This is a genomic window from Stenotrophomonas sp. 21LCFQ19 (assembly GCF_056861425.1).
Genome location: NZ_JBSPUF010000022.1, coordinates 1 through 57,671 on the forward strand (window position 1 = coordinate 1; position 57,671 = coordinate 57,671).

46 protein-coding genes (1 of these 46 running past the window's edge) are annotated in these 57,671 nt (G+C 62.6%); 14 read left to right on the plus strand and 32 right to left on the minus strand.

Annotated elements, in window-relative coordinates:
- Positions 1–1,041: 1,041 nt before the first annotated feature.
- From AC13FW_RS18810 to AC13FW_RS18845, 8 genes are all read right to left on the minus strand, one after another.
- Positions 1,042–2,256, minus strand: a complete 1,215-nt coding sequence (locus AC13FW_RS18810; protein ID WP_282271535.1) for a D-alanyl-D-alanine carboxypeptidase family protein — start codon at positions 2,254–2,256, stop codon at positions 1,042–1,044.
- A 92-nt stretch (positions 2,257–2,348) separates the two neighbouring features.
- Positions 2,349–3,299, minus strand: a complete 951-nt coding sequence (locus AC13FW_RS18815; RefSeq protein ID WP_482990113.1) for a septal ring lytic transglycosylase RlpA family protein — start codon at positions 3,297–3,299, stop codon at positions 2,349–2,351.
- Between the two features lie 365 nt (positions 3,300–3,664).
- Complete coding sequence (gene mltB / locus AC13FW_RS18820) at positions 3,665–4,801, minus strand: lytic murein transglycosylase B (protein WP_482990080.1); 1,137 nt, start codon at positions 4,799–4,801, stop codon at positions 3,665–3,667.
- Between the two features lie 466 nt (positions 4,802–5,267).
- Positions 5,268–6,374, minus strand: a complete 1,107-nt coding sequence (gene rodA, locus AC13FW_RS18825) for a rod shape-determining protein RodA (protein ID WP_282271529.1) — start codon at positions 6,372–6,374, stop codon at positions 5,268–5,270.
- Positions 6,371–8,467, minus strand: coding sequence for a penicillin-binding protein 2 (mrdA, locus tag AC13FW_RS18830; protein WP_482990081.1), 2,097 nt, complete (start codon positions 8,465–8,467; stop codon positions 6,371–6,373). The genes rodA and mrdA overlap by 4 nt, the downstream gene beginning before the upstream one ends.
- A 2-nt stretch (positions 8,468–8,469) precedes the next feature.
- Positions 8,470–8,955 (minus strand): rod shape-determining protein MreD, encoded by a 486-nt coding sequence (gene mreD / locus AC13FW_RS18835; protein ID WP_282271525.1) that lies wholly within the window; start codon positions 8,953–8,955, stop codon positions 8,470–8,472.
- Positions 8,952–10,085, minus strand: a complete 1,134-nt coding sequence (mreC, locus tag AC13FW_RS18840) for a rod shape-determining protein MreC (protein WP_482990082.1) — start codon at positions 10,083–10,085, stop codon at positions 8,952–8,954. Before mreC ends, mreD begins: the two co-directional genes overlap by 4 nt.
- Positions 10,086–10,241: 156 nt before the next feature.
- Positions 10,242–11,288: a rod shape-determining protein gene (locus tag AC13FW_RS18845; protein ID WP_005419402.1), complete on the minus strand. Its 1,047-nt coding sequence runs from the start codon at positions 11,286–11,288 to the stop codon at positions 10,242–10,244.
- Between the two features lie 274 nt (positions 11,289–11,562).
- On the opposite strand from AC13FW_RS18845, the gene AC13FW_RS18850 reads away from it, so the two are divergent.
- Complete coding sequence (locus AC13FW_RS18850; protein WP_282271521.1) at positions 11,563–12,495, plus strand: carbohydrate kinase family protein; 933 nt, start codon at positions 11,563–11,565, stop codon at positions 12,493–12,495.
- Between the two features lie 267 nt (positions 12,496–12,762).
- Here AC13FW_RS18850 and AC13FW_RS18855 read toward each other — a convergent pair whose 3' ends face one another.
- The 3 genes from AC13FW_RS18855 to AC13FW_RS18865 form a co-directional block, all read right to left on the minus strand.
- Positions 12,763–13,332: an HAD family hydrolase gene (locus tag AC13FW_RS18855; RefSeq protein ID WP_482990114.1), complete on the minus strand. Its 570-nt coding sequence runs from the start codon at positions 13,330–13,332 to the stop codon at positions 12,763–12,765.
- Between the two features lie 65 nt (positions 13,333–13,397).
- A complete protein-coding gene (locus AC13FW_RS18860; RefSeq protein WP_482990083.1) occupies positions 13,398–14,132 on the minus strand; it encodes a hypothetical protein in 735 nt (244 codons plus the stop codon).
- A 250-nt stretch (positions 14,133–14,382) separates the two neighbouring features.
- On the minus strand, positions 14,383–15,420 hold the full coding sequence (locus AC13FW_RS18865) for an MBL fold metallo-hydrolase (RefSeq protein ID WP_482990084.1): 1,038 nt from the start codon (positions 15,418–15,420) through the stop codon (positions 14,383–14,385).
- A 132-nt stretch (positions 15,421–15,552) separates the two neighbouring features.
- On the opposite strand from AC13FW_RS18865, the gene AC13FW_RS18870 reads away from it, so the two are divergent.
- Both AC13FW_RS18870 and AC13FW_RS18875 read left to right on the plus strand, forming a co-directional pair.
- The gene (locus AC13FW_RS18870; protein WP_482990085.1) at positions 15,553–16,179 is read left to right on the plus strand and encodes a TetR/AcrR family transcriptional regulator; all 627 of its coding nucleotides are present in this window, start codon (positions 15,553–15,555) and stop codon (positions 16,177–16,179) included.
- A 171-nt stretch (positions 16,180–16,350) separates the two neighbouring features.
- Positions 16,351–17,664 (plus strand): acetamidase/formamidase family protein, encoded by a 1,314-nt coding sequence (locus AC13FW_RS18875; protein WP_482990086.1) that lies wholly within the window; start codon positions 16,351–16,353, stop codon positions 17,662–17,664.
- Positions 17,665–17,939: 275 nt separating this feature from the next.
- On the opposite strand, the gene AC13FW_RS18880 is transcribed toward AC13FW_RS18875, so the two are convergent.
- Positions 17,940–19,874, minus strand: a complete 1,935-nt coding sequence (locus AC13FW_RS18880) for a M1 family metallopeptidase (RefSeq protein WP_482990087.1) — start codon at positions 19,872–19,874, stop codon at positions 17,940–17,942.
- A gap of 532 nt (positions 19,875–20,406) precedes the next feature.
- On the minus strand, positions 20,407–21,171 hold the full coding sequence (ubiE, locus tag AC13FW_RS18885; RefSeq protein ID WP_282270503.1) for a bifunctional demethylmenaquinone methyltransferase/2-methoxy-6-polyprenyl-1,4-benzoquinol methylase UbiE: 765 nt from the start codon (positions 21,169–21,171) through the stop codon (positions 20,407–20,409).
- 92 nt (positions 21,172–21,263) lie between these two features.
- Between ubiE and AC13FW_RS18890 the strand changes: the two genes are divergently transcribed.
- Together AC13FW_RS18890 and AC13FW_RS18895 are read left to right on the plus strand one after the other, a co-directional pair.
- Positions 21,264–21,716 carry a nucleoside deaminase gene (locus AC13FW_RS18890; protein ID WP_303747502.1) on the plus strand — a complete coding sequence of 151 codons (453 nt, stop codon included), beginning with the start codon at positions 21,264–21,266 and terminating at the stop codon, positions 21,714–21,716.
- 119 nt (positions 21,717–21,835) lie between these two features.
- The gene (locus AC13FW_RS18895; RefSeq protein WP_296250912.1) at positions 21,836–22,087 is read left to right on the plus strand and encodes a hypothetical protein; all 252 of its coding nucleotides are present in this window, start codon (positions 21,836–21,838) and stop codon (positions 22,085–22,087) included.
- 501 nt (positions 22,088–22,588) lie between these two features.
- Here the strand turns inward: AC13FW_RS18895 and smeE are convergent.
- The gene (smeE, locus tag AC13FW_RS18900) at positions 22,589–25,735 is read right to left on the minus strand and encodes a multidrug efflux RND transporter permease subunit SmeE (protein WP_481615671.1); all 3,147 of its coding nucleotides are present in this window, start codon (positions 25,733–25,735) and stop codon (positions 22,589–22,591) included.
- 12 nt (positions 25,736–25,747) lie between these two features.
- The gene (locus AC13FW_RS18905) at positions 25,748–26,932 is read right to left on the minus strand and encodes an efflux RND transporter periplasmic adaptor subunit (protein WP_482990088.1); all 1,185 of its coding nucleotides are present in this window, start codon (positions 26,930–26,932) and stop codon (positions 25,748–25,750) included.
- Between the two features lie 231 nt (positions 26,933–27,163).
- On the opposite strand from AC13FW_RS18905, the gene AC13FW_RS18910 reads away from it, so the two are divergent.
- Entirely contained in the window at positions 27,164–27,832 is a 669-nt protein-coding gene (locus AC13FW_RS18910) for a TetR family transcriptional regulator (RefSeq protein ID WP_482986130.1), read from the plus strand.
- 310 nt (positions 27,833–28,142) lie between these two features.
- On the opposite strand, the gene hslU is transcribed toward AC13FW_RS18910, so the two are convergent.
- The 5 genes from hslU to AC13FW_RS18935 all read right to left on the minus strand — a co-directional run bounded on the left by hslU (position 28,143) and on the right by AC13FW_RS18935 (position 31,942).
- Positions 28,143–29,519 carry an ATP-dependent protease ATPase subunit HslU gene (gene hslU / locus AC13FW_RS18915; protein ID WP_481615674.1) on the minus strand — a complete coding sequence of 459 codons (1,377 nt, stop codon included), beginning with the start codon at positions 29,517–29,519 and terminating at the stop codon, positions 28,143–28,145.
- Between the two features lie 29 nt (positions 29,520–29,548).
- Positions 29,549–30,100 carry an ATP-dependent protease subunit HslV gene (gene hslV / locus AC13FW_RS18920; RefSeq protein WP_282270516.1) on the minus strand — a complete coding sequence of 184 codons (552 nt, stop codon included), beginning with the start codon at positions 30,098–30,100 and terminating at the stop codon, positions 29,549–29,551.
- Between the two features lie 247 nt (positions 30,101–30,347).
- A complete protein-coding gene (locus tag AC13FW_RS18925) occupies positions 30,348–30,560 on the minus strand; it encodes a DUF3079 domain-containing protein (protein ID WP_481545734.1) in 213 nt (70 codons plus the stop codon).
- A gap of 308 nt (positions 30,561–30,868) precedes the next feature.
- Positions 30,869–31,342: a DUF1203 domain-containing protein gene (locus AC13FW_RS18930; RefSeq protein ID WP_482990089.1), complete on the minus strand. Its 474-nt coding sequence runs from the start codon at positions 31,340–31,342 to the stop codon at positions 30,869–30,871.
- 147 nt (positions 31,343–31,489) lie between these two features.
- On the minus strand, positions 31,490–31,942 hold the full coding sequence (locus tag AC13FW_RS18935; RefSeq protein WP_482990090.1) for a VOC family protein: 453 nt from the start codon (positions 31,940–31,942) through the stop codon (positions 31,490–31,492).
- A gap of 309 nt (positions 31,943–32,251) precedes the next feature.
- Between AC13FW_RS18935 and AC13FW_RS18940 the strand changes: the two genes are divergently transcribed.
- The 4 genes from AC13FW_RS18940 (at position 32,252) to AC13FW_RS18955 (ending at position 37,114) form a co-directional block, all read left to right on the plus strand.
- Positions 32,252–33,796, plus strand: coding sequence for a serine hydrolase domain-containing protein (locus AC13FW_RS18940; RefSeq protein ID WP_482990091.1), 1,545 nt, complete (start codon positions 32,252–32,254; stop codon positions 33,794–33,796).
- A gap of 149 nt (positions 33,797–33,945) precedes the next feature.
- Positions 33,946–34,851, plus strand: coding sequence for a LysR family transcriptional regulator (locus AC13FW_RS18945; protein WP_482990092.1), 906 nt, complete (start codon positions 33,946–33,948; stop codon positions 34,849–34,851).
- A gap of 231 nt (positions 34,852–35,082) precedes the next feature.
- The gene (locus AC13FW_RS18950; RefSeq protein WP_482990093.1) at positions 35,083–36,096 is read left to right on the plus strand and encodes a cyclase family protein; all 1,014 of its coding nucleotides are present in this window, start codon (positions 35,083–35,085) and stop codon (positions 36,094–36,096) included.
- A 181-nt stretch (positions 36,097–36,277) separates the two neighbouring features.
- Entirely contained in the window at positions 36,278–37,114 is an 837-nt protein-coding gene (locus AC13FW_RS18955; protein WP_296247714.1) for a restriction endonuclease, read from the plus strand.
- An 84-nt stretch (positions 37,115–37,198) separates the two neighbouring features.
- On the opposite strand, the gene AC13FW_RS18960 is transcribed toward AC13FW_RS18955, so the two are convergent.
- Complete coding sequence (locus tag AC13FW_RS18960) at positions 37,199–37,627, minus strand: hypothetical protein (RefSeq protein ID WP_482990094.1); 429 nt, start codon at positions 37,625–37,627, stop codon at positions 37,199–37,201.
- Between the two features lie 139 nt (positions 37,628–37,766).
- Here AC13FW_RS18960 and AC13FW_RS18965 point away from each other — a divergent pair, with 139 nt between their 5' ends.
- Entirely contained in the window at positions 37,767–38,555 is a 789-nt protein-coding gene (locus tag AC13FW_RS18965) for a hypothetical protein (RefSeq protein WP_482990095.1), read from the plus strand.
- Between the two features lie 120 nt (positions 38,556–38,675).
- Here AC13FW_RS18965 and AC13FW_RS18970 read toward each other — a convergent pair whose 3' ends face one another.
- From AC13FW_RS18970 to AC13FW_RS18985, 4 genes are all read right to left on the minus strand, one after another.
- Positions 38,676–40,007 (minus strand): S41 family peptidase, encoded by a 1,332-nt coding sequence (locus tag AC13FW_RS18970; protein ID WP_482990096.1) that lies wholly within the window; start codon positions 40,005–40,007, stop codon positions 38,676–38,678.
- Between the two features lie 189 nt (positions 40,008–40,196).
- Positions 40,197–41,408 carry a nuclear transport factor 2 family protein gene (locus tag AC13FW_RS18975; protein WP_482990097.1) on the minus strand — a complete coding sequence of 404 codons (1,212 nt, stop codon included), beginning with the start codon at positions 41,406–41,408 and terminating at the stop codon, positions 40,197–40,199.
- Between the two features lie 93 nt (positions 41,409–41,501).
- Entirely contained in the window at positions 41,502–42,545 is a 1,044-nt protein-coding gene (locus AC13FW_RS18980; protein WP_482990098.1) for a helix-turn-helix domain-containing protein, read from the minus strand.
- A gap of 396 nt (positions 42,546–42,941) precedes the next feature.
- Positions 42,942–43,997, minus strand: a complete 1,056-nt coding sequence (locus tag AC13FW_RS18985; protein WP_482990099.1) for a hypothetical protein — start codon at positions 43,995–43,997, stop codon at positions 42,942–42,944.
- An 89-nt stretch (positions 43,998–44,086) separates the two neighbouring features.
- Between AC13FW_RS18985 and AC13FW_RS18990 the strand changes: the two genes are divergently transcribed.
- A complete protein-coding gene (locus tag AC13FW_RS18990) occupies positions 44,087–45,109 on the plus strand; it encodes a hypothetical protein (RefSeq protein WP_482990100.1) in 1,023 nt (340 codons plus the stop codon).
- A gap of 5 nt (positions 45,110–45,114) precedes the next feature.
- Positions 45,115–48,447: a UvrD-helicase domain-containing protein gene (locus AC13FW_RS18995; RefSeq protein WP_482990101.1), complete on the plus strand. Its 3,333-nt coding sequence runs from the start codon at positions 45,115–45,117 to the stop codon at positions 48,445–48,447.
- A 111-nt stretch (positions 48,448–48,558) separates the two neighbouring features.
- Here AC13FW_RS18995 and xerC read toward each other — a convergent pair whose 3' ends face one another.
- From xerC to AC13FW_RS19025, 6 genes are read right to left on the minus strand one after another with little or no spacing between them, the layout of a single operon-like run.
- Positions 48,559–49,437, minus strand: a complete 879-nt coding sequence (xerC, locus tag AC13FW_RS19000) for a tyrosine recombinase XerC (RefSeq protein WP_482990102.1) — start codon at positions 49,435–49,437, stop codon at positions 48,559–48,561.
- 16 nt (positions 49,438–49,453) lie between these two features.
- On the minus strand, positions 49,454–50,131 hold the full coding sequence (locus AC13FW_RS19005; RefSeq protein ID WP_482990103.1) for a DUF484 family protein: 678 nt from the start codon (positions 50,129–50,131) through the stop codon (positions 49,454–49,456).
- Positions 50,128–50,979 (minus strand): diaminopimelate epimerase, encoded by an 852-nt coding sequence (dapF, locus tag AC13FW_RS19010; RefSeq protein ID WP_482990104.1) that lies wholly within the window; start codon positions 50,977–50,979, stop codon positions 50,128–50,130. The genes AC13FW_RS19005 and dapF overlap by 4 nt, the downstream gene beginning before the upstream one ends.
- Positions 50,972–51,205 carry an LPS translocon maturation chaperone LptM gene (gene lptM / locus AC13FW_RS19015; RefSeq protein ID WP_296247691.1) on the minus strand — a complete coding sequence of 78 codons (234 nt, stop codon included), beginning with the start codon at positions 51,203–51,205 and terminating at the stop codon, positions 50,972–50,974. Before lptM ends, dapF begins: the two co-directional genes overlap by 8 nt.
- Before the next feature lie 52 nt (positions 51,206–51,257).
- The gene (locus tag AC13FW_RS19020) at positions 51,258–51,680 is read right to left on the minus strand and encodes a YbaN family protein (RefSeq protein WP_296247689.1); all 423 of its coding nucleotides are present in this window, start codon (positions 51,678–51,680) and stop codon (positions 51,258–51,260) included.
- An 18-nt stretch (positions 51,681–51,698) separates the two neighbouring features.
- The gene (locus AC13FW_RS19025; protein ID WP_482990105.1) at positions 51,699–53,807 is read right to left on the minus strand and encodes a S9 family peptidase; all 2,109 of its coding nucleotides are present in this window, start codon (positions 53,805–53,807) and stop codon (positions 51,699–51,701) included.
- Between the two features lie 103 nt (positions 53,808–53,910).
- On the opposite strand from AC13FW_RS19025, the gene AC13FW_RS19030 reads away from it, so the two are divergent.
- Positions 53,911–55,113: a pyridoxal phosphate-dependent aminotransferase gene (locus tag AC13FW_RS19030; RefSeq protein WP_482990106.1), complete on the plus strand. Its 1,203-nt coding sequence runs from the start codon at positions 53,911–53,913 to the stop codon at positions 55,111–55,113.
- Between the two features lie 720 nt (positions 55,114–55,833).
- Here the strand turns inward: AC13FW_RS19030 and AC13FW_RS19035 are convergent.
- A protein-coding gene (locus AC13FW_RS19035; RefSeq protein WP_482990107.1) for a prolyl oligopeptidase family serine peptidase crosses the window boundary here: on the minus strand, positions 55,834–57,671 show its 3' portion. The gene runs 262 nt beyond the window's last position; only the last 1,838 of its 2,100 coding nucleotides appear in the window; the start codon falls outside the window, past its right edge; it ends in the stop codon at positions 55,834–55,836.

A 57,671-nucleotide genomic window follows, 5' to 3' on the forward strand; every position in this document is an offset into this window, starting at 1 on the left:
CTCTCCCGCACGCGGGAGAGGGGCTAGCAATGCGTCGGCTGCCAGTGCACTAGCCCCTCTCCCGCGTGCGGGAGAGGGGTTGGGGTGAGGGCGCTTTTGCTCCGGCTTTTGCTCCGGCTTTTGCTCCGGCTTTTGCTCCGGCTTTTGCTCCGGCTTTTGCTCCGGCTTTTGCTCCGGCTTTTGCTCCGGCTTTTGCTCCGGCTTTCGCTCCGGCTTTCGCTCCGGCTTTCGCTCCGGCTTTCGCTCTTCAGCTTTTGACTTACCGGGCCCCTTCCGCAGCGACGGAGCTGGCAGGCAAGACCCCGAACGGGGCGACGCACACGGATGTGCGTCGTTTTTCGACGAGACATGGATGTCTCGTCGAAAAATCCTGCCAGCGGAGTGGACCCGCGTCGCGCAGCGGCGTGGGCGCGGAGGCAGGGTGTGCTTTCTTTTGGTTATCTTTTCTTTGCACAAGCAAAGAAAAGTAACTCGCTCCCCGAAGGGGAGTGAAAGCCTTGGCAGTTGCAGTTGCAGTTGCCAAAGCTAGAGCTAGAGCAGAGCTTTCGCCCACCTTCGGCGCGCGAGCGCACCTTGACCAGCCATTCGGCTGTTAAAGAGCTCTCCTTTGCTTGTGCAAAGAAACGTGGCCCAAAGAAAGCACACCCTGCCTACGCGCCTTCCGCGCTGCGCGCTCCAGGTTCACTCCGCCAGCGGGATTTTTCGCCACGACATCCCTGTCGTGGCGAAAAACGACGTGCATCCATGCACGTCGCCCTTCGGGTTCTTCCCACTGGCTCCGTCGCTGCGGAAGGGCCCCGGTGAGTCAACATCAAAGTCAAAGTCAGAAGCGACGGCAACGGCAACAGCGAAAGCTACCCCTCCCCGACCCTCCCCTTGCCTGCGGCAAAGGGAGGGAGTGGAGCTGCACTTGGCAACGGAGGGAGCGGCGCTCCGCCGCCCCGCAGACAAAACAAAAGCGGCGTTGCCGCGCCCCATCGACTTGAACTCCAGTCGACAGAACACCGCAACGCCGCTCGGCTTTTCAGCCGGTGAAAGCCCTTATTCGGACTTCCACCACATCATGAAGGCATCCCACAGACGCTTGAAGAAACCACCTTCTTCGACCGCCTGCACAGCCACCAGCGGCGCCTCGGCAACCACCTTGCCATCCAGCGACACCTTGACCGTACCGATCTGCTGACCTGCAGTGATCGGCGCCACCAACTGCTTCGGCACGTCCATCGACGGCTTCAGATCGTTGTAACGGCCACGCGGCACGCTCACCAGCATCGGCTGCGCCACGCCCAGCTGCACCTCATCGGCCGCGCCCTTCCACACATGCTGCGTAGTCACCGCCTTGCCCGGCTCATACATGCGATGGGTTTCGAAGAAACGGAAACCCCAGTTCAACAACGCCAGGCTGTCATCAGCGCGCTGCTTCTCCGAAGCACCACCCATCAACACCGCCACCAGACGCTGGTCGCCGCGCTGCGCCGAGCTCAGCAGGCAGTAACCAGCCGCCGAGGTGTGGCCGGTCTTGATGCCATCCACACTCTGGTCACGCCACAACAGCAGGTTGCGGTTCGGCTGGGTGATCTTGCCTACCGTGAATTCCTTGATCTTGTTGTACGCATAGGTCTCCGGATAATCACGCACGAAAGCGCGGCCCAGCAGCGCCAGATCATAGGCGCTGGACTGGTGACCCTCGGCGTTCAGGCCGTGTGCGTTGACGAAGTGCGAATCCTTCATGCCGATCTTGGCGGCGTAGCTGTTCATCAACGCCGCGAACGCTTCCTGGCTGCCGGCAGCATGTTCGGCCAGCGCGATTGCCGCGTCGTTGCCGGACTGGATCGCCATGCCCTTTTCCATGTCTTCCAGACGCGCGGTCTGGTTGACCGGGAAGCCGCTGTAGCTGCCATCGGTGCCTGCGCCGCCTTCGCGCCAGGCGCGCTCGCTCATCATCACCTGGTCGTCCGGCTTGATCTTGCCGGTCTTCATTTCCGCAGCCAGCACGTAGGACGTCATCACCTTGGTGATGCTGGCCGGCGGCAGCGGGGTATGGATGTTCTCGCCCGCCAGCACCTGGCCGGTGGCGTAATCCATCAGCACCCATGCCGTGGCGGTGGTCGGAACCGGGGCCGGCGGCGTCGCCACCTGCGCCGGAGCAGCAGCTGCGGCCGGTGCAGGCGTGGGCGTCGGGGTGGGCGTCTGGGCGGAGGCCAGACCCACGACGAGCGTGGTGGCCAGTGCAGCGGCGGCAAAACGGAATTTCATCGGACAGCGGTTCCTGATGGACGAGGAAGAAAAATTCGGGGAGTCATTGTAGGGCGACACCGGCCAGCTGGCGGCGCCCCGGTGTGCTGGGGTTAATCGCGGACCACTTGCGGCAGGCCAAACCCAAGACCGGCAATACGTCCGGCAAGTTCCGTGGCATTGCTGCTGTCACTGGCCGGTACACGCAGGCGCCACAGGGTGCGGCCACCACTGACGATGTCACTGAGGCTGGCACCGACGATACCCGCTGACGCCAGCTGGCCCAAGGCCCGCGCGGCATTGTCACGGCTGGAGAAACTGGCCACCTGCAACAGGATCGAGCCCAGCGCGCGCGCGGCGGGATCGGCCGGTACGGTCTTCGGTGGCGGACCCGCCGCAGCCCTCGCCGCTGCGGCCGAAGCCGAGGCCGTAGGCGGAGTGAACTGCAACAATTCCGACGATGCGGGCAGTGCCTGGACACTCACCGGAGCCGCTACCGTGCTGGCAGCACTGGTGGTCGCCGGACGACCGGTAGCGACGCGCACGCCGTTGTCCTTCATCCAGGCGTCGAAATGGTCGGCATTGCCGGCAACCGGGCGTGCCGGTGCGGCGGGCAACTTCTCGACCAGCTGGTCCATGCGGCTGGGGCTCGCCACTGCCGGCCGCGGTGCCGGCGCTGCGGCGGCAACCGTCGCCGCAGCCCGTTCACGACGGGCGCGACGGCTGTCGCCGGAGGCCTGCAGGTTCTCGCTGCCCGGGGTCAGGCCATGCACTTCGACCCGGCCGGTGCCGCGCTGGGTGATGCCCAGCCGCACTGCGGCGGCATAGCTGAGATCGATGACGCGACCTTCGTGGAACGGGCCACGGTCGTTGACCCGCACGATCACAGACTCACCGTTGTCCAGGTTGGTCACCCGCGCGAAACTCGGCAGCGGCAAGGTCTTGTGCGCGGCGGTGAAGGCGTACATGTCGTACACCTCACGGTTGGAGGTGAGGCGGCCGTGGAACTTCTGCCCGTAGTACGAGGCGGTGCCCTGTTCCACGTAGTTATCGACACGGTCCATGATCTGGTATTGCTTGCCCAGCACCGTATACGGCGACCGATTGCCGACCGCCGAGCGCGCCTCGTTGGTCACCACCGGCTCGGGAATACAGTCCACATTGGGTATATAGCTCGGCGTGGAGTCGCTTACACCGGGCTTGTACAGGCCGCCAGCGGTGTAGTTGCCACGGGTGGACAGGTCTTCCTGCGCCTTGGCATAAGGCGAACCCTCAGGGCATTCACCGCGTGCACTGCCACGCCCGTGCACCACCGTCGCCGGCCGCGATGCCGAGCTGGCACCCGCCGTACCGGATGACGACTTCTTGGGGGCGCTGCTGCAGGCGGCCAGCCCGAGCACGATCAACGCAGGGACCAGCCACTTGATGTTCATGCCGGGGGAAGCTCCTTGCCGGCGATGGCCTGGGACAGCTGGAACACGGCCATCGCGTACATTTTGGAGATGTTGTAACGGGTGATCGCGTAGTAGTTCTGGAAGCCCAGCCAGTACTGCTTGCCGTCGCTGCCTTCAAGCGTCACCGGGGTGGCTTTGGCATTGACTGCACGCACAGGGGTGACCGGCTGGTAGCCACGCGCCGCCAGCTCGCTGACGGTATAGGCCGGGGTCCAGTCGGCGGGATTGAATTCCTCGAAGCCAGCCTGCAGCGTCGCCGGTACCGCCACGGTGCCGCCACGGATCCAGCCGCCCTTCTTGACGAAGTAATTGGCAATGGACGAGAAGACGTCGTCGTAGCTGTTGAACAGGTCACGGCGGCCATCGCCATTGCCGTCCACCGCGAAGTCCAGGTAACTGGACGGCATGAACTGGCCCATGCCCATCGCCCCGGCGTAACTGCCCTTGAGCGTGGTGATGTCGAGCTTCTCCAGCGCACTCAGCTCGAACAGCTTGGCCAGCTCGTCGCGGAAGAACAGTTCGCGGCGCACTTCGCGCTCGAGCTTGGCCGGGTCGCCGGTACGCGGGTATTTGAAGGCCAGCGTGTACAGCGCGTCGAGCACGCGGTGGTTGCCGGTATTGCGGCCGTAGCTGGTTTCCACACCAATGATGGAGACGATCACTTCGGCGGGCACGCCGGTGCGTTCCTGCACCCGCATCAGCTCATCGCGGTGCTCGGCCAGGAAGGCACGACCACCGTCGATGCGGGCCTGGGTGATGAACATCGGCCGGTATTCGTTCCACGGCTTGACCCGCTCGGCCGGACGCGACATCGCGGCGATGATCGGTTCGCGGATCTGCGCCTGCGCCAGGGTGCTTTCGATATAGGCCGGATCGATGCCGTACTTCGCCGCCGTATCGCGCACGAAGTTGGCGCGGGCGGTTTCGAACGGCACCGGCGTCAGGTCGACCGGCGGCAACGCGGTCTTGGCCTCGGGTACGGCTTCGGCCGGGCCGGTACTCGGCTTGACCGGAGTTTCCGCCGGGGCCGGCAGAGGTGCAGGAGTCTTCGGCTGGGTTGCGCAGGCAACCATGCCGAGGGTGAGGCAACAAACCAGGGCGCGTCTAATCATCGGGCGAGATTAGCAGGTCAAAGATGAATTTCCTGCAATAACACCATGAAACACAACAGGATTGAAGCGAAAAATACGCTACGCCGATCCGCACCGAAGCCCCTCGGATTCACGCTATTCGATGAATAGGCAAAGCGATGCCGCCGATTGTGGACCGGCAATCTGGCCCGGAAAGGATCGTGGCCAAGCCGGCCAGGCAAAAAAGGAGCGTCGGTCATCTCCCCATCCCGCTGAGATGACCGACACTCGCGTCAGCGTCCGGGGGACCCGGGACGACGGCTCCCCCCGTCATCCCGCCAGATGCCAACCTGCCAACTGCCCCATACGGCGAGCCAGCAGTCACAGCGCGGACAGCGCGCCGGTGACGGGGCGTAGTGTGAAGGTTTGGTAAAGCCAGGTGTTTGATCTGGATCAAAGCTCACAATATTGCCGCGGATAAATGGACGAACCACGCAACAGCATTGCGCTAGCCGCCGTGCACCGGCCGGTGCGCACGTACCGCCATCACCAGCCCGAAGCCGGCCAGCAACGACACCGCCGAGGTACCGCCGTAACTGATCAACGGCATCGGCACGCCCACTACCGGCAACAGGCCGGAGATCATGCCGCCGTTGACCAGGATGTAGACGAAGAACGCCAGACCGGTCGCGCCCGCCAGCAGCCGCGAGTAGGTATCGCGCGAATCCACCGCGATCCACAGGCAGCGGCCGATCACGAACAGATACAAGGCCAGCACCACCGCCACACCGATCCAGCCGTACTCCTCGCTCAGTACCGAGAACGCGAAGTCGGTGGTCTGTTCGGGAATGAAGTTCAGGTGCGACTGTGAGCCAAGGCCCCAGCCCTTGCCGGTGAGCCCACCGGAACCAATGGCGATCTTGGACTGGATGATGTTCCAACCCGCACCGAGCGCATCGCTCTCCGGGTCGAGGAACATCATGATGCGGTCCTTCTGGTACGGCCGCAGCAGCCAGAACCAGGCCACCGGCGCGGCCGCGGCAACACCGCCCACGCCCACGCCCACCCACCACCACGGCAGGCCGGCCAGCAACAATACAAAGGCACCGCTGGCGGCAATCAGCACGCCGGTGCCGAAGTCAGGCTGCAACATCACCAACCCGGTCGGCACACCAATGATCACCGCTGCCACCAGCACCACCGGGATACGCGGTGGCAAGGGCATGCGGTTGAGATACCAGGCCACCATCATCGGCAGGCTGACCTTCAACAACTCGGCCGGCTGCAGGTAGAACAGGCCCAGGTTCAACCATTGCCGTCCGTACTTGCCGGTGCCGAGCACGAACACCGCCAGCAGTGGCAGCATCGACAAGGCATAGATCATCGGCGTCCACGCGCGGATGCGCAGGATCGACACCCTCGAGATCGCCCACATCGCCACCAGGCCCACCGCGAAGCGCGCGCCCTGCGCCATCACCAGGCCACTGCCACCGGCACTGTCCAGCACCGACAGGCCAATCACCATCAAGGCGAGCAAGGCAAACAGCAACGGCCAGTCCAGGCCACGGGTCAGGCGCTGACCCATCTCCAACGCCCAGCGCAGGAAATCCCTCATCGGCGCACCTCCGCTGAGGTTGTCGCCGGCAGCGCCGGGCGTGCAGCTGCCGGCGCAACACCGGACAGCGCCTCGGGCACTGGCTGCGGCGGCGTGCCTGGCAGCGGTGCCGGAGCACCAACCATGATCGGCAGATCGGCGAACTGCGGTGCTACCAGCTCACCGCGCGCGCGCCAGCTGGCATCTTCGGTATCGAAGGTCGCCACGCCCACCGCCACCGTGCCGCGCTCGGCATCCAGCGGCTGCAGGCCTTCGGGCATCACCCCAAGCAACCATGCATCAAACACCTTGCGTGCGATCGGCGCGGCGGCCGAACCACCGTAGCCGCCGCCTTCCACTGCGATGGCAATCGCGATCACCGGTTCTTCGGCCGGTGCGAAACCAACGAACAGCGCGCGATGGCGCAGGTGCATCGGCAGGCTGCGCGGGTTCAACGCGGCCGTGCCCTTGCGGCTGATGACCTGCGCGGTACCGGTCTTGCCAGCCATGAGGTACTGCGCACCGGCAGCCACACGCCAGCCACTGCCGCCGGGCTGCATGGTGCCCATCATGCCCTCGCGCACTGCCTGCACATTGGCCGGATTGGGACTGATCGGCCTGCTCGCCGGCTGCGGCGTTGGCGCCCAATCGTGGTCGAAACCGGCGCGCTGCTCCATCACCAGGTGCGGCGTGCGCAACTGCCCGGTCGCCAATCCACCGACACCGCGCACCAGTTGCAGCGGCGTCACCTTCCACAGGCCCTGGCCGATGCTGGCATTGACCGTGTCGCCTGGATACCAGCGTTCCTTGTTGGCCTTCAGCTTGGCTGCCGGCGACGGCAGGATGCCGCCGATCTCACCGGCCAGGTCGATGCCGGTGGGTTGGCCGAAGCCGTAGCGGTTGCCCATGTAGTCGTCATAGCGCTCGATGCCCATGTCGATACCGAGCTGGTAGTAATAGGTGTTGACCGACTGCGAGATGGATTTGCGCAGGTCGGTCCAGCCATGGCCGCCACGGTTGGCGTCACCCCAGCCACGGCTCACGCCGGGCAGGTAGAACATGCCGCGCGACAGGATCTTGTCTTCCGGCCTGCGCAAACCACTGTCCAGGCCGGCCAGGCCGAGGAAGGGCTTCACCGTCGAACCTGGCGCCACACCGCCCAGCACCAATCGGTTGAACTGCGGCCGTGAGGGGTTCTCGTTGAGCGCCTTGAAATCGGCGTGGGAAATGCCGTTGACGAACAGATTGGGATCGAACGAAGGCAGGCTGACCATGGCCAGGATTTCGCCGGTGCGCGGATCGATCGCCACCGCCGAGCCTTCCTGCTCGCCGAACGCCGCCACCATGGCGCGCTGCAGGTCGGCATCGATCGACAGGCGCAGATCAGTGCCCGACTGCGCCGGCACCCGCCCGACCGTGCGGATCGCACGGCCCTGCACATTGGTCTCGACCTGCTCGTAGCCGATCTTGCCGCGCAGCTGGGTCTCGTAGAAGCGCTCCAGCCCGGACTTGCCGATGTGGGTCAGCGCTGCATTGCCCTCGCCCAGTTCTTCCAGATCCTTGTCATCGACCCGGCCGACGTAGCCGATGATGTGGCCGAACAGATCGCCATACGGATAGCGACGGGTCAGATAGGGCTCGAGCTCAACGCCCGGGTAGCGCCAGCGGTCCACCGCGAAGCGCGCCATCTCGTCGTCGCTGACCCGTAGCTTCAACGTCACCGGCATGAAGCCACGGCGCGCCTTGCGCGATTGCTTGAAGCGCTCGATGTCCTCCTCGCTGAGCGAGAAGATCTTCTGCAGCCCGGCCAGGGTGGCATCCATGTCCGCGACCTTGTCGGCGGTCACGTCCAGGCGGAAGGCAGGCACGTTCTCGGCCAGCAGGCGACCGTTGCGGTCGTAGATCAGGCCACGCCCCGGCACCACCGGCCGCGCCTTGATGCGATTGGCCTCGGAGCGGGTGGCGTAGATGTCGTGGTCCAGCACCTGCAGCTTGAAGTACCAGCCGGCGAGGAAACCCAGGGTCAGCAGCACACCCAGGAAGCCGATCGCGGCACGCCGCCGGAACTGCTCGGCCTCCGCATGCGTGTTCTTGTGCTGGCGGCGCGGCGCCATCGTCAGCGCCCGCGCTTGCCCAGCCGCACCGCATCCAGCAGCACATACAGCGGCAGCCACAAGGCCATGCCCAGCAGCGGTGCCACCCAGTAGCTCCACGGCAGCATCGGCTCGCCCACCAGCAGGTGGATGGCAGCATCGATCACGCGGTCATTGAACAGCAACCCGCCCATCGCCAAGGCCTGCTGCGACAGCGGGAAGAAACGGATGCGCGCACGGAAGCGCTGCAGGATGAAGGCCATCACCACCAGCCGCAGCGCCTGCTCACCCAGAATGCCGCCAAACATCACATCGGCCAGCAGGCCAATGCAGAACGCAAAGCCCAGCCCAACCTTGTCCGGGGTCTCGATCACCCAGTAGGCCAGCACCAGCGCAAGCCAATACGGGCGCGCCGGCAACAGCAGTTCGGGCAGCGGAATCAGCGCCAGCAGCAAGGCCAGCACGAAACTGACCGGCATCACCCAGCCCTTGGTGCGCAGGCGACTCATGGGCGCACCTGCGGCGGGGTCGGGTTGTCAGTGGTCACTGGTGTTGCCGGGCTTGCGGATTCGTTGGCTGGCGTTGTCGCCGGGACGGGCGCCTGGCCTGCCGCTGCCGGCTCGCTCGCTGGCGTGCTGGTCGGGGCCTGCGTGGTCGCAGCCGGAGGGCTGGTGGCGGTACTGGAGGCAGGAACAACGGCAGCTGCCGCGCCCATGCGGTTGACCGGGGCGGCGGATGGACCGCCCGCGGCCGCGGCTTCCGGCGCCGATTCGATTGCAGTGCTGTCGGGCAGTTGCGGCAGCGCCGGTACCGAACGCAGCAGCAGCACGTTGCGGCCACGGTCCAGCTTGGCCGCCGGCTCCAGTTCGCCGACCAGGAAGGCGTGGGTGTCGTCCGGACGCAGCTTCAGGATCTTGCCGACCGGGAAGCCGGCCGGGAAACGCCCACCCAGACCGGAAGTGACGATCTCATCGCCGACTTCCACGCCCGCGCTGAGCGGAATATCACGCAGTTCCAGCCGGTCGCCACGGCCGTAGACAATCAGCCGCACGCCATTGCGTGCCACCGCCACCGGCACCGCATGGTCCGGATCGGTCAGCAACAGCACCGTCGAATGCGCTGGCGTCACCGCGATCACCTGGCCCATCAGGCCACCGGCATCGATCACTGCCTGGCCGACATGCACACCGGCACGGCTGCCTGAATCCAGCACCAGGCGCTGTTTGACCGGGTCCAGGTCGATATCGAGGATGGGCGCCAGTTGCACGTCCAGGCCATTGCGCTCGGCCACGTTGAGCAGCTCGCGCAGCTGTGCGTTGTCCAGCGCCGCAGTCTGCAGGCGGGTCAGGCGCGCGTTGGCGATCAGCAGCTGGTTGCGCAGCTCGCGGTTTTCGCTGACCAGCTGGTTATGGCTGGCCGCGTTGTCCTTGACCGACGCCCCTACCCGGCCCGGCACACCGGCCAGGGCCCAGATCGGCTGCACCAGCACATTGGCCTGGGCGCGCAGACGCGACATCCAGCCGCCCTGGTCGTCGAGCACGATCAAGGTGATGGCCAAGGCCAGGTACGCCAGCAGACGCAGCGTGCTACTGGCATCCCCCTGACGGGAGGCTACGGGAGGACCGGCGTAAGGGGGCACGACAGAAGGCTGGGAATGGGAAAGGAAGAATCAGGTATGGAAACGGCGCGACTGGCGTCACGCCGATGGTTCCGGGAAATGGATGCTGGAGAGCGGAACGCGCTGCAGGGCACCCTGCCCCCCGTTACCGATTCCCCAGCCCCTGTTCCCTGCGGATCACTCCGGCGCAAAGAACTCGTTGCCGTGCATGTCCACCAGCTCCAGCGCACGACCGCCACCGCGGGCCACGCAGGTCAAGGGATCGTCGGCCACCTGCACGTGCAGGCCGGTTTCTTCGGAGATCAGGCGGTCCAGGTCACGCAGCAGGGCGCCGCCACCGGTCAGCACGATGCCGCGCTCGGCGACGTCGGCGCACAGTTCCGGCGGGGTCTGCTCCAGGGCCAGCTTGACCGCCGAGACGATGCCCGACAGCGGTTCATGCAGGGCTTCCAACACTTCGTTGGAACTGATCTTGATCATCTTCGGCACGCCCTCGGCGAGGTTACGGCCGGAGATTTCCATCTCGATCACTTCCGCCTGCGGGTAGGCGCAGCCCAGCTCCACCTTGATGCGCTCGGCGGTGGCTTCACCGATCAGCATGCCGTGGTTGCGGCGCACGTAATTGGTGATGGACTCGTCGAAACGGTCGCCGCCGATACGCACCGAGGCCGAATAGACAATGCCGTTCAGCGAGATGACCGCGACTTCGGTGGTGCCGCCGCCGATATCGATGACCATCGAACCGCGCGCCTCGGTAACCGGCATGCCGGCACCGATCGCAGCCGCCATCGGCTCTTCGATCAGGAACACATCACGCGCACCGGCCTCCTCGGCCGATTCCTTGATGGCGCGGCGCTCCACCTGGGTGGAGCCGGCCGGCACGCAGACCAGCACGCGCGGGCTGGGGCGCAGCACGCGCGACTTGTGCACCTTCTTGATGAAGTGCTTGAGCATCGCCTCGGTGTAGGTGAAGTCAGCGATGACGCCGTCCTTCATCGGGCGGATGGTGGTGATATGGCCCGGGGTACGGCCGAGCATCTGCTTGGCCTCGGCGCCGACGGCAGCCACCGAGCGGGTGCCACCGATGGCACGGTCCTGACGCACGGCCACGACTGACGGCTCGTTCAGCACAATGCCCTGGCCGCGCACATAGATAAGGGTGTTGGCCGTGCCCAGGTCAATGGACAGGTCATTGGAGAACATGCCACGCAGCTTCTTGAACATCTGGGAAGTGATCCTGAGGGGTGTCGCGCCCACGCCGGTTGGCGAAAAAATGGGCAGAAAATGAGGGCAGTTAGCCTATCAACCCACCCCCGCCCGAGCAAGGAAAATCCTAGTGAATTCTGGGCTTTCAACCACTCCGGGCAGCTGCGGTACATCCTTGCTTGTGGCCGTGGGCCGCCGCAGCCGGTAACCTTACGCACTTTGGCGCGCAGTCGCGCCGGGTCGACTGCGCGTGCGCGGCGGCTTTTTCCTTTTACGTATAGGCCTGTTCGCAATGTCCGCTTTGATCTGTGGTTCCCTTGCCTTTGACACCATCATGGTGTTCCCGGACCAGTTCAAGAACCACATCCTGCCGGACAAGGTGCACATCCTGAATGTGTCGTTCCTGGTGCCGCGCATGCGTCGCGAACTAGGTGGCTGCGCCGGCAACATCGCCTACAACCTGAAGCTGCTGGGCGGCAGCCCGATCCCGATGGGTACCGTGGGCCAGGACTTCGGTCCGTACCGTGAGCACTTCGAGCGCATGGGCATCGACCTGAGCCAGGTACGGGTGCTGGAAGACATGTTCACCCCGCAGTGTTTCATCACCACCGACCACGACAACAACCAGATCACCGCCTTCCACCCGGGCGCGATGATGCGTTCGCACGAGAACCACGTGCGCGACGTGCCGGGCGTCACCTTCGGCATCGTTGCCCCGGACGGCCGCGAAGGCATGATCCAGAACGCCGCCGAGTTCGTGGAATGCGGCATTCCCTTCATCTTCGACCCGGGCCAGGCGCTGCCGCTGTTCAACGGCCCGGAACTGCGCGAGTTCATCGAGCAGGCCGACTACGTGGTGGTCAACGACTACGAGTCCAACCTGCTGCAGCAGCGCACCGGCTGGAGCGAGACCGACATCGTCGCCCGGACCAAGGCCTACATCACCACCCAGGGCCCGCGCGGCGCCATCATCCACACCCCGGAAAAGAGCTTCGACATCCCGCCGGCGCACGAGCGCCGCGTGGTCGACCCGACTGGCTGTGGCGACGCCTTCCGCGCCGGCCTGATCTTCGGCATCGAGAAGGGCATGGACTGGCTGACCGTCGGCCGCATGAGCAACCTGATGGGCGCGCTGAAGGTGGAACACCCGGGCACGCAGAACCAGCGCTTCGACTTCGCCGAGTTCAACGACCAGTTCAAGCAGCAATTCGGCTACGGCCTCTAAGAAAAACGGCGCCTCGGCGCCGTTTTTTTTCACGGGCCGCCGACCGTGCAACCGGCAAACCGTAACCGGTAGTGCCGAGCCATGCTCGGCAGAGGCCTTCCCGGCAATCCATCGGCCGCGCGAGATTTGTGGGAGCGGCGTAAGCCGCGAAGCTCCCACTCCATCAGGTTGCAGAGCACGCCTGCAATCCAGCATTGCCAGCTTCGCGGCTTACGCCGCTCCCACAGAGGCTCCACCGGTAACGCCCCAACCGAGCATGGCTCGGCTCTACCGGGATTCTCCAGCCCGCCACTGCTGCAGCAACTGCGCACAATCACGCAGTCGCCACTGCGCCATGCCCGGCCACGGATCATCCGGCAGATTGACCAGGATGCCCGGCACACCCGCCGCTTTCGCCGTGGCGAGATCGTAGTAATGGTCCCCGACCATCCGCATCTGCGCCGGCAGCACCTGCCAACGCTCGGCAAAGAACTGCAGCCCAGCCGGTGACGGCTTGGGCGCCACTTCCCAGCGGCCGATGATCTCATCGACAGCAAAACACTCCGCCACACCGATCGCCGCCAGCGTCACTTCGGCCAACTCACGCGCATTGCGGGTGAGGATGCCCAAGCGGCACCCATCGGCATGCAGCGCGCGGATCAGGGCCACCGCCCCCGGCGCCGCGACCGACGCTTCGGCCAGTTCCCGCTCGTGCTGCATCAGCCAGGCGTGACTGTCAGCAGCCTGCTGCGCCGGCAGGCTGGCCAGATGCTCAAGAATGTCCGCGCCGGATGGGATCTGCAGCTCACGCCGGATCAATTCGAAATCATGCACCGGCTCGGTCAGGGTGCCGTCCATGTCGAACACCCAATGGCGGCTGGCGGCGAGGTCGCAACGCCCCGCCACATCAGCGAGCACCGGCCTCAATCCCAGTTCGGCATCTGGCTGCCGTCCAAACCGCCAACCTCGAACACCGCCTTGCGGGTGCCACCGGCCAGCACCGGGAACTCGATCTCGATGACCTTGGCCTTGCGTGCCTGCCGCCACAGGCCGCGGTTGTCATCGATGAACATGGCAATGGCCTCATCGGTATCCGGGCGATGCGCGGCCATGTTGCGGGCCGGCGCACCATCGACGCTGACCTTGACCTGGCAGGCGCGGTAGCAGGCCTTGGCGAAGTCACTGGACTGCAGCACCAGATAGGCGTGGCGCTTCCATTCCGGGTGATCACGGAACACCAGGTTCACCTGCTTGGCGCCGGTGCTGTCCACTTCCACGCGGTCCTTGCTGTAGATTGCCGCCGAGCGCTGGGTACCGCCCTTGACCGGCACCTGGTTGTAATTCCACAGGGCCTCCATGCGGCGCAGCTCACCGGCAGCCGCGGCCTTTTCGCGGACCTCGGCGAAGCCCGGCTCGATGCGTTTGGCGGTCTCCGAATCCGGAAACTGATCCAGCAACGCAGCACCGTGGATGCGTGCCTTCTCCCAATCGGTGGCGGTGATCGCAGCGTCGTACAGCTTGCCGATGCCTTCGGCGTCCGCTTCGCGCTTGGCCCGCTCCTGGGCGGCGGCGGCCTCTTGTTGCTGGCGCTCGGCCTCCGGGTTGCTGCAGGCAGTCAGGGCAAAGACGCAAAGGGCGCCGAGGATCAGGGGTTTCATCAAACAGCTCCAGTGAACGGGGCGCGTGGTGAGCGCGATGGGCTTCACTTTAGAGCATGTTGGGGACTCGGGAGTCGCTTTGGCTTTGGTTCTTATGCCGTCATCCCCGCGCAGGCGGGGATCGCTCTGGCTCTTTGGCTTCGCGTAACAGCAAATGCAAAGGCAAGGGCAACAACAAGAGCGATTCCCGCCTACGCGGGAATGACGGCACTGGAAGCAACATCAACGGCAACAACTACCACCGCAGCCCTCACTCCTCACCCACCCGCCACCAATGCGTCGAAGGCGCAGGCGCACGGATATCCAGCCGCTCGCCCATCTGCGGTGCGGTCAACACCACCCCCTGCTCCGCCGCCAGTGCGGTAATCCGCTCGAACGGCTCGGTCCAGGGATGCAAAGCCAGGTCAAACGTACCGTTATGGATCGGCATCATCACCTTGCCGCGCACATCCAGATGCGCCTGCAGACTCTGCTCCGGCTGCATATGCACGCCTGGCCACTGTTCGTCGTAAGCACCGGTCTCGACCATCGCCAGGTCGAACGGGCCGTAACGCTCGCCGATCTTCGCAAAGCCGTCGAAGTAACCACTGTCGCCACTGAAGAAAATGCGCGTGCGGCCGGTATCGATCACCCACGATGCCCACAAGGTGCGGTTGCTGTCGGACAAACCGCGACCGGAGAAGTGCTGCGCAGGTGTTGCCGCGATTCTCAGGCCTTCCACCCGCGTTTCCTGCCACCAGTCGAGCTGGGTGATCTTCTCCTGCGGCACGCCCCAGGCCAGCAGGCGATCGCCCACACCCAGCGCGGTGACGAAGTGCCGCACTTTCGGCGCCAGCGCCAACACTGCATCGTGATCGAGATGATCGTAGTGGTCGTGCGAGATGATGACACCGGTGATCTCTGGCAGTTCCTCGATCGACAACGGCGGCGCATGGAAGCGCTTCGGCCCCATGAACGAGAACGGTGACACCCGCTCGGAGAACACCGGATCGGTCAACCAGAAGTGTCCGTCCAGCTTCATCAGCATGGTCGAATGGCCCAGCCGCCACAGGCTGTCGTCCGGTGCGTCCAGCAAGGCCTGCCGGGTCAAGGCATGTACCGGAATCGCCACCTGCGGCGTGGCATCGGCCGGCTTGTCGAACAGGAAGCGCCACCACACCTTCACGCCACGCACGAAACCAAGCGGGGCCTGCTTGGCCACGTTGTGGAAACGCCCCTCGCCGTATTGCGGCGACTGGTCGTAGGAAGCGGCAGGATGCGCGCCGCAGGTCAGCAGGCCAATGGACATGGCAATCAGCACCGTAATGAGAAGGAGGAAACGAGGCAGGCGACGCTTCATGGCTGGGCTTGCCGGTAAAAGTACACTGGCGAGTCTACTTCCATTTCAAGGAAAGTAAACTGAACGGTGTAAAATGAGCGGATGACCGACGCCAAGCGCCCCCTCCGCCTGACCGACCGCAAACGCGAAGCCATCCTGCGCGCGGCAGTGGCCGAGTTCCGCGAACTGGGCTTTGCCGGCACCAGCATGGACCGCGTCGCCGCCGCCGCCGAGGTGTCCAAGCGCACGGTCTACAACCACTTCGCCAGCAAGGACGAGCTGTTCACCGCCATCCTCTGGCAGCTGTGGGAGGCCAGCCAAGCGCTGGACGCGCTGGCCTACGATCCGGCCCGGCCATTGCGCGAGCAGTTGCTGGCCTTCGTCGCGCAGAAACTGCGCCTGCTCAGCGACGCCAGCTTCATCGACCTGTCGCGAGTGGCCATGGCCGAGCTGGTGCATGCACCGGAACGGGCACGGGTGATGATGGACAAGCTGGCCGAGAAGGAAGAAGGCCTGACCACGTGGATCCGCGCCGCACAGGCCGACGGCCGCCTGCGCGACGATATCGCCCCGGCCGACGCCGCCCACCAGCTGCAGGGCATGGTCAAGGCGTTCGCGTTCTGGCCACAGATCGCGATGGGTGCCACGCCCTTGGACGCCAGCGCGCAGCAGCGGGTGATGCACGACTGCGTGGACATGTTCCTGGCGGTGCGCGCGCTCACGCCCTGAGTGCAGCGCACGCCCACTCCGGCAGCCAGCAGCCTGCTGCAGGAATCATCCCCCGCCGCACGAACGACCAGGCTGACTACAGATGTAGTTACCTTTGACACTGCGACGGCAGCCTGCCCGTTCGTACACTCCGCGAACACGCCCACCGGGCCCTTCGCAGACACACGCAACGTGCGCACCTCACTGAAATGGTCTTCGCTGTTGTTGTCCGTACTACCGCTCCACGCCCTCGCCGCCGACCAATGGATACTGGCCACTGACCTATGGGGTAACAGCGCCAGGCAGACCTTGGACCTGGACGTGCAAGGCACGCGTGTCAGCGGAACCTTGGGGGGCGACCCGATCAGCGGCAGCTTGAACGGCGCGCAGCTGAAGTTCACCGCCACCGGCAGCGACGGCCAGGTCTATCACTACGATGGCCGCATCGATGGCAGCCGCATGCAGGGCCGCAGCGACGAGCCGGACACCAACAACCGCAGCGCGCGTGCAGCACACGATTTCAGCGCGTGGCGGGTGCCAGCGCGGCCGGACAAGGCACCGCATCTGCATGACTTCACCCCAAGCGATTACTCCAACACCTTCAGCGCCGAGCGCGCGCCGGCGTTGGTGATCTGGCCTGGCGATTCGGTGCGGACCAAAACCCTGGATTCCGGTGGCGTCGACCAACACGGCATCACCCGGGCCTTGTTCGGCAACCCGCAGGTCGGGCCGTTCTTCGTCGCCGGCGCCGAGCCCGGCGACACCTTGGCGATCACCATCAGCTCGCTCAAGCTCAACCGCGACTACGCAGACAGCCTCGACGGCATCGTCGGCCGTTTGAAGACGCCACGCATCGCCACCGAGACCGCAACGCTGGGCAAGCCGGTGCGCTGGGAGCTGGACCGCGTACGCGGCATGGCCCGCCCGCAAGGGGCCAGCGGTGCATTGAAGCACTTCGAGATCCCGGTCAAGCCGATGCTCGGCGGTCTCGCGGTGGCACCGGGCTTTGGCTATCCGCCGTTCTCCACCGGCGACACCAGCGACTTCGGCGGCAACATGGATTTCAACGCCGTGGTCGAAGGCAACACGGTTTACCTTGAGGTGCAGCAACCTGGCGCATTGCTGTATGTCGGCGACGGTCATGCCCTGCAGGGCGACGGTGAGACCAGCCAATGGGCGCTGGAGACATCACTGGACGTGGTGCTGAAAGTGGAACTGATCAAGAAGCAGTCCATCGCCACGCCACGCGTGGAATCGCCGACGCAGATCATGACGCTGGGGCAGGCAGGCTCCAGTGACGATGCACTGCGGCTGGCGACGTCGGGGATGCTGCAGTGGCTGCGCCAGTCCCATGGACTCGATATGTCGCAGGCTACCCAGGTACTGGGCGTGGCGGTGCAGTACAGCGTGGTCAATCTTGCTGGCCGCAGTGTCGGAGTGGCGGCGAAGATTGATAAGTCGGTGTTGAAAGGATTGCCGGTTGCTGCGGGGAAAGCGGAGAACTGAGCGCACCAGGCTTTTGGCTTTTTGGCTTTTTGGCTTTTGCTCCACGCCCTTAATGCCGTCATTCCCGCGAAGGCGGGAATCGCTCTTGCTTCTGCTCTTGCTTCTGCTTTGGCTTAGATCAAAAGCCAAAGCAAAGAGCGATCCCCGCCTTCGCGAGGATGACGGCATAAAAGCAATAGCGAAGCGAAGCGAAGCAAAGCAAAGCAAAGCAACAACAGCACAAACAACAACGGCGGGCTTGCGCCCGCCGTTGTCTTGTCCCGCGCTACAACCGATTACTGCTTCGGCGCAGCTTCCGCCTTGGCGATCATCGCTTCCACCGAGGCGGTGGTGATCGGGTGGTAGCCCGGCTTGGCCTTGGCGAACACTTCCTTGGCGAAGGCCAGGCCTTCCGGCGTCTTCAGCAGTTCAGCGTAGATCGGCAGCACCAGCTTGCGACGGCCAACCTTCTGGATGAACTCACCGGCAGCAGCCTGTGCATCGGTGTAGCCGCTGCGGATTGCCAGCGGATACCAACGCATCGCGATTTCGCCGTTCGGGGTACCGGTGAAGTGGTAACCCTTGTCCAGCTGCGCCAGCTTCTCGACCGGCAGCTTCTCGCCCATGCCATCGATGAAGCGCACCCATTCCTGGGTGTTCCACTCGCGGGTTACCTGGTTGTTCGGCAGCGCGTCGCTGCCCAGGAAGGCGATGCGTGCGGTGTCGACCACGGCGAAGTTGCGCGAACGGGCCTTGCTGGCGAACGCCGGGATGCCCGGCTCTTCCAGCCATGCCTTCAGCTCGGCATCGGTGACCGCCGTCGGATTCTTCGGCAGCAGGTTCTTCTTCATGTACTCGACGAACTGGTCGGTGTTGGCGCTCTGGAAGGCATGGTCGTCGAACCAGCCACGCAGGAACGGATCAAACACCGCACGGCCAAAACGCTGCTCCAGGAACTGCAGGAACCATGCGCCCTTGACGTAAGCCACCTGGCTCAGCGCATCGTCCGGGTCACGCTCGTTGAGCGGCGGCAGTGCCAGCGCCTGGTCGGCCGGGCTCATGTCCTTCACTTCATTGAGCAGGTCGGTCTGGTCGATCTCGCGCTCCATCTCGGCCATCTCGGCGCCATACAGCGCTTCGGTGATGCGACCCTGCACGTAGGTGGTGAAACCTTCGTTGAGCCAGATGTCCTTCCAGCTGGCGTTGGTCACCAGGTTGCCGGACCAGCTATGCGCCAGTTCGTGCGCGACCAGCGACACCAGCGACTTGTCGCCAACGATGACGGTCGGGGTAGCGAAGGTCAGGCGCGGGTTTTCCATGCCACCGAACGGGAACGACGGCGGCAGCACCAGCATGTCGTAACGGCCCCAACGGTATTCGCCGTACAGGTTCTCGGCGGCACCGATCATCTTCTCGGTGTCTTCGAACTCCTTGACGGCCTTGTTGACCATGGTCGGCTCGGCCCACACGCCGGAACGCTCGGAGATCGGCTCGAACACCAGGTCACCGGCGGCGATGGCCAGCAGGTAGGACGGGATCGGCTGCGGCATCTTGAAGGCGTAATCGCCATCGCGTGCGGCCTTGGGATCGTTGTCTGCGCTCATCAGCACCATCACGTCCGGGCGGCTGGTGACGTGCGCGCTATAGGTGAAGCGGACGCTCGGGGTGTCCTGCAACGGCACCCAGGAACGGGCGTGGATCGCCTGCGACTGGCTGAACATGAAGGGCAGCTTCTTGCCCTCGGTCATGGACGGCTCCAGCCACTGCAGGCCGGAGGCGGTCGGCGCGGTGTGGTAGGTGATGCGCACCGAGGTCGGCTGGGCCGGGGTTTCGATGCTCAGCTTGCTGCCGAACACCTTGTCGGCCGGCGCCAGCACGAACTGCAGCGGGGTGGCAGCGCCATCGGCGGCGAGGGCCTCGACCTTCTCAACGCTCAGCTCGCGGGTATCGAGCAGCAGCTGCTTGGCAGCCTTGTCCTTCCACTCCAGCGTATAGGTGGCGGTGCCGCCGATCTGCTTGGCGTCGAAATCGACCTTCAGGTCCAGCGCCACGTCCTTGATGACGACCTTCTCGGGTTCAGCGTAGGAGCTTTCATCGTGGCTGCGGCTGACGGTATTCACGGCGGCGGCGGGCTTCTGGGCGACGGGGTCGACGGTGGGGGCTGCGGGTTCTTTGGCACAGCCGGCGACAAGCGCCACGGCCAGGGGCAGCATCAGGAACGAAGAACGCATTGATCTGGAACCGGTTCAGGGGATAACCGTTGATTTTAAACCCGAAAGGCGTTGGTGGATGCGGCAGTGCGGCAACCGACGGTTGCGGCAAGGTCCACGCCAGAAAATGCCTGATCCCGCCATCCCCGCGAAGGCGGCGATCGCTCTTCGCGTTGCGTCATCATCCCGACCAGGAGCAAAGCAAAAAGCACCCCTCCCAACCCTCCCCTTGCCTTCGGCAAAGGGAGGGCTCAGCGAGCGCGCCCCTGTAGTGCCGAGCCACGCTCGGCAGGGGCCTTGCCAGCAAGATCAAAGGCGCCCCTCATCCCAACCCTTCTCCCGCAAGCGGGAGAAGGGCCAACGCAAAAGCTGAAAACCCAACCCCTCCCCAGCCCTCCCCTTGGCCTGCGGCCAAAGGGAGGGGGCAGAGGCGTAGTGCCGAGCCATGCCCGGCAGGGGCTTTACCCGCAAAAGACAAAACCAGCAGCACCGCCCCGCATACGAAAAAGGCGGCCAATGGCCGCCTTTCCTCAATCCACCCAGCAAGCAAGCCTCAAAGCTTGTAACCGGAGTGGATCGACACAATACCCGCACTCAGGTTCTTGTAATGGCAGCGGCCAAAACCCGCCTCGCTCATCATCGCCTTCAGCTCTTCCTGCGGCGGGTGCTTGCGGATGCTCTCGGCCAGGTACTGGTAGCTGTCGGCATCACCGCGCGCAAACAGCTTGCCCAGCTTCGGCAGCACCTTGAACGAATGGAAATCGTAGACAGGCTTGAACCAGTCCACGGTCACTTCCGAGAACTCCAGCACGCGCGCCTGCCCGCCAACCTTCAGCACGCGGTACATCTCGCGCAGCGCGGCTTCCTTGTCGGTCACGTTGCGCAGGCCGAAGGAAATCGTCACCAGGTCGAAGCTCTGGTCCGGGAACGGCAGCGCCTCCGCATTGAGCTGCACCCACTCGAAGCCCGATACCTGGCCGCGGTTGGTCAGGCGATCGCGCCCCACCGACAACATGCCGGCGTTGATGTCGCCCAGCACCACGCTGCCTTCGGCGCCGATGCGCTCTTTCAGCAGTACCGCGATGTCACCGGTACCGCCGGCCAGATCCAGCACGCGGTCGCCCGGCTTCACCTGCGCGGTAGCGACGAAGTAGCGCTTCCACAGCCGATGAATACCCAGGCTCATCAGGTCGTTCATCAGGTCGTAGTTGTCGGCCACGGAAGTGAACACCTGGCCGACAAGCTTCTGCTTGTCCTTGGCCGGTACATCGCGGAAGCCGAAGTGGGTGGTGCCGGTCTTGTAGGGGGATTCGCTCATGGCGCCGATTATCGCACCGACAGCCCGATTGCGCCGCCAGCAGGCTGAATCCGGCCGCTATGATGATCGCCACGGCACCACAAGGACCTTGCATGATCACCACCCCGGACTACCGCGCCCTGCTCGAAACCGCCATCGCCGAAGCCCGCCAGGGCCTGGCCGAAGGCGGCATCCCGATTGGCGCGGCGCTGTACCACAACGATGGCCGCCTGCTCGGCTGCGGCCACAACCGCCGCATCCAGGAAGGCGACCCGTCCATCCATGGCGAAACCGACGCCTTCCGCAAGGCCGGCCGCCAGCGTGGCTATCGCAACACCATCATGGTCACCACCCTGGCCCCGTGCTGGTACTGCAGCGGGCTGGTCCGCCAGTTCAACATCGGCACCGTGGTAGTGGGTGAATCGGTCAGTTTCCCCGGTGGAATCGACTGGTTGCGCGAAAACGGCGTGAACGTCATCGACCTGAATGACGCCAGCTGCATCGAGATGATGGGCCGCTATATCGCCGAGAACCCGGATGTCTGGAATGAAGATATCGGCGAATAATGTGACGTAATCTGAACAAATCCCTATTAATCTCATAGGGAAATTAGACGCTGTAGCCAGATCGTAAGAAAAACAGCGTTATGCTCGGGGTACAGGGGCACTGCCATCGAGGTGAAGCGATGTATACAACGCCCATCCAACACAGCAGTCGCCAATCCCTCCAGCGTGCTGGGGAGCAATTGCGACAGCAGTACGCACGACATCGCTGCTCGGCCCCGTTCTGGGATGCCTACCAACAGGTTCAACGTGAACTGGTAGCGGCATATCCGGAACATCAGGCCGAGCTCTGCAACCGCCTGGCGGTATTTGCCCAACGCTTGGGCGCGGTTGAGAAGGCTCAGTTACTTGAGCTGGCGGTCAACGAAGCATAAAAAAAACCGGGCCTGGCCCGGTTTTTTTTGCCTCGCTTCCGTAGTGCCGAGCCATGCTCGGCAGGGGCTTCACCGGTAGCCCACCAGGTTTGTAGGAGCGGCGTGAGCCGCGAAGCTGGCATCGCTGAAATGACCGGGTTATGGGTCAGCTGATGAATCACCGGCTTTGCAGCTTGTGCTGCCTGTGTCCGCTTGGAAAGCCCCTGCCGAGCATGGCTCGGCACTACCCCCTCGCCCTTTGGCCGAGCGCTTTCTTCCCCTCCCTTTTGCGCAGCAAAGGGGAGGGTTGGGGAGGGGTTGGCTTTTGGGCTTTCCAGGCCCGGAGCTGCCCTCACCCCAACCCCCGCTCCGCGCCGCGGCCCTTGCGCTGGCGCAAGTTCGTTCAACAGGGGCACAAACCGATGGTTTGTAAACGCCCCTCTTTCACCCCGCAGGCGGGAGAGGGGCCAAAAAGGCAAAAGGCGCCTTTCGGCGCCTTTTGCTTGTCTCTACCCTGCCCCGTTACTGCTGCGGCAGGTCGCCGTTCCTGGCCAGCTGCTTGCGGTTGAACAAGCGCTGCACCACCACGAAGAACAGCGGGATGAAGAACAGGCCGAGCAAGGTGCCAACCACCATGCCGCCCAGCACGCCGGTACCGATGGCGCGCTGTGCACCCGAACCCGCACCGGAGGCGATCGCCAGCGGCAACACGCCCAGGCCGAACGCCAGCGAGGTCATGATGATCGGACGCAGACGGTCACGGACCGCGTGCATCGTCGCTTCGATCACACCCGCGCCCTTCTCAAGATGCTCCTTGGCGAACTCGACGATCAGGATCGCGTTCTTCGAGGTCAAACCCACGGTGGTCAACATCGCCACCTGGAAGTACACGTCACGCTCCATGCCGCGCATGGTGTTGGCCAGCACCGCACCGAGAATACCCAGCGGCGCAACCATCAGCACCGCGGTCGGCACGCTCCAGCTTTCATACAGCGCAGCCAGGCACAGGAACACGATCAGCAGCGACAGCGTGTACAGCAGCGGCGTCTGCGAACCGGCCTCGCGTTCCTGGTAGGACACGGCAGTCCATTCGATGCTGAAACCTGCCGGCAACTGCTTGGCCAGCTTTTCCACTTCCAGCATCGCGTCACCCGAGGCCACGCCCGGTGCGGCTTCGCCCTGGATTTCCAGTGCGGAGACGCCGTTGTAACGCTCAAGGCGCGGCGAACCGTAATCCCAGCGCTGGCTGGCGAAGGCCGAGAACGGCACCATCTCGCCGGAGGTGTTCTTCACCGTCCACAGGTTGAAGTCTTCCGGGTTCATGCGGAAGCCGTCATCGGCCTGCACGTAGACGCGCTTGACGCGGCCACGGTCGATGAAGTCATCGACGTAGCTCGAACCCCAGGCGGTGGCCAGCGTGCTGTTGATGGTGTCCAGCGACAGACCGTGCGCACCGGCCTTGGCCACGTCGATGTCCAGACGCAGCTGCGGGGTGTCATCCAGGCCGTTCGGGCGCACGTTGGCCAGCAGCTTGCTTTCACCTGCCATGCCCAGCAACTGGTTGCGTGCATTGACCAGCGCATCATGGCCAGCGCCGCTGTTGTCCTTCAGGAAGAAGGTGTAACCCGAGGCGATACCCAGCTCCGGCATGGCCGGCGGCGGGAAGGCGAAGATGAAGGCGTCCTTGATCTGGCCCAGTGCTGCCATCGCGCGTCCGGTGATCGGCCCAACGCCCTGGTCGGCACTGCGCTCGCTCCAGTCCTTGAGCTTGACGAAGGCCATGCCCGAGTTCTGGCCCATGCCGGAGAAGCTGAAGCCCTGCACCGAGAACACCGATTCAACCGCGTCCTTCTCGTTCTTCAGGAAGTGATCTTCCAGCTTGTAGATCGACTCCAGGGTACGTTCCTGGGTAGCACCGACCGGTGCGTTGACCAGCGCCATCAGGATGCCCTGGTCTTCATTGGGCAGGAACGAGCTGGGCAGGCGCACGAACAGCAGGCCCATCACCACCGCCAATGCCAGGAACACCGCCATGAAACGGCCCGGGCGATTGAGGATGCCGCGCACACCACGCTGGTAAGTACCGCTGGTGCGATCAAAGCCGTTGTTGAACCAGTTGAAGAAGCGGCCCGAGATGCCCTTGTGGGCAACGTGGTGCTCGCCCTTCTTCAGCGGCTTGAGCATGGTGGCGCACAAGGCCGGGGTCAGCACGATGGCGACCAGCACCGACAAGGCCATCGCCGACACGATCGTCGCCGAGAACTGCCGGTAGATGACGCCGGTGGATCCGCTCATGAAGGCCATCGGCACGAACACCGCCGACAGCACCAAGCCGATGCCGACCAGCGCGCCGGTGATCTGGCTCATCGACTTGCGGGTGGCTTCCAGCGGCGACAGTCCTTCCTCGGACATGATGCGCTCGACGTTCTCCACCACCACGATGGCGTCATCGACCAATAGGCCGATCGCCAGCACCATCGCGAACATGGTCAGCATGTTGATGGAGAAACCCAGCACCGCGAGGATGCCGAAGGTACCCAGCAACACCACCGGCACGGCGATGGTCGGGATCAGGGTGGCGCGGAAGTTCTGCAGGAACAGGTACATCACCACGAACACCAGCACGATGGCCTCGAGCAGGGTCTTGACCACGCCCTTGATCGACACGCGCACGAACGGGGTGGTGTCGTACGGAATCACCGCCTTCATGCCGGCCGGGAAGTTGGCCTTCAGCTCGTCCAGGGTCTTGCTGACGCCCTCGGCGGTTTCCAGCGCGTTGGCGCCGGTTGCCAGGGTGATGGCCAGGCCGGAGGCCGGCTTGCCGTTGTAACGGGTAACGAAGTCGTAGGTTTCAGCACCCAGCTCGACGCGGGCAACATCACCCAGCTTCAAGGTGGAGCCGTCGCTTTCGGTACGCACCACGATGTTGCGGAACTGCTCCGGCGTCTGCAGGCGGTCCTGGGCGTTGATGGTGGCGTTGAGCTGCTGGCCCTTGATGGCCGGTGCACCACCCAACTGGCCGACGGCGACCTGCGCGTTCTGCGCCTTGACCGCGGCGGTGACCTCGTCAACCGACACCTTGTAGGTCTGCAGCTTGGTCGGGTCCAGCCAGATGCGCATGGCGTACTTGCCACCGAACACCTGGATCGAGCCCACGCCCGGCACGCGGCTCAGCGGGTCGACGATGTTGGAACCGACGTAGTCGGAGATGTCGTTCTCATCCATGCTGCCGTCTTCGGAAACGAAGCCCAGCACGTTGAGGAAGCCCGAACTGGACTTGGCGACGTTGATGCCCTGGCGCTGCACTTCCTGCGGCAACAGCGGCATCGCCAGCTGCAGCTTGTTCTGCACCTGCACCTGGGCAATGTCGGAGTTGGTGCCACTCTCGAAGGTCAGGGTGATGCTGGCCTGGCCGTTGGAGGAGCTGTTGGAGGAGAAGTACATCAGGCCGTCCAGGCCCTTCATGTTCTGCTCGATGATCTGCGTCACCGAGTCCTCGACCACCTTGGCCGAAGCGCCCGGGTAGCTGGCGGAAATGGACACCGCAGGCGGCGCGACCTCGGGATACATCGAGATCGGCAGCTTGAGCATTGCCAGCGCGCCAGCAAGCATGATGATGATGGCGATGACCCACGCGAAGATGGGCCTGTCGATGAAGAAGCGTGCCATGTAGTTCTCCGCTTACTGCTTTTCAGCCGGCGCCGCGGCAGGCGCGGCGGCTGGCTTGGCGGCTTCGGCACCCTTCTCGGTGGCCTGCACCGGCATCCCCGGGCCAATCTTCTGCAGGCCTTCGACAATGACCTTGTCGCCAGCCTTCAGACCGTCCTCGACCAGCCACTTGTCGCCGATGGTGCGGCTGACCTTGACCGGGCGAACGGCAACCTTGCCCTCGGCATCCACCACCATCGCGGAAGTGTCACCCTTGGGATCGCGTGCAATACCCTGCATCGGCACCAGCAGCGCATTCGGACGCACGCCACTGCCCAGCACCGCACGCACGAACATGCCCGGCATCAGCACCTGATCCGGATTCTCGACGCGTACGCGCATGGCGTAGCTGCCGGTGGCCGGGTCAACGCTGACTTCGGAGAACTCCAGCTTGCCCTTGTGGGCAAAGGTGCTGCCGTCTTCCAGCACGATGTCGACCGGCAGCTCGGAGGCGCCCTCCAGGCGACCGGCGGCCAGTTCACGGCGCAGCTGCAGCAGCTCGGCCGAGGACTGGGTGACGTCGATATAGATCGGATCAAGCTGGTTGATGGTGGCCAGCGGCTCGGCCTGGCCGGCGCTGACCAGCGCGCCCTGGGTAACCGAGGACTTGCCGATCTGGCCGCTGATCGGCGCGGTGATGCGGGCATAGCCCAGCGTCACGTTGGCCGCATCCAGCGATGCGCGGGCGGCCAGCACGTCGGCCTCGGCCTGCTTCCACGCGGCCTGTGCGTTCTCGTCGTCCTGCACGCTGATCACCCGCGACTTGACCAGCTCGCTGCTGCGGCGTGCCGCCAGACGAGCGGCGCTGGCAGTGGCCTCGGCGCGGGCCAGCTGGGCACGGGCGCTGTTGGCCTGGGCGCGGTAGGCGGCGTCGTCCAGCTGGTACAGGGCATCGCCGGCCTTGACCACGCTGCCTTCGGTGAACAGGCGCTTGGCGACGATGCCACTGACCTGCGGGCGCACTTCGGCGACCTGGTAGCCATTTGCACGGCCGGCCAGTTCACGGGTCAAGGTGACCGTTTCCGGCTTCAACGTGACCACGGTGACCTGACCCGGCCCACCCTGCTGCGGCTGCTCCCCGCCGCCCTTGCAGGCAACGAGCGCGACGGATAGTGCGAGGGAAAGCGCGACGAGACGGTAGCGACTGATAGCAGGCATGGGAGAGGAGCTCAATGAGGAAAAGTGGCGCTCGAGGATCGGGCGGAACATGAGGTATGCCGAGGCATATCCTTCCGTACCGCATACGTTACGGGTACATCGGTGGCAACCGCCACCGCCGCACACATCACGGCCATCCTGCAGAGCAACCCGTGGAAATATACATACATACACGCATGTTTGTAAACGCGTACAATTCAGGTCGGTTTCATCCAGCATTTGCACAGAGCAATGGCCAGAAAGACCAAAGAAGAGGCAGCAGCCACCCGCGAAAGCATCCTCGATGCCGCGCTGGCCTGCTTCCATGAACACGGCGTTGCCGGCAGCTCGCTGGCGGCGATCGGCGAGCGCGCGGGCGTCTCCCGCGGCGCGGTGTACTGGCACTTCAAGAACAAGACCGAAGTGCTGGAGGCGATGATCAACCGCGAGCGCGTGCCGTTCATCAAGCGCCTGCAGCAGACCTACTCGCCCCTGCGCAACACGCCGATCCTGGACCTGCGTTCGGCGATGCTGGTGTCCTTGAGCGAACTGGCCAACGATCCACAGCTGCGCGAGATGATGGAGATCATGCTGCGCAACGACCTTTCCGCCGAAAGCCTGGCGATGCAGCAGCTGCAACACGACAGCGTTGAAGAAGAGATGGCGATTTTCCGCCGTGCACTTGAGCGCGCGCGCGACCTGGGCCAGCTGCGCGATGGCGTGAACACCGCAAGCAGCGCGCGCATCCTGCATGCAGGCCTGACCGGCGTGCTGTACAGCGCCATGCTCGAACCCACCCAGTTCGACCTGGAACGTGACAGCCGCGAGATGCTGGACGCGCTGATGGCGCACTACGTGAAGCCAGGTGTATTCGAGCCCGGCTCAGATCCTTCGCCATTGCCACCACCAGACGAAGACTAAGCAAGCCCTGTAGTGCCGAGCCATGCTCGGCAGGGGCATTACTCGCAATGCCAGCAGCTGGAGCTAGATCCAAAGCCAGAGCGATTCCCGCTTGCGCGGGAATGACGGCTTAAAAGCAAAAGAAAAGGCAAAGACAAAGACAAAGGCAACAGCAACAGCAACAGCAACAGCAATGCTCCGGCTTCTGCCTTTTGTGTCGTCATTCCCGCGCAGGCGGGAATCGCTCCGGCCTTGGCTCCTGCTCTGAACTTTTGCAAAAAAAAACGGCGACACCAACGTGCCGCCGCTTCTCACCAACCCAAACCAACCATCACAGAATATAGCGACTCAGGTCCGGGTCCTTCACCAGCTCACCCAGGTGCTTGTCCACATACGCCGGGTCGATCGCAATGCTGTCGCCATCTCGGTCCGGCGCCTCATAGCTCAAGCTATCCAGCAAGCGTTCCAGCACCGTGTGCAGACGACGCGCACCGATATTCTCCTGACGCTCGTTGACCTGGAACGCGATCTCCGCCAGACGATCCACTGCCTCGGCAGTGAAGTTGACCTTGACGCCTTCCGTCGCCAACAGCGCTTCGTACTGCTTGGTCAATGCCGCCTTCGGCTCAGTGAGGATGCGCACGAAATCATTCTTGCTCAGCGCACCCAGCTCCACGCGGATCGGGAAACGACCCTGCAACTCGGGAATCAGATCGCTCGGCTTGGCCAGATGGAACGCACCGGAAGCAATGAACAGGATGTGGTCGGTCTTCACCGTGCCGTACTTGGTCGACACATTGGAACCTTCCACCAGCGGCAACAGATCGCGCTGCACGCCTTCGCGCGAGACATCGCCACCCGACGAACCAGCGTCGCTGCGCTTGGCGACCTTGTCGATCTCGTCGATGAAGACGATGCCATGCTGCTCACAGGCCTCTACCGCAGCAGCGCGGATATCGTCCTCGTTGACCAGCTTGCCGGCTTCTTCTTCGATCAGCAGCGGACGCGCCGCCTTGATGCTCAGCGTGCGCTTGTTCGACTTGGCGGTGCCGAGATTGGCGAACATCGACTTCAGTTGCTGGCCCATTTCCTCCATGCCCGGCGGGGTCATGATGTCCATGCTGACGTTGGCGGCGACATCCAGTTCGATCTCGCGCTCGTCCAGCTCGCCAGCGCGCAGCATGCGGCGGAACTTGATGCGGGTTTCGTTATCGGCAGCCGACGGTTCATTGCGTGCCGCTTCCGGATCAAAGCCAATGCCGACGCTGCGACGCGGCAGCAATGCGTCAAGAATGCGGTCTTCGGCCTTCTCTTCGGCCTGGGTGCGCACGCGCACCTTGGCCTGCTCGCGGTACAGCTTGACGGCGGTATCGGCCAGGTCACGGATGATCTGCTCCACATCCTTGCCGACGTAGCCGACCTCGGTGAACCGCGTAGCTTCGACCTTGACGAACGGCGCATTGGCCAGCGTGGCCAGGCGACGTGCGATTTCGGTCTTGCCGACGCCGGTCGGGCCGATCATCAGGATGTTCTTCGGCATCACTTCGTTGCGCAGCTCGGTGGGCAGCTGCATGCGGCGCCAGCGGTTGCGCAGCGCGATGGCGACCGCGCGCTTGGCGTCGTGCTGGCCGACGATGTGGCGATCCAACTCCTGCACGATTTCGCGCGGGGTCATGGTGGCGGAGGAAACTTCGATCTTGTGGCTCATGGGGTACTCGCGCTTGATGGCCGAAGAGCTCAGAGCTCTTCCACCACGACGTTGGTGTTGGTGTAGATGCAGATGCCGCCGGCGATGTTGATCGCCTCGGTGGCCACGCCACGTGCATCCAGATCGGTGTGCTTGAGCAGCGCCCGTGCCGCACTGAGCGCGTAGGAGCCGCCGGAACCAATGGCGATGATGCCGTCTTCCGGCTCGATCACATCGCCGGTACCGCTGATGATCAGCGAGGTTTCACGGTCAGCCACGGCCAGTAGCGCTTCGAGCTTGCCGTAGCGGCGATCGGTACGCCAATCCTTGGCCAGCTCCACCGCAGCGCGGGTCAGCTGGCCGTGCTTTTCCAGCTTGGCTTCAAACAATTCGAACAAGGTGAAGGCATCAGCGGCCGCACCTGCAAAACCCGCCAGCACCTGGCCATCGCGGCCAAGCCGGCGCACCTTGCGCGCATTGCCCTTCATCACCGTATGGCCCAGGGTGACCTGACCATCGCCAGCAATCGCCACATGTTCGCCGCGGCGCACGCAGCAGATGGTGGTGGCATGAAAAACACTCGGGTTCTGACTGGGGTCCATACGGCCTCCGGAATACTGTTCTCCGGTAATGGGGCCGGCCTGCGCCGCGATCAAGCCTCCCCCCACCAGCGACAGCCACCATTCAGAAAAATCCAACCGGTAGTGCCGAGCCATGCTCGGCAGAGGCCCTACCAGCGATCCCTCCGACCGTCTTGCAGGAGCGGCGTGAGCCGCGAAGCCGCCACCAACGAATTCACAAGCACACCCGCAACCTGATCAACCACCAGCCTCGCGGCTCACGCCGCTCCTACAACTTCTTCTCCAGCGCCGCCCTTCCCGGCCGCCCTGGCTCCGGCTCGATACCCCACGCCAGATACCAATCCTCGCCCTGCAGCTCCGCCGGATGCTGCGTGCGCCCGGAACCATTGCCGCAGGCCAGCGCATCGGTCGCGCAATACTTGTCGCAGCCCCAGCAGATCCGCTCAGGATGTTTTGGATTCAACGGAAATGGCTTTGCCATCGCAAGACTCTCCACTCCAGGAGAGCAACCATGCGCCGCCAAGGCAATGCCCACCTTGATGTAAATCAAGCAAGCCCAAGCGTGGTAGTGCCGAGCCATGCTCGGCAAAGGCCTTCCTCACAAACCCCCACCGACCACCTTGTAGTGCCGCGCCATGCTCGGCAGAGACCTTCCAGGCAATCCAACAGCCCCCCTGTAGGAGCGGCGTAAGCCGCGAAACCACCGCACCTACAGATCGCGCAAACACCCGCAACCTGACGAACCACCTGCTTCGCGCCTCACGCCGCTCCTACAAACAACAGCCGGGGTCACGACACGCGGTCCGCCCTACACGCAAAACAGCCATAACGTGCAAAATGCAGATGCACATAAGCCACAGCAGCATCATCGAACGCGCGTTGCAGCCACTCGCCAACGCCGGCTCCATCGCAGACCTCGGCAAATATGATCCGATCATCCGCACCATAGGCCCGCAACGACATCAACCGACGCCGCACCTGCGACGGCACCTCGTTGACCTGCAGTTCCGCGCGCGCCACACCACGCCGAACAAAGATCGGCCCACTCGCCCGGTACGGCGAATCCGCCGGTTGGTGCTGGAAGGAAAGCAGCAACAGTTCCTCTCCCACCGTCGCATCAGCAAGGCTGACCCGGCAGGGAAATCCTGATGCCTCAGTAGCAGTGACACGAGCGATGCGCCGCGCATCAAGCGCAGCATCATCAAGCTGGAAAAGCTTTGCGAACAGTGCGGGATTCAAGCCACTCAACAGGAAAGACGACATGCTGCATTCCATGGATCCGGGAACCGCAACATCACACTGTCCGCGTGCAGCTGCTCGCCATGATCAGACGCAGCATTCAATCGCCGGCAACAAGAATTCCGTCGTCAATCGCTGCCGTCTGGCCCTTCCCCAAACGGCGCCCGCCGCTCACTCTGCTGCCCGTTGCCCCAGCTCCTGGGCAAGCCCGATCAGGATGCCCTCAACACCACGGATGTAGCACAGCCGATAGGTGTTCTCGTAGTGGACCACCTCATCGACCACCGACGCCCCCAGCTTCTTGAGCCGTTCAAGCGTGTCATCGATGTCCTCCACCGCGAACATGACGCGCAGGTAGCCCAGGGAATTCACCGGCGCCCCACGGTGATCGGAGGCGATCCCCGGCGCATCGAACCTGGAGAGCTCAAGCCTGCTGTGGCCATCGGGCGTGCGCATCATCGCGATCTCGACGCGCTGGTCGCGTAGGCCAGTAACTCGCCCGGCCCACTCACCTTCGATCGGCATGCGCCCCTCAAGCACCAGTCCCAGTTCGAGGAAGAACGCTATGGCGCCATCCAGATCCGCGACCACGATACCCACGTTATCCATGCGCTTGACCGTCATGCGTGCTCCTCGGCTGCAGAAACCAAACGATGCGCAGCACAGAAGCTGCGACCTTGAGCGAGCCTACACCCTGAGCAGTGAAGCCAAGGCACTCCTGCCCACGGCGTCAGTAAAGTGGGAAAGCAGCTTGCCGCCGTGATCAAAGCGCCAGCGGGGCCACGGCCGCTTCCCCGGCGCAGCGGCCACGCAAGCTCATCCGCAACAATGCCGTTCTCCCCCATCCGCACCCACGTCGCATTGCACTTGCCAAGGGCCCTGCCCTCAACTAATCCTCGACACCAGATCCCAACCTCCAACGAGCCACTGACGATGCACCACGCAGCTACTGCCCCAAGCCCGCCGTCTGGCCGCGCCCGCAGCCTCCAGGTCCGCCATGTTGTAGCTGCGCTCACGCTGTTGTTGTTTGCACCCTGCACCCTGGCGCGCGCGCCGGCTGATGCGGCACCGGGGCAGGACAGCGCGCCGGAGGTTCAGGCCCGCATCGCCCGGGTCGAACAAACCCTTCTCACACCCGTCGTCGTCAAAGACGCCCCGATCCAGGCCATGCGCCTGAGCGAGCGCATGGCATTCCACAAGGTTCCCGCGGTCAGCATCGCCGTCATCAACAACGGGCGCGTCGAGTGGGCCCGCGCCTATGGCGAGCTCGATACCGACAAGCACACACCTGCCCAAGCTGGCTCGCTGTTCCAGGCCGGGTCGATCAGCAAGTCGGTCAGCGCCATGGCCGCGCTGCGGCTGGTCGAGCAGGGCAAGCTATCGCTCGACGTCGATGCGAACACGCAGCTCCACGCCTGGCAGGTTCCCGCCAACCAGTTCACCCGGCAAAGCCCCGTCACGCTACGCAGGCTGCTCAACCATAGCGCCGGCATGACCGTGCATGGCTTCTATGGCTACGCGCGGGACAAGCCGGTCCCCTCGCTGCTGCAGGTACTGGAAGGGCAAGCGCCGGCAAATTCGGACCCAGTCAGAGTCGAGTCCACGCCCGGCAGCGCTTGGAAGTATTCCGGTGGCGGCTACAGCGTGGCTCAGCTGATGATGATCGAGGCAGGCAAGCAGCCCTTCCCTGAGCTGCTACAGGCGCTCGTCCTTGATCCGCTGGAAATGCACGACAGTACCTTCGCGCTGACGCTTCCGCCTGCATGGCAAACGCGGGCTGCCACTGCGTATCACAGTGATGGAGCGGCGGTCGTCGGCAACTGGCACTTGTATCCGGAATCGGCCGCCGCCGCGCTATGGACAACGCCTGCCGATCTGGCCAGGTTCGTAATCGATATCCAGCGTGCGCAAAACGGAACGTCTGGCAAGGTACTTTCCAGCGCCATGACCAGCACCATGCTTCGCCCCGAACTGGGCGACTACGGCCTGGGCTTTTTCATCAACAAGGTGGGCGAAGGCATCCGCTTCGGGCACTCCGGTGGCACCGATGGATTCCGCGCACAGTTCTATGGCTACACCCACACCGGGCAAGGTGTAGTGGTGATGACCAACAGCGACAACGGCGGCAGCTTGATTGACGAGATAGTGGCCAGCGTTGCCACTGTATACGGCTGGCCCGACCTCAAGCCCGTCGAGAGGGCCGCCATTGCCGCCGATCCCGCAGCCAATGCCGCCGTCGCCGGCGCCTACCAGTTGCTGGGCACGCCAGCGCATGTCACCGCCGAAGGCGACCGGCTGTACTTCCAGAGCGACCTGTTCGGGGCCGCTCGCATGGAGCTGCTTGCACAATCGAAAAGCCGATTCTTCATGACCGCCAGTGACATGACGGTCGACTTCCAGCTGGGAGCCGACAACAAGGCCGGCGGCTTCTCCTTGCAACGAGGCGGCAGCACCTATGAAGCGACGCGACAGGAGTAGGACTACGCTGGCGGAACGTGGATAGCGAGCACGGCTGCCCGGTCTTATCGGCATCACGCAGGACTGTTGAAAGAAATCCCTGCAGCCTTCAAACCTGACTCTAACCCCGGTTTTCTTTACCCTGTGCGCGTTCTGTCGTGAGGCTTGCCGTGGATTCCTTCAACCTGATGCGTGCCTTCCGGCGGATTGTCGAGCGTGCCAGCCTGGCGCGTGCAGCCGAGGACCTTGGCATGTCGGCGGCGGGCTTGAGCAAGCAGCTGCGTGCGCTGGAAGCGCATCTGGGCGTAGTGTTGCTGCAGCGGACAACCCGCCGCATGAGCCTGACCGATACCGGCCAGGCCTATTACCTGGAGTGCTGCCGCCTGCTTGATGAGCTGGATGCACTCGAACGCGGCATCGCCCAGCAGAGCGGCGAGGTCAGTGGACGGCTGCGGGTCAATGCACCGTTGTCGTTCGCGCTGAGCACGCTGTCGCCACTGCTGCCACGGTTCCTGGCCGAGCATCCGCAGCTGGCATTGGACCTGGTGATGGAAGACCGGGTGGTGGACGCAGTGGGCGAAGGCTTCGATGTCTCGCTGCGGATACGCGCCGAGTTGCACGACTCCAGCCTGGTCGCACGCCGCCTGGCCTCGTTGCAGCAAGTGCTGTGCGCTGCGCCCGCCTATCTTCAACAGCATCCAGCGCCGACCACGGTGGCGCAGCTGGGCGAGCACGCATTGCTGGCCTACAGCCTGTCCGATTCGCCCGGCAGCTGGCCGCTGCACGGCCCCGATGGGCAGGTGACGGTAACCCAGCCGACCCGCGTCAGCGCCAACAACAGCCTGCTGCTGCGCGAGTTGCTGGTGGCCGGCACCGGCATCGGCGCACTGCCTTCCTTCCTGGCCGCGCCCGCCCTGGCCAGCGGCCAGCTGCAGCAGGTGCTGCCGGATCATCACTACCCGCAGCGCATCGTCTACGCGGTCTACCCGACCCAACGCCACCTGCAGCCCAAGGTGCGCGCCCTCATCGACTTCCTGCACGACGCCCTGCCGCGCTGCGCCGGCCTGGATTGCTGACGTCCAGCGAATACTGAGCTGCCCGGCAGCCGCTGTTTCGCGCTGCGGCAGCTACCTAAGCTGCGTTCTCCCGCTGAGCCGGGCCTGATGTCGGCGCGCTGCCCTTACCAGCAACGCGACCGACAGCCGACGCATTGCACGCGGCGGCCCTGCTGCAAAACGGAGACCCGTGCACGCCACCGCGTGCCTGTTGCGACGCCATCGCGTCGTTCCCCGCACAGAGCTTTTCCGATGAACACTCGCTACCTCACCGCTGCACTCGGCCTGCTGCTGGCCGCCACCGCCCTGCCCTCGGCGGCCCACCCGTCGACCACGGCCGTACCACTCCCCTCCGGCCAGCAGGTCGGCGTCAGCCCCTGGGGCCCGAACGACGAGATCGGCCGGCTCAACCTGATCACCGATGCATCACGTGCGGCGATCCTGTCGCGGGTAAGCGGCGGCAAGGTCTACGACCTGGCCACCGATTACTACGTCGGCATCCCAAGCTGGCAGGACGCAGGCGATCCGCATTACCAGTTCTGGATGACCCACACGCCGCAGGGCACGGTGATCGATGACCCGATGGGCGTGGGCGAAACAATGAACAGCACCCGCAGCTACACCGGCACCGCATTCTCGATGTACAGCCACACCGGCACGCATATCGACGCGCTCAATCACTTCGGCATCCACGGCAAGATCTGGAACGGTTTCGAGGCCAGCAAACACCTCGGTGATCGCGGCTGGAAGGTCACCGGCATCGAGAAGTTCCCGCCGCTGGTTGCCCGCGGCATCCTGATCGACGTCGCCGGCGCCAAGGGCGTGGACATGCTGCCAGACAGCTACCGCGTCACCCGCCAGGACCTGCAGGATGCACTGCGCCGGCAGAAGGTCAGCCTGCAGCAAGGCGACATCGTGCTGATCCGCACCGGACGCATGCAGCTGTTCAACCAGCCCAAGGCCTATATGGCCAACCCGCCGGGCATGGGCCTGGATGCCGCACGTTTCCTGGTCGAGGATGGCGGCGCGATGATCGTGGGCGCCGACAACCTCAGCTTCGAGACCTTCCCCTCGGAAGTGGCCGATGACTATGTCCCGCTGCACACCTACCTGCTGGCCCAGCAAGGCGCACCGATCATCGAGCTGATCGCGCTGGACGAACTGGCCCGCGACAAGGTCTACGAGTTCGCCTTCATCGGCGGCCCATTGAAGATCCGCGGCGGTGACGCAGCCCCCCTGCGCCCAATAGCGCTGCCAGTCCGATAACAGTCCCGCCGCATTTGTAGGAGCGGCGTAAGCCGCGAAGCAAGAACACCACTAGCACAACCAGCTGCCAAACACCCAACACAACAAGCTTCGCGCCTTGCACCGCACCTCCCACAATTCCGCCACCTGCTGACAACACCCCACCCACGCGCTAAGTTGCCCTCTGGAACAGGGGGTTCGCATGGGACGCAGAACAAAACAATCTCCTATCGGCGCATTGGCAACCATGCCGTGGCCGATAGGCTTCCTCGCAGGAATCATCGGCTTCATCCTGGTGCGCTACGGCATCCAGTGGTTCCTGTCCCTTCAAGGCGGAATGCTGGCGCAAGCCTTCGCCCAACAACCCAGTCCTGTCTTCGCGCCGCTGGCATGGATGTGGCTCGGCGTCTGCTGGATCGCCGCCCTTGCCTCCTACCTCAATGCCCGCAAGCGCCGCCGCTTCCTGGATACGCGCACAACGCTCGAAAGCCTGGCGGCCGGCGGCTGGCGCCAGTTCGAACAGCTCGTCGGCGAAGCATTCCGCCGCCAGGGCTATGCGGTGGAAGAAACCGGACTGGGCGGTCCCGATGGCGGCATCGACCTCATCCTGCGCAAGGACGGCCGACGCACACTGGTGCAATGCAAACAGTGGAAGCGCCAACAGGTAAGTGTCAGCGTGGTGCGTGAGATGGCGGGACTTCTTGCCCACCATCAGGCGCAGGCCGTCAAGATTGTCTGTATCGGCACGTTCACTCCGGATGCGGAGGCCTTCGCGAGCGAGAAGCCCATCGAACTGATCGGCGGTGAACAACTGCTGGCAATGATCCAGTCGTTGAAGACAGTGGAAGATGCGCCCGTGCCAATCAATCAGCGCACGGAACCAACGCTGGCGACATCGGCGCATCCGGCGCCAGATTCCGCGCCATGCCCTCGTTGCGGAGGCGCATTGGTGCAGCGGGTCAATAGAAGCACGGGGCAACGCTTCCTTGGCTGCAGCAATTTCCCGAAATGCAGGGGCACGGGAACTGCAATCACCTGACCCCACCTCGGAGCACGATTCTCGCTGGTGACGTTGCTTTCAGAGTGGCAGTTCAAACCCGATGGTCATTTGCCACCGGCCTGCTCAGATCGAACTTGAATCGATATCGCCGGTAGCTTCGAAGCTTGCGCTTTCCTCGTTCCAGAGGAAATGCACCTCGAGCCCGAGGTAGTCAAAATCTGTCTGTTGCTGCACGAAGGCGTGTTCAAGGCAGCGCACAAACAGGCTTAGCCGGTGTGCTCCAGCCTCCTGGAAAGAATCAGTCTTCGAAACGTCACAACGCAGCTCGGAAACGTAGTAATCACCGGTCATTCTCCCCTTGTCGGGGAACAGCATGGCGTCCGCCACCTCGTCTACGTAACGCTGGACCAGCTGATGGGCAGCGGCATGGATCTGGGCCATCTGAGACTCGGCGGCCTGATGGAGCCGCGCGCCAAACTCCGCATCGATATCGGTTGCAAACGGACGTGCCCAGCCGGGCACATCGACTCTTGTCATGAGCAGTTTGGTCATGGGGATGCCGAGCGATCAAACGAAGGAAAACCAACTCCTGCATCATACGTCCAACGCCTGCTCCACAAAGGCGGCAGTCGGCCGCAACCGTGTACAGTGACGGGCGTGCCACGGATGCACCATTAAAAAGGATCTCGACATGAAGTCACTCCTTTCACTTCTGCTGCTGGCGTCAGGCGCATTCGCAAATGACGTTGCTTCAGCCAATGAAAACACCAACTGCAGCTGGCCTCTGAACATGCCCGCTGCAAGCCTGCTGCTGGTAGGTGAAGTCCATGGCACCAACGAGGCACCAGCACTGATTGGCGACCTGGCCTGCGCCAGCGCAACGTCAGGAAGTCCAGTGGTAGTCGCGCTGGAGATTCCAATCGAAGAGCAGACAAGCCTGGACAACTTCCTGGCAAGCAAGGGCTCAGGTGCGGACCAGGCGGCACTTCTAGCCAGCCAATTCTGGACACGCCAGCCCCAGGACGGGCGATCCAGCGCAGCCATGCTGAAACTGCTGCATCGTCTGCGAACACTGCGTGCGGAAGGCGCACGAATCAGCGTACTGGCCGTCGACGATGGCAAGCCGGGATCGAGGGACGCCAGCATGGCCACGCGCATCAGGGCAGCACACAACGCCGTGCCCGCAGTGATTGCGCTGCTGGGGAACGTCCATGCCAGCCGCGAGAAAGGCAGACAGTCGGCACCCGACTATGAGCCAGCCGGATACCTGCTGTCAGACCTGAATCCACACAGCCTCTATGTGCGCGGGCCGGCCGGCACCGCCTGGGTCTGCGTGCCCGAGTGCGGTGTCACCTCGATCCCGGACAACCGGCACGTTGGCGACAAGCGGGGTTACCTGCCGGCCATTGGAGTGATACCCGGCTATGACGGCCTCTATGCGCCAGCGAGTAGTACGGCGTCACCTCCAGCAGTCAACTGAAGGCCCAGGGTTTCTGCTTGCTCACCACGTCAGACGGTGACCCTGCGAGTGGAACATCGGAATCCGTCTTCAAACAATTCGACTCTGACCCCGGTTTTGACTCGCACCAGCAACACGCAATCAAGGCTGCGCGCGCAGCCACGCTGCCGCTGCTGCAACTGCATCTTGTTCGCGAGGCACGGGTTTTTCGGGCTGTATACCCTGCAGATACGCCACTCCAGTGCGGTCGAGGAATACTGCTGTCGTCAATGCAATAGCCCCACCGTCAGGAAGCGCAAACGACTGGTTGGCCGTCGAGAGTCCCGCTGTCGGCTGCCCGAAGAAGCTGGTACCAGGGCGGCCTTGGAAGGCAACGGCCACCGCCTCGCCTGAGCTTGCCGTCCTGGGACCCACGAGCACCGCGACGCTGCTGTGGGAGAGATCGACATCGCACCCCTTGGAAGGCTGGGCGCGCCACGCCGCTGCTACACCATTGCGGTCCCGGAATGCACCAAGATCGGCGTCACCCAACAGTGGCCGCAGCCCCTTGATCATCGGCCACATATTGCCCCCCGTATTGTCACGAAGGTCGATGACCCACCCCTTGCTTGCAGTCTTCGCCAAGCCTGCGATGTGCTCACAAAGTTGAGTGCTGAAGATATCGCCGGCCTTTGGATCGGAGCCACGCAAGCCCGGCACCAACAGATAGCCGATGTCCTGCATTGACCTGGCTTCCACGGCCTGCGTAACGACTGCACCGGCACGATAGGCTGAAACAGCACTGGGCGCCTGCACGGAGCTATGCCGGTCTGCAAGCGCAGCCAGAACCGTCTGAATTCTGCTGTAAGCCTCCTGTGCGGGAAGCTTCTTCAAGTCTGGAGTCAGAAGTGACTTCTGCTCGGACTTCCAATCCACGCGGTTTGCGTTCAGCGCGCTCGCGCGAATGATGGAAATGGCGGTATCGAGCATGTCATAGGCGGATACATTGCTCTGGACTGCACTCTCGGCGTTGAGCGTGAGGTGCTCCACATCTACACGCCCTGCACTGCCAAACGTCACCCCAAGCTTGAGACTGGTCGCGGCTGCCGGGATGTAGAGCCGGGCCTCTCGCGGCTGGGAGCCGTCGTTGAGCCGCACAGGCTGGTCACCCGTGCTTGCGAAGGCCAAAGGTGCTTCGGGGCCGTCCGCACGGACCCAGAGCGCAGCGTTGCCGGTGCCGCTGTTGACCAGAAGCGTGCCGGTGAGAACGACTTCCCGTCCCTGAAAGGCCGCTGCGTCAATCGTGGTGATTGCACCGACGAACTGATTTTCGCCTGTCGACTCGGCGGACAAGGTGACTGCCGCACCACCGGCTTTCGAAATATCGCCTGAGCCGCTGGCAAGCGACTGGGTGCTGGTACCCCGCCAGGCCGTATCCGCCATGGCACCGCCGTTGAAGAACGCAACAGAAAGCAAAAGGGCCAAGCGATGCATAGTCAACTGCCTTGTTCGACTTGAAGCGCAATCCTAGTTCAGACGCCCGGCTTCCACCACAAGGCTGCAAGCAGGTCATCAATACCGGATACGCAACAAGTGATGGGCTGCAATCGCCCTCATCCAGAATGACCATCGATCCTGCCCACTGCCATCTCGCAGCAGGCAGTCCGGCTTGGCTGCGGTTGCTCAACCGCCAGCTTGGGCTGTGTTTTCCAGCGCGGCACTATCGGCTTCCAAGCGCTGGATGATCGCAGCCACCACGCCACGGGTGGATTCCCAGTTCATGCCGGTAATGAGCCGGCCATCAACTTCCACATGCGAAGTGCCGCGTGCGCCGTAGCTGAACTGGCCTTTGCTTCCGCGCAGGCGCTGCTCGATCGAGAACGGGAAGGTCTTGTAGTACGCCGCGCTCATGTCCTCGTAGGCATCGGGATAGCCGGTAACACGCTTTCCGTTGACCAGCGCGGAGCCATCGGACAAGGTCAGGTTCACCAGCCCAGCACTGCCGTGGCACACCGCCGAGACGATGCCGCCGCGTTGCTCGTAGATCTGCACCGCCAACCGTTGCATGCCGGGGTGCTCGGCAACGCCGTACATCGCGGCACTACCGCCGATATACATCAGCGCGGCGTAGTCGCTGGCAGCCACCTCCTCGGGCCGGCGCGTGTTGGCCAGCGCCCACATCATATCGGCGTCGTAGATGCTGGCCTTGTGCTCGGGGTTGCTGGTGTCGATGTAGGCCAGCGGCACGGCGCCGCCTTCAGGGCTGACAAACTGCACGCCATAGCCAGCCTCACGGAAGCCGGCATAGGCATGGATCAGCTCCGAAAAGCTGTTGCCGGCACTCAGACGGGTGCCCGGCATGGTATCCACGTTGGACACCGCCAGCAGCACCTGGCGGCCATGGGCAGGTGCGGTTTCGCGGGTGGCGGTCTTGCTGATGATCAGCCACCGCCCTTCCAGCTTCTTCAGCAGGAACAGGTCAACGTAGCGTGCCTGGTCCTTGCTGACCAGAATCTCCGCCTTGGCGGTGGCGATGTTGCCTTCGACCTCGATGCCGAGCAGACGGCCGACACGGCCATTGAACTGCCCCGCGTTCTTGCCGAACCAGCTGCTGTATTCGGCAATGCCCACCTCGCGCATGCCGTCCGTGCCCTGGCTCAGGTATAGCCGTGCATCGGGATGAAAGGCGCGGCTGAGCCGATCGCGCTGGTTGTAGGAACTGCCACGCAGATAGTCCTCGATGACCACCGATATCTCACGCTGGTCCGCGACCGGATCGGCATGCGCAAGCCCGCCGAACCACAGCGCCAAGCTGGCCACGGCGAACCATCGGATGAGGCGTGCTGGCAGCGATAGCACACCGGCAGTGGCCGGCTTGGAACGCGTTACTGACATGAAAAGACTCCGCAGGATGGGTACCCCGAAGTCTGCGAAATTCCTTTACGAATCAAATTACTGAAGCGTGTTTACGGACTCACCAAACACGTTTCAGGAGTCGGCCGCCAAGCGCGACTGGGCCTGCCGCCACGCCGCAGGCGTGGTCCCTTCCACCTTCTTGAAGCTGCTGTAGAAGGTGGAGGTGGAGAGGAAGCCGGACGCCTCCGCCACATCGTCCATCGATGCCGACGCCTGCGCGCGCAGCAACTGCTTGGCCGCCTCGACCCTGACCTGCGCCAGATAGGGCTTGAAGGCGGTCTTGAGGTTGTCGTTGAGCAGCTGCGACAAGCGCGCCGTGGGTATGTTGAGTCGCTTGGCCAGCTTGGCCAGGGTCAGGCCCGCGTCCTTGTACAGACCCTCGTCGGCCATCAGCGCATGCAGGGCGCGCAAGGTCGCCTCGGCTTCGCTGGGCGCGATCTTGCGGTCGCGGTAAGGCTCGGCGACCGGAGCAGGCTTACGCCGGGCAAGGGCAAGGCTGATGCTCAGGTACAACACCAGCGAGAACGACAGCGCGCCGACAATGTACGAGGTCAAGCCGGAGGTGGCATAGGCCAACCAGATCACGCCCACGCCCACGATCACCGAAACCACATGGCTGCGGCTCAGCGCGCCGGGCGCCGCATCGGCCCGACCGTGCTTGCCACCACGCAGGAACAGCCCCGCTGCCACCAGCAGACATACCAGCCAGATCACCTGGATGGAGGCCCACACCGGCCCAGCCCACAGCCAGACGTTATCGGTATACGGCCAGGCGGTACCAAAGGCCGTCGCCAGCACCAGCAGTCCCAAGGCGATTGCTGCATCGTTTCGGGTCTGCCGGCCATCAGGATCAAGCCAGGCGCGCACGAAGCCGATCAGGCAGATGCCGATCAAGAAGCAGGCGGTCAAACCAACCTGCAGAACCAGCTTGGAGATGTCCGGCCAGAAGTAGAGCAACACGGACTTGCCGGTGCGCAGACTCAGCATCAGCACCAAGGCCGCCAGCCAACGCTGGGCGGGCCTGACGGGTTTTCGGCATAGCAGGTAGACCGACAGCGCCGCACCGTTGAAGACGCCTAAGCCAGCGAAGAAGAACAGCAGGTAGGAGGTCAGCATTGGTGCGTGGGTGCCCAGAGGGAAACGACATGCTACGGATAATTCAGTAGATTGAAGTATGTCCGCTTCGGCCGATGACGTCATGGCGCGAAGCAGGCGCTAGAACCAACGCCCAAACGCAAAAGCTATGCGGAGCCAGGCACGAATGGAAATGCCGCGGATGCCTGCTTGGCTTTGCGGACAAACCTAGTACTTCGTGTTCCACGATCCAGCTTCGGTCTCTACGCTCATCAAACTCAATCCTCGATCAATCCGACCCGGACCCGAGCACGACGGCCACGCTCGGGCGTGTGCACAGAAATGTGAAGTCTGCGCCACGAACAAAGCTGCCGAACCGGATTCCAAACAACTCAACTCTAAAACCCGTTTTCCATGTCAAAGCAAAAAAGCTCTGCCTCAAGGAAGCAGAACATGACGCGGATGCTTACCTAGATGCCGACGAGTTTCTGGCAACTCCGCAGTGTCCAGGGCGTAAGTGCGAACTAACCATCGGGATGTACCTCCGATTACACCGCCAACAACTCCGCGACCGTGAAGACAGATGCGATTGCTGACCAACAGAACGTCGCCTGGGCATACCGTTACTTGCGTCACAGACTGTTCGCAAGCGAGTTGGAAATTCTCCTTCGCCCGGATTGCAGGTACGTTGTTCTCGTCAGTCGAAGCCACATTGCTATGGCTATATCGAACAATTGTCCCATTGGGCGAATCGATCAGGAGCGGAACATCGATTGCAACTTGAACATCATCCCCGAACTCTCGCATGCCTTTCGCAAAAGTGAACTGAGCCTCGATTGAATACTGCGACTTCTTTAGCTCATCAATATCATCATCGTCGATAGCTGCCAGGATCTTTTGGAGCGGCATGACAGTAGTAGGCACTACATCAGGATTTCTGAAGCCAATCAGCGTCACAAAATCGGGTGAAGGAGCGCAATGAACCCACGGATCATCCTCGCTCATTTCAGTCAGAAGCTCGCTTTTCAGCGGAAGGCTAACACCATCGGTGTGCCCCCTCATTTTGTCGACTGACTTGACCGCCTCTTTACCATCTCCCCGCATGGCAACTAGGTTCACAAACAGCTTCCCGCCGTTCTCAGTCAAGTAAGAAACTGTTTCCATGCCCATCAAACCGTGGGCAGCTAGCGCAGCAGCGCGCCCCCAGATGGTCCCCGGACAATCAGGAAGCGGAAAGAACGCTTCAGGGGTGTCGGGCAAGCCGAAAGGATCAAACACACCTTGCAGATGGAAGAACGGCTTGGCCAGTACTTCAGCTCGGGCCATCTCCACGGAAATACCACTCTTTGCGAGCTCCTCCGCTACAGCTTTGCCCAATTCCTCGCTCAGAGCCCCCGGAGATGCCAAGCCCTTAAGCTGGTCCTCAGTCGAGAGAAGCGCAGCCCAGTTCGTGACAGCGAACCTGACGGCCTTAGCTAGTTCAACCTCCGTCATGGGCCACCTCCTAAAAGTTGATACAATGTTGATATGCACCTACACTCATGTCAAGCGCGGGCAACCGCCCTTCCCATCCGAGGGCAATCGTGAACCAAACACATGACCCACTCGACCTCAATGGAGGTCATGAGTTGTTATCTCAACTCCCCAAGCGGCTTGCGGCCTCAGTTGAGTCCGCTAGCGTAAAATCGCTTGATCACACGATAGTGGCATGCACCTTCCGAATGCCGAACGGCAACGATAGAACTGTCACCGCTGCCTCTGCTACGGCGGCGATCCAGGCGATGCTTATCGAACTTGCCACATGGCTTACTGGATTCCAGCCCGATGAGAGCATTAGAGTGACCACACCACAATCTTCCACGATTGGAGATCCTCAAGTGAACCAGAGCGCGGAGAGGTCTCGCTCCAAAGCCCGTCAACTGACCGTTGGCGTGACTATGCCCAGATGCCTAAAGCAGCACTTGACTAAAATCGCGCAAGCCAAGGGGAGCACGTTTTCTGATGTCTCTAGAACTTTCGTCGTGTATGGCTTCAACAACTTTGAAGATCAATCGTTTTCGGTCAAATCTGATGATCTATTTTCAACCCTCAAGAATGAGCTAGGAGTTTGGCATTCGCCTGAGTCAGAACAGGTGATGCTCAGATTAGAAGCGAAGCATGCGGTTAGGATTAGATTAGCCGCAAAGGAATATAGGAAATCTGCTTCGGAGCTAAGCGCACTTTGCGTTGCGCACGGCATCGCCCTTCAAGAGGAATTGCAAGCCCTTGATGCAAAAATTTCAAAAGTAAAAGGCGCCGCCGTCAGAAAGATGTTGCCAACTCTACACCTTGAAGCCCATGCAGCCCCATTAATCATTGGTGTTCTTACAGGCAGCATAAGAGCGCCCAAGCTTCTTCGAGAACGACTAGCCGCACATTTTGAGACTACTGAAATTATGTTAAAGGATCTATTCAGAAGATCCTTCGCTAATCGTACTGTTCCGGCCTTCAAAGCAGAGCATGGCAAACCCATTATTTCCAATCGCCAAACCGACTGGGATGACGCGGTTCTAAAACTTGGCCTCACACCAGCCGAAGAAAAAGCATTAATCGAACTAGGTCCCTAGAGAAGATGAACCCCTTTCAAAGAGCTCGCAATGAAGCCATTCTCGTAAGAAGGAAGCTACTTTCTGGGCTTCATGATGAAATAATACCTGCGACGCAAGTTCTCGAAGGGGTAGAGTCCATACTTAATATTGGCATTGAGCAAGTTTCAGCGAACTACCCTGACCTCGGGGGAGGCACCGCCGTGCTTAATCGCGAACAGCAATTTATTTACGTAAGCGACCGTGTAGATAACTGGGGGAGTGATTTTTGTGGCCTAGTAGCGCACGAAATTGGGCATTTCTTTCTTGATCCTGAAATGGCAGCAACCAAGGTCTCCGATCTAAGCGCGATGCTCGGAAGCGATGGCTCTCCAGGCACCCTTAAGGTCGAAGCATATGGAGCAAGAGAACGCCAAGAACTTCAAGCGAATGTTTTTTCGCGCGAGTTGCTACTCCCTCGAAGCGTTGCGCGGAAACTGGCCTTTTTGCAGCTTAGTTGTAGTGAAATAGCTGAGCGTTTGGGCATTCCATTAGAGTTCGCTCGATTGCAGATGCTTGACGCATTGATGCTGCCAGAGCATGAAGAAGCCGAGCCTTCACTATCTACACCAAGCCCTGATCAGCGTAAAGCAGCCCAGGCCGGTGAGCGAGCAGCGAACGTCGTCGCGGGACCCGGCACAGGAAAAACCACAACACTAATTAATCGCGTCAAGCATTTGATCGACGAAAAGAAGGTTGATCCAACCAAAATACTGGTCTTGACCTTCACTAACAAAGCTGCATTTGAACTAGTGGAAAGACTTCGATTCGCCGGTATCAGTGGCGCCGCCGACATTTGGGCTGGGACTTTTCATGCTTTTGGGCTTGAGTTTCTAAGAAAATATCACAATCAGTTCGACCTCGATCCTGATCTTCATGTCGCAGACCAACTTTCAACGATGACGATGGTGGTGGACGGCTTACCGCGCGTCTCACTTGAACATTATCTCCGAGTCCAAGATCCATATGTATGGCTCGCGCCTGTGATGACCGCCATAACCAGGCTAAAAGAAGAGCTGATCACCCCCGAAGACTACCGGCAGTTTGTCGTCACCAACCCGAGTGATGACCAAGAGCTCCAGAGTCGTAGACTCGACGTGGCCAAACTTTTTTTTCTTCACGAGGCACTTCTCTCCGAAAGAAGGTCCGTCGATTTTGTGGATCTCATTTCGAAGCCAGCTGTCGCGCTTAAAGAGCGTCGAGGTGATTTCATTGAGATTAGCGAGCGCTTCGATTTTGTTCTGGTCGATGAGTACCAGGATGTAACCCAGGCAATGGTCGAGATGTTGCGGCAAATTGCGCACGGCAAATCCATTTGGGTTGTTGGCGATGTTCGCCAAGCAGTGCACCATTGGCGCGGCGCATCATTGAAGAGCCTTCTTAAGTTCGAGGCAGAATTTAGATCACACGCGGGTGGAGACAAAATCCAACGCTACCCTTTAAGCATGAATCGACGAAGCTCTCAGGAGATCGTTGATCTTACTCAACACATTGGAACAAATCACATACTTGAAAGAAAGCTTCCGCTCGATCTCGTGTCATCTTCCCAAGGCATCACAGGCGAGAAACCTCAACTTGTGACCTGCGCGGAAAAGAGAGATGTTAGCGGTGCGATAATTCAATCGATCCTAGCCCTGGATCAACATGGATTGAGGTTTAAAGATCAAGCAGTCTTAAGCCGTGGCGTCGCTGATCTTGAAAGCTTGACAGAATCAATGACTGCAGCTGGCATTCCTTGTATTTACATAGGAGATCTCGGCAAACGGCGGGAGGTCAAGCAGCTGCTTTGCTTCATGCAGCTTTTGGTAGAGCGCATCCCGAAGGCATTGCTCGGGCTCCAGGATCTTGAGGGCCTGAAAATGTCGCTTCAAGACGTCAGAACTATAATAGGGCTTGCCGAACGAAATGTAGAATATCAGCGTGGCGGCTGGTTAAATCTCGAGACACCGGGAGTGTCGCCGGCAGGACAAAATGTCATCGCGAGACTGCGTAGCCTCATTGGATCCTTTAACCGTAATTCGAACCCCTGGGAATTTATCTGCAGTCTTCTCATCGATAGAAGGGTCGGCGCCCCCCTAACGACAGACGACTCTACCCAAGCCTGGGTAACAAGAATTTCGCTTTGGCAGTTTGCTTATTCGGTGAGAAATGGTGACGGCGACATGAAAAGCGCTCGTCTTTCACACTATCTAAAGCAACATAAACTTCGCCAGAAAATTGGCGATGGTCAGGTTCAGCGAGACCTCCCCCCAGAGGCTGGTGCTCTCAATGGAGTTCGCCTTTTAACCGTTCATGGCAGCAAGGGATTGGAATTTGACGCAGTGCATGTGGCCTACGTCAAAGCAGATAGCTACGGAGCCAGCAAGCCGAGCTGGAGTCCTGAAGGCATATTGGATATTGTCCCCCCTGAAGCCCTTGGAAGTAGCATCACTGAGCACGAGGAAGAGGCAGCAGCAGAGAGGAATAATCTTCTTTATGTGGCAGTGTCTCGTGCAAGAAAGCGACTGTTCCTTTATCAGGATGCGCAGTTTGGAGACCGTGCCCTCGCTCTCCAGCTTAAGGATGCGTCATTGCTGATAAATAAAATTGTACTACCAGCGACGCCTACTCATGGTGCCCCCTCCGCCCCTTGCGCTACCTTTACCCCAGCCAGCCACTTGTCCTTTGAAAGCTTCGACAGGTACGTCAAATGCCCTCTGAAATACTGGTACGCTGACGTCCTCGGCCTTCGAGGGGAGTCAGAGATGGACGTCTCTGTCAGGGCTCGTACTGCAGTTATGGAATCATTGAAGATTGCAGCATCGGGAAGTACCGATACAGCTCCCGGCATCGAACTTCTTTGGAATGCCCGCAAGCTGCCTTCATCATCAGAAGACCCTAGCCTTTGGCGAGATGCAAGTTTGGCCTACTCTCACGGGCTAGCGCGAATCGCGAGTTTTAAGTCTCAGGGCCGCGTCTTCCAAGAACTAACAACTGAAATAAACGGCTTAATACTTGATATGCCTTGGGGGTTCACAACCTCGCACGGCGATGTCACTCAGCATTCAATTTTTAGATTTTCGCGCCAACGCGTCAGCGATCTCTTAACAGTCTTGAGACCATTGGCCCCAGGCCTTCCCTTTAAAAACGCGAAGAGAATGTCAGTGAGCTATGCACTTTCGGACAAGATCGACGAAGTTCCTGATGTTAGTAGAATCACACAAACCAAAGCGTTTGTCTCTTCCGCGAGATTTTTGAGTGGCGATAGTCGACCAACTACAGGCTATCACTGCAGCAGATGTGACTTCCTGAGCATTTGCCCTTCCGGCCCTAGTTCATAAATCAGATGCAAACAGAATATTTTTATCGTATCCCACCACGCTGAACAATCTAACCTTTGACGGACATTGAATTTCCGTTTGGGACGGAAGCAGCCATCTAAATAAGCAAAGTCAACTCTTACGCTTAGCCCTAGGATGCGCAGCATCATAAACCTTGGCCAGATGCTGGAAATCCAGATGCGTATAGATCTGCGTGGTCGCAATATCCGCATGTCCCAGCAGTTCCTGCACGCCACGCAGATCGCCTGAGGATTCCAGAATATGGCTGGCGAAACTGTGCCGCAGCATGTGCGGGTGCACGTTCTTGAACAGCCCCTGGCGTTGAGCCAGTTGCTTGATGCGGATCTGCACGGCGCGCTGACTTATCGGGCCGCCGCTGCGGCCCGGAAACACTGGTTTCTCTCCGGTGCCACCACTTTCCTTGCGCCACTCCTGCAATGCGTTCATCGCATGCGAGCCGACCGGTACGGTGCGTTCGCGGTTGCCCTTGCCGTGCACCAGCACGATGCTGGTGGCGGTATCGAGGTCGCGCCAGCGCATGGCGCAGAGTTCGCTTAGCCGCAGGCCAGAGGAGTAGAACAGTTCCAGCAGCGCGCGGTCGCGCAGGCCCAGCGGTGCGTCGGTGGGCAGTTCGACCAGCTGCACGGCTTCGTCGGCGTCCAGTACCTGCGGCAGTTTGCGCGGTGCCTTGGGCGCACGCAGGCCGGCGGCGGGGCTGTTGTCGATGACGTTGTTCTTCAGCAGCCAGGCGTAGAAGCTGCGGCAGGCCGACAGGCGGCGTTGCAGGCTTTTGGCCGACAGGCCGCGGCGGTGCTCGCTGGCGACGAACTCGCGCAGCTGGTCGCCTTGCAGGGTTTGCGGATCGGCAACGTCGTGCGCGTCGCACCATTGCGTGAGCGCGGCGAGGTCGCGCTGGTAGGCGTCCAGCGTGTGCGCCGACATGCGGCGCTCGACCTGCAGGTAGGACAGGAATGCCTGGACGGCGCTCATCGCCGCGTCACTCCACTCAGGCGCTGCGGAAGCGCTGCAGGCCCGTCACCAACGATTCGCCCATCATGCGCAGGAACAGCGTGCCCATGCCGGGATAGAAGCGGTTGGGGTCGTAGCTGCCTACCGCGATCAGGCCAACGCCCGGCAGCGGCAACAGTGCGGTGGACGACACTTCGTTTACCCGCTCGCCGTACAGCACGTCGTTCTTTTCCTGCTGCAGGCGGCCGCAGATGGGCTCGCCGTCCTGCAGGCAGTCGTGGAACGGCGCCAGCCTGGCGTCGTCCTTGGCGATGACCTGCAGCCACGGTGCTTCGGCCAGTTCCGGCACGTCGTCGAAGGAGACGATGCGCACCAGGTCGCCGGCGAAATCTTCTTCCAGCGAGGCGGCCATCGCGCGCAGGGTGTCGGCGGCGCTGGTCTGGCGCATCAGTGCCAGCGTCAGCTGGTGGGTACGCACGGCCAGGCGCTCGTTGATCTGTGCGTTGGCGCCGAGGTCGGCCAAGCGCCGCGACAGTTCACGGTTCTTGTCGCGCAGTACTTCCAACTGGTAGCTGGCGAGCGAGGCGGTCGGGCCGTCGTCGCGCGGCACCACCATGGTCAGTGCCAGATCGGGAAACTGCTTGAGGAAGGTCGGATGACGCCGCAGCCAGGCTGCAACTTCATGGGCACCGATTTTCTCGACTGTGTCGTTCATCCCATCCACTCTCCGTCGAATACGAATGCTGCCGGGCCGGACATCACGATCTCGGCATCGTCTGCCGGCCATTGGATACGCAGGTCGCCACCGGGCAAGGAGATCAGTGCATCACGCTGCAGGCGGCCGCGCTGCATCAGCACTACCGCCGCTGCGCAGGCACCGCTGCCGCAGGCCAGGGTCTCGCCAACGCCGCGCTCGTAGACGCGCAGACGGGCGTGACCGGCATCCATCACCTGGGCGAAGCCGACGTTCACCGATTCCGGGAACGAGGGGTTCTGCTGCAGCAAGGGCCCTACCCGCTCGACCGGTGCGGCATCGACCGAACCGACTTCCAGCACGGCGTGCGGGTTGCCCATCGATACGGCGCCGAAGCGCACGTTCTCGCCCTGCAGCGAGGTCATGTATTCCTCGCGCGCACGCGGGAAGCCGAGCAGCGGAATCTGTTCCGGCTCGAACTCGGGCTTGCCCATGGCCACGGCGTATTCGCCATTGGCCAGGCGATGCACGGCGTGGGTGCGGGTGGGGCTGTCGATGATGAAGTCGTCGCCCTGCGCCGCGCCGTCGCGTACCAGCCAAGCGGCCACGCAGCGCGCGCCATTGCCGCATTGCTGCGAGGTGGAGCCGTCGGAGTTCCAGATACGGTAGGACGCTACCGCACCTTCGCTGCGCGGGGCCTCGATGGTCAGGATCTGGTCGCAGCCCACGCCGCGGTGGCGGTCGGCCAGCAGCGCTGCCTGCTCGGCATCCGGCGGCGCGCTGCCGTCACGCAGGTCCAACACCACGAAATCATTGCCGGCGCCATGCATCTTGCTGAAGCGCATGCGCCCTGTTGCCGACTTACCCATTTACGCCAGCACCACCGGTTCCGTCTTCAATGGCTTCGTCGGCCTTCTTGTCGGCGGCCGGGTCGGTCTTTTCCGTGGCGGGCTGGTCGGCCGGGGTGACTTCCTGTTCCTCGATCGGCACCGGCTTCTGCGGCATCACCAAGGGGCCCTTGTTGCCACAGGCACTGAGACCCAGCAGCAGGAAGGCCGCCGGGATGAGAATCAGGAAACGGGACGTCTTGTTCATCCCCGGAGTATAGCCACTGGACCGCGAAGTCCGAACCGCGGCAGCGCGCCGTTCAGCGTTCGCCTGGGGGCAAGGGGCGCAGCCACAGCCACAGGCAGACGCAGGCCATGATGCTGATGGAGGTCCACTTCACCCAGGCCAGCGGCACGCACCACAGGGTGATCAGGGCGCAGGCCAGCATGGTCAGGCTGGCCATCCACTTGCCCTTGCGGCTGACCGCGCCGTGCGCCTGCCAGTCGCGGATGGCCGGGCCGAAACGCGGGTGGTCCAGCAGCCAACGGTGCAGCCGCTCGGAGCCATGCGAGGCCGCCCATGCCGAAATCAGCACGAAGACGGTGGTGGGCAGCCCCGGCACGAAGATGCCGACGATGCCCACACCCAGGCTGACATAAGCCAGCAGCCACCACGCCCAACGCAGGCGCGGTGGGCGCGTGCGTGGACCGGGAGGATCACGTGGCGGCGGCGTATCAGGCATCGCTACGGCCCAACTGCGTCAGTCGGCCAGACCTAGCTGCCCCAGCACGAAGGCGAAGGACTCGGCCTGTTCCTTGTAACGCTGGAAGCGGCCGGACTTGCCGCCATGGCCGGCTTCCATGTTGGTGCGGAACACGATGGGCTGGCTGCCGGTGTTGACGTCACGCAGCTTGGCCACCCACTTGGCCGGCTCCCAGTACTGCACCTGCGAGTCCCACAGGCCGGTGCCGACGAACAGCGACGGATAGGCCTGCGCGGTGACGTTGTCGTACGGCGAGTACTTGAGCATGTAGTCGTAGTACGGCTTCTGCTCCGGGTTGCCCCACTCGTCGTACTCGTTGGTGGTCAGCGGGATGCTGGCATCGAGCATGGTGGTGACCACGTCGACGAACGGCACCTGCGCAACCATCACCCGGTAATCGCCCGGGGCCTGGTTGGCCACCGCGCCCATCAGCAGGCCACCGGCGCTGCCGCCCGAGGCCGCGACGCGGTCCTTGGCGGCATAGCCCTGTGCGACCAGCGCGCGGGTGACGTCGACGAAATCGTTGAAGGTGTTCTGCTTGTGCAGCAGCTTGCCGTCGTCGTACCAGCTGCGGCCCATTTCCTGGCCGCCACGGATGTGGGCGATGGCATAGACCACGCCACGATCAAGCAAGCTGACCACGCTCTGGTTGAAGTTGGGGTCCATCGACATGCCGTAGCTGCCGTAGGCGTACTGGTACAGGGCGGCAGTGCCGTCCTTCTTGAAGCCCTTCTTGTAGACCAGCGACACCGGAATGCGCGCGCCATCGCGGGCGGTCACCCAGACGCGCTCGGTTTCATACTTGCTCGGGTCATAGCCGATCACCGGCTGCTGCTTGAGCAGGCGGCGCTCGCCGGTCTTGACGTTGAGTTCGTAGGTGGTTGCCGGTGTGGTCAGCGAGGTGTAGCTGTAACGCAGCCATTCGGTTTCCGGTTCGGCGTTGACCGACAGGCCCATCGAGTAGGCCGGCTCATCGGCCTTGACGAACTCGCTGCGGCCATCGGCGAACAGCAGGCGCACGCGCTCCAGCGCTTCGGCGCGCTCGGCGATGGCGGTATAGCCGTCGAACAGCTCGAAGCCTTCGATCAGCACCTGCGGATCGTGCTTGACCCAATCCTTCCACTGCTTGCGATCAGTGGCACCTTCCGGCGCGGTGACCAGCTTGAAGTTGGTGGCGCCATCGGCATTGGTGCGGATCACCCACTGGCCGTTGTAATGGTCGGCGTCGTATTCGACGTCGCGCTCGCGCTTGGCCAGCACGGTGAATTCGCCCGGGTTGGCGGCAGAGGTGTAACGCAGTTCGGAGGACACGGTGCTGTCCACGCCGATGGTGATGAAGCGGTCGTCGCGGGTGCGGCCGATGCCCATGTAGAAGCTGTCGTCCTTCTCCTCGTAGACCAGCACGTCGGCGCTGGCCGGGGTGCCGAGCACGTGCTTCTTGACGCGCACGGTGAGCAGGGTTTCCGGGTCGTTCTCGACGTAGAACAGAGTGCGGTTGTCATCGGCCCAGATCACATTGGCCGACACGCCCTCGATCACGTCGTCCAGCACCTTGCCGGTGGCCAGGTCCTTGAAGCGGATGGTGTACTGGCGGCGGCCGACAGAATCTTCGGCATAGGCCAGCAAGGTGTTGTCGCGACTGATATCCATGTCGCTGACGGCGTAGTAGCCCTTGCCTTCGGCCAGCGTATTGAGATCCAGCAGCACTTCTTCCGGCGCCTGCATGTCGCCCTTGCGGCGGGCGTGGATGGGGTAATCCTTGCCAGTCTCGTAGCGGGTGTAATACCAGTAGCCGCGCTCGCGGTAGGGCACGCTGGCATCGTCCTGCTTGATGCGGCCGACGATCTCGGCGTAGAGCTTGTCCTGCAGCGGCTTGAGCGGCGCCATCAGGGCGTCGGTGTAGGCGTTCTCGGCATTGAGGTAGGCCAGCATCGCCGGCTCCTTGCGCTCGTCGTCACGCAACCAGTAATACGCATCCTCGCGCTGCGCACCAAACGGCGCGGTCACCGTATGCGGGCGCTTCTCGACATCAGGCGGGGTGGGCTGGGACGCGGCGGCGGTATTGATCATCAGGCTTGCAACCAACAGGCAAAGAAGAGGTTTCATCAGGTTCACTCCGGAACAGCGGTGGTGCATCCAGTGCAGCAGGCCACAGTGTGCCATGCCCGGCGCTTGCCCCGCTGCCATCAACGGCGCCTATCATGCAGCGATGAACACGCCCCACACCCCGCACGCCCCATACAGCCGCCGCAGTCAGGAGATCGCGCCCTTCCACGTCATGTCGCTGCTGGCCCGCGCCAACGCACTGGAGCAGCAAGGCCACGACGTGATCCACCTGGAGATCGGCGAGCCGGATTTCACCACCGCCGAGCCCATCGTCCGCGCCGGCCAGGCCGCTTTGGCCGCCGGTCATACGCGCTACACCGCAGCGCGCGGCCTGCCTGCCCTGCGCCAGACCATTGCTGGCTTCTACGGCCAGCGCTACGGGCTGGACATCGACCCGGAGCGGATCCTGGTCACCCCGGGTGGCTCGGGCGCACTGCTGCTGGCCTCCAGCCTGCTGGTGGACCCGGACAAGCATTGGCTGCTGGCCGACCCCGGCTACCCCTGCAACCGGCATTTCCTGCGGCTGGTGGAAGGCGCGGCGCAGCTTGTGCCGGTGGGGCCGGAGAGCGGGTATCAGCTTACCCCCGAGTCGATTGCGGCCAATTGGAATGCGGGTAGCGTTGGGGCGTTGGTGGCCTCCCCTGCCAATCCGACCGGCACCACCTTGGATGCCGGGCAGTTGGCGGGCCTGTCTTCCGCACTGAAGGAACGCGGTGGGCATCTGGTGGTGGACGAGATCTACCACGGGCTGACCTATGGCTTTGATGCGCCCAGCGTGCTGGAAGTGGATGATGAGGCGTTCGTGTTGAACAGCTTCTCCAAGTACTTCGGCATGACTGGCTGGCGGCTGGGTTGGCTGGTGGCTCCGCCGCGTGCGGTGCCGGAGCTGGAGAAGCTTGCGCAGAACCTGTACATCAGCGCGCCTTCCATGGCGCAGCATGCGGCACTGGCGTGCTTCGAGCCGGAGACGATTGCGATTTTCGAGCAGCGTCGTGAGCAGTTCCGGCAGCGACGGGATTATCTGCTGCCAGCGTTGCGGGCGCTTGGGTTCCGGATTGATGTGGAGCCGCAGGGCGCGTTCTACCTGTACGGCGATGTGAGCGCGTTTACCGATGATGCACAGGCGTTCTGTGCGCACTTCCTGGAGACCGAGCATGTGGCGTTTACGCCCGGCCTGGATTTTGGGAACTACCGTGCCAACCAACATGTGCGGATTGCGTATACGCAGGATGTTGGGCGTTTGCAGGAGGCGGTTGAGCGGATTGGGCGGGGGTTGGAGAGTTGGTTGGCTGGGAAAGTTGGCTAAGGGCTAAGGGCTAAGAGCTAAGAGCTAGGAACCTAAAGGCACCCCTCCCCAGCCCTCCCCTTCGCCTGCGGCGAAAGGGAGGGAGTGGAAGCGACAGCAGAAGCAATTGCGCAAGCTGCAAGCACAACTGCAAGCGCAACTGCACGCATGCTTTGCTCGCAACTCCCTCCCTTTCGCCGCAGGCGAAGGGGAGGGTTGGGGAGGGGTGCTTTGGCTTTGGCTTTGGCTTTGGCTTTGGCTTTGGCTTTGGCTCTGGCTGCGGCTTGGGCCTTGGCCTTGGCCTTGGCTCGGCTTTGGCTATCCCCTTCTCCCGCTTGCGGGGGAAGGTGCCCGTAGAGCCTGCCCCCGCGAAGGCGGGGGGCGGATGGGGGGAGGCCTTTGAGCCTTTGAGCCTTTGAGCCTTTGAGCCTTTGAGCCTTTGAGCCTTTGAGCCTTTGAGCCTTTGAGCCTTTGAGCCTTTGAGCCTTTGAGCTTTGGAAGCAGCTACCTCAATTCACCGTCAGTACTCCGCTCTGCCCTCACCCCACCCCCCGCTCCACGCCCCGGCCCTTGCGCTGGCGCAAGTGCGTTCAGCAGGGGCACAAACCGATGGTTTGTAAACGCCCCTCTTTCACCCCGCAAGCGGGAGAGGGGCTTAAGCCGAAGCACTCAAAGCAGAGCAAAGCAAAAACAAACGCCACCTTTCGGTGGCGTTTGTTTTGCATCACTTCAAACCAAGCATCACTTCTTGCTCAGCTGCTCCCACAGGAAGCTGTACGCCAGTGCCGACATATGCGCGGCCTGCGCATTGTTCGCCGCACCACCATGACCGCCTTCGATGTTCTCGTAGTAGGTCACGTCCTTGCCTGCGTCGATCATCTTGGCCGCCATCTTGCGGGCGTGGCCCGGGTGGACGCGGTCATCGCGGGTGGAGGTGGTGAACAGCACCGGCGGGTAGCTCTTGGCCGGGTCGAACAGGTGGTACGGGGAGAAGGTCTTGATGAAGTCCCAATCCGCCGTGTCCGGGTTGCCGTACTCGGCCATCCACGAAGCACCGGCCAACAGGTGGCTGTAGCGCTTCATGTCCAGCAGCGGAACCTGCACCACCACTGCACCGAACAGCTCCGGGTACTGGGTCAGCATGTTGCCGGTCAGCAGACCGCCGTTGCTGCCGCCCTGCACGCCCAGGTGCTTGGCCGAGGTGATGTTGCGGGTGACCAGGTCCTGCGCCACCGCTGCCATGTCCTCGTAGGCCTTGTGACGGTTCTGCTTCAGCGCCGCCTGGTGCCAGCGCGGACCGTACTCGCCACCGCCACGGATGTTGGCCACGACGTACACGCCGCCCTTGTCCAGCCAGGCGCGGCCCATGCCGCCGGAATAACCGGGAGTCAGCGAGATTTCAAAGCCACCGTAGCCGTACAGCAGGGTCGGGTTGGAACCATCCAGCTTCATCGTCTTGTCGTGCACGACGAAGTACGGCACGCGGGTGCCGTCCTTGCTGGTGGCGAAGTGCTGCTCGATCACCTTGTCGCTGGCGTCGAAGAACGCCGGCATGGTCTTGAGCACCTCCGGCTGCTTGCCGATCTCGGCAAGGGCCAGGGTGGTCGGGGTCAGGTAGTCGGTGACGGTCATCCACACCGCGTCGCTTTCGTCCGCGTCCACCGCGCCAACACCAATGGTGCCGAAGGCCGGTGCGCCGGTGAAATCGCTGCTTACCCAACCGTCCTTGCCGTGGGTCAGCACCTTCAGGCGGTTCTTGACGTCGTCCAGCACGTTCAGCACCACGTGCGACTTGGTCCAGGTGGTGCCGGCCAGCGAGGTGGTATCGGTCGGCGCGAACAGCACGTCGAACTCACGCTTGCCGGCCATGAAGTCATCGAACTTGGTCGCCAGCAGTGAACCGGCGGTGTAGGTCTTGCCGCCCACGGTCCACGGCTCGCGCAGTTCCAGGGTCAGCCATTCGCGGCGGATGCCCTTCTCGGCCGAGTTCGGCGCGTCGACCTTGGTCAGCTTGCCGTCGGCGCCTATCAGGAACAACTCGTTGTTGTAGAAGGCAATCGTGCGGCTGACGAAGTTACGCTCGAAGCCGGGCGTATCGTCGTGCATCGCGGCGATGTACATGTCTTCTGGCTTGCCCTCGTACACCGTGGTTGCGGCGGTGATAGGGGTGCCGCGCTGCCAGCGCTTGACCACGCGCGGGTAACCGGAGGTGGTCATCGAACCCGGGCCGAAATCGGTGTAGACGAAGACGTTGTCCTGGTCGATCCAGCCCAGGCCACCCTTGGCCTCGGCGCGGAAGAAGCCGTCCTTGATCCAGTCCTTCTTCGAGATGTCGAATTCGCGGGTGACATCGGCATCGGCGCCACCGCGCGACAGCGCGATCAGGCAGCGGTTGTACTCCGGGCGCAGGCAGTTGGCGCCATGCCACACCCAGTTCTCGCCCTCGGCCTTGTTCAGCGCGTCCAGGTCCAGCACGGTTTCCCACAACGGCTCGGCCTTGCGGTATTCGACCAGCGTGGTGCGGCGCCATACGCCGCGCTCGTGCTGCTTGTCCTTCCAGAAGTTGTAGTAGTAGTCGC

Coding starts and splice junctions, on each gene's coding strand:
- AC13FW_RS18810 (WP_282271535.1), bottom strand. CDS start 2,256: ATGAAATTCCGTTTTGCCGCCGCTGCACTGGCCACCACGCTCGTCGTG.
- AC13FW_RS18815 (WP_482990113.1), bottom strand. CDS start 3,299: ATGGACCGTGTCGATAACTACGTGGAACAGGGCACCGCCTCGTACTAC.
- mltB (WP_482990080.1), bottom strand. CDS start 4,801: ATGATTAGACGCGCCCTGGTTTGTTGCCTCACCCTCGGCATGGTTGCC.
- rodA (WP_282271529.1), bottom strand. CDS start 6,374: ATGAGGGATTTCCTGCGCTGGGCGTTGGAGATGGGTCAGCGCCTGACC.
- mrdA (WP_482990081.1), bottom strand. CDS start 8,467: ATGGCGCCGCGCCGCCAGCACAAGAACACGCATGCGGAGGCCGAGCAG.
- mreD (WP_282271525.1), bottom strand. CDS start 8,955: ATGAGTCGCCTGCGCACCAAGGGCTGGGTGATGCCGGTCAGTTTCGTG.
- AC13FW_RS18845 (WP_005419402.1), bottom strand. CDS start 11,288: ATGTTCAAGAAGCTGCGTGGCATGTTCTCCAATGACCTGTCCATTGAC.
- AC13FW_RS18850 (WP_282271521.1), top strand. CDS start 11,563: ATGTCCGCTTTGATCTGTGGTTCCCTTGCCTTTGACACCATCATGGTG.
- AC13FW_RS18855 (WP_482990114.1), bottom strand. CDS start 13,332: ATGGACGGCACCCTGACCGAGCCGGTGCATGATTTCGAATTGATCCGG.
- AC13FW_RS18860 (WP_482990083.1), bottom strand. CDS start 14,132: ATGAAACCCCTGATCCTCGGCGCCCTTTGCGTCTTTGCCCTGACTGCC.
- AC13FW_RS18865 (WP_482990084.1), bottom strand. CDS start 15,420: ATGTCCATTGGCCTGCTGACCTGCGGCGCGCATCCTGCCGCTTCCTAC.
- AC13FW_RS18870 (WP_482990085.1), top strand. CDS start 15,553: ATGACCGACGCCAAGCGCCCCCTCCGCCTGACCGACCGCAAACGCGAA.
- AC13FW_RS18880 (WP_482990087.1), bottom strand. CDS start 19,874: ATGCGTTCTTCGTTCCTGATGCTGCCCCTGGCCGTGGCGCTTGTCGCC.
- ubiE (WP_282270503.1), bottom strand. CDS start 21,171: ATGAGCGAATCCCCCTACAAGACCGGCACCACCCACTTCGGCTTCCGC.
- AC13FW_RS18890 (WP_303747502.1), top strand. CDS start 21,264: ATGATCACCACCCCGGACTACCGCGCCCTGCTCGAAACCGCCATCGCC.
- AC13FW_RS18895 (WP_296250912.1), top strand. CDS start 21,836: ATGTATACAACGCCCATCCAACACAGCAGTCGCCAATCCCTCCAGCGT.
- smeE (WP_481615671.1), bottom strand. CDS start 25,735: ATGGCACGCTTCTTCATCGACAGGCCCATCTTCGCGTGGGTCATCGCC.
- AC13FW_RS18905 (WP_482990088.1), bottom strand. CDS start 26,932: ATGCCTGCTATCAGTCGCTACCGTCTCGTCGCGCTTTCCCTCGCACTA.
- AC13FW_RS18910 (WP_482986130.1), top strand. CDS start 27,164: ATGGCCAGAAAGACCAAAGAAGAGGCAGCAGCCACCCGCGAAAGCATC.
- hslU (WP_481615674.1), bottom strand. CDS start 29,519: ATGAGCCACAAGATCGAAGTTTCCTCCGCCACCATGACCCCGCGCGAA.
- hslV (WP_282270516.1), bottom strand. CDS start 30,100: ATGGACCCCAGTCAGAACCCGAGTGTTTTTCATGCCACCACCATCTGC.
- AC13FW_RS18925 (WP_481545734.1), bottom strand. CDS start 30,560: ATGGCAAAGCCATTTCCGTTGAATCCAAAACATCCTGAGCGGATCTGC.
- AC13FW_RS18930 (WP_482990089.1), bottom strand. CDS start 31,342: ATGTCGTCTTTCCTGTTGAGTGGCTTGAATCCCGCACTGTTCGCAAAG.
- AC13FW_RS18935 (WP_482990090.1), bottom strand. CDS start 31,942: ATGACGGTCAAGCGCATGGATAACGTGGGTATCGTGGTCGCGGATCTG.
- AC13FW_RS18940 (WP_482990091.1), top strand. CDS start 32,252: ATGCACCACGCAGCTACTGCCCCAAGCCCGCCGTCTGGCCGCGCCCGC.
- AC13FW_RS18950 (WP_482990093.1), top strand. CDS start 35,083: ATGAACACTCGCTACCTCACCGCTGCACTCGGCCTGCTGCTGGCCGCC.
- AC13FW_RS18955 (WP_296247714.1), top strand. CDS start 36,278: ATGGGACGCAGAACAAAACAATCTCCTATCGGCGCATTGGCAACCATG.
- AC13FW_RS18960 (WP_482990094.1), bottom strand. CDS start 37,627: ATGACCAAACTGCTCATGACAAGAGTCGATGTGCCCGGCTGGGCACGT.
- AC13FW_RS18965 (WP_482990095.1), top strand. CDS start 37,767: ATGAAGTCACTCCTTTCACTTCTGCTGCTGGCGTCAGGCGCATTCGCA.
- AC13FW_RS18970 (WP_482990096.1), bottom strand. CDS start 40,007: ATGCATCGCTTGGCCCTTTTGCTTTCTGTTGCGTTCTTCAACGGCGGT.
- AC13FW_RS18975 (WP_482990097.1), bottom strand. CDS start 41,408: ATGTCAGTAACGCGTTCCAAGCCGGCCACTGCCGGTGTGCTATCGCTG.
- AC13FW_RS18980 (WP_482990098.1), bottom strand. CDS start 42,545: ATGCTGACCTCCTACCTGCTGTTCTTCTTCGCTGGCTTAGGCGTCTTC.
- AC13FW_RS18985 (WP_482990099.1), bottom strand. CDS start 43,997: ATGACGGAGGTTGAACTAGCTAAGGCCGTCAGGTTCGCTGTCACGAAC.
- AC13FW_RS18995 (WP_482990101.1), top strand. CDS start 45,115: ATGAACCCCTTTCAAAGAGCTCGCAATGAAGCCATTCTCGTAAGAAGG.
- xerC (WP_482990102.1), bottom strand. CDS start 49,437: ATGAGCGCCGTCCAGGCATTCCTGTCCTACCTGCAGGTCGAGCGCCGC.
- AC13FW_RS19005 (WP_482990103.1), bottom strand. CDS start 50,131: ATGAACGACACAGTCGAGAAAATCGGTGCCCATGAAGTTGCAGCCTGG.
- dapF (WP_482990104.1), bottom strand. CDS start 50,979: ATGGGTAAGTCGGCAACAGGGCGCATGCGCTTCAGCAAGATGCATGGC.
- lptM (WP_296247691.1), bottom strand. CDS start 51,205: ATGAACAAGACGTCCCGTTTCCTGATTCTCATCCCGGCGGCCTTCCTG.
- AC13FW_RS19020 (WP_296247689.1), bottom strand. CDS start 51,680: ATGCCTGATACGCCGCCGCCACGTGATCCTCCCGGTCCACGCACGCGC.
- AC13FW_RS19025 (WP_482990105.1), bottom strand. CDS start 53,807: ATGAAACCTCTTCTTTGCCTGTTGGTTGCAAGCCTGATGATCAATACC.
- AC13FW_RS19030 (WP_482990106.1), top strand. CDS start 53,911: ATGAACACGCCCCACACCCCGCACGCCCCATACAGCCGCCGCAGTCAG.